Source organism: Psychrobacter sp. T6-4, assembly GCF_052258425.1.
Lineage (GTDB): Bacteria > Pseudomonadota > Gammaproteobacteria > Pseudomonadales > Moraxellaceae > Psychrobacter.
This window is the reverse complement of record NZ_JBQQEZ010000007.1, coordinates 113,460-157,514: the sequence shown is the minus strand read 5'-3', so window position 1 is coordinate 157,514 and position 44,055 is coordinate 113,460. Positions and strand designations below refer to the sequence as shown.

At 44.3% G+C, this 44,055-nt stretch carries 41 protein-coding genes (1 of these 41 cut by a window edge); 12 read left to right on the top strand and 29 right to left on the bottom strand.

Features of this window, described 5'->3' with window-relative positions; all coding sequences use genetic code 11:
- Positions 1 to 310 precede the first annotated feature (310 nt).
- On the bottom strand, positions 311 to 5,017 hold the full coding sequence (locus tag ACTXGE_RS06980) for an ESPR-type extended signal peptide-containing protein (RefSeq protein WP_443542524.1): 4,707 nt from the start codon (positions 5,015 to 5,017) through the stop codon (positions 311 to 313).
- Between the two features lie 391 nt (positions 5,018 to 5,408).
- On the opposite strand from ACTXGE_RS06980, the gene ACTXGE_RS06975 reads away from it, so the two are divergent.
- Positions 5,409 to 6,041 (top strand): response regulator transcription factor, encoded by a 633-nt coding sequence (locus ACTXGE_RS06975; protein WP_435950397.1) that lies wholly within the window; start codon positions 5,409 to 5,411, stop codon positions 6,039 to 6,041.
- Between the two features lie 452 nt (positions 6,042 to 6,493).
- On the top strand, positions 6,494 to 8,224 hold the full coding sequence (locus ACTXGE_RS06970) for an ATP-binding response regulator (RefSeq protein WP_443542526.1): 1,731 nt from the start codon (positions 6,494 to 6,496) through the stop codon (positions 8,222 to 8,224).
- A gap of 62 nt (positions 8,225 to 8,286) precedes the next feature.
- Here ACTXGE_RS06970 and pssA read toward each other — a convergent pair whose 3' ends face one another.
- Positions 8,287 to 9,195 carry a CDP-diacylglycerol--serine O-phosphatidyltransferase gene (pssA, locus tag ACTXGE_RS06965; RefSeq protein WP_443542528.1) on the bottom strand — a complete coding sequence of 303 codons (909 nt, stop codon included), beginning with the start codon at positions 9,193 to 9,195 and terminating at the stop codon, positions 8,287 to 8,289.
- 10 nt (positions 9,196 to 9,205) lie between these two features.
- Positions 9,206 to 10,090, bottom strand: coding sequence for a 23S rRNA (adenine(2030)-N(6))-methyltransferase RlmJ (locus tag ACTXGE_RS06960; RefSeq protein ID WP_435950394.1), 885 nt, complete (start codon positions 10,088 to 10,090; stop codon positions 9,206 to 9,208).
- A gap of 137 nt (positions 10,091 to 10,227) precedes the next feature.
- Here ACTXGE_RS06960 and ACTXGE_RS06955 point away from each other — a divergent pair, with 137 nt between their 5' ends.
- Entirely contained in the window at positions 10,228 to 10,956 is a 729-nt protein-coding gene (locus ACTXGE_RS06955) for a 2OG-Fe(II) oxygenase (protein ID WP_435950393.1), read from the top strand.
- A 55-nt stretch (positions 10,957 to 11,011) separates the two neighbouring features.
- Complete coding sequence (gene dapE / locus ACTXGE_RS06950; protein ID WP_435950392.1) at positions 11,012 to 12,220, top strand: succinyl-diaminopimelate desuccinylase; 1,209 nt, start codon at positions 11,012 to 11,014, stop codon at positions 12,218 to 12,220.
- A gap of 60 nt (positions 12,221 to 12,280) precedes the next feature.
- Here dapE and ACTXGE_RS06945 read toward each other — a convergent pair whose 3' ends face one another.
- From ACTXGE_RS06945 to ACTXGE_RS06915, 7 genes are all read right to left on the bottom strand, one after another.
- Positions 12,281 to 12,730 (bottom strand): GNAT family N-acetyltransferase, encoded by a 450-nt coding sequence (locus ACTXGE_RS06945; protein WP_435950391.1) that lies wholly within the window; start codon positions 12,728 to 12,730, stop codon positions 12,281 to 12,283.
- A 55-nt stretch (positions 12,731 to 12,785) separates the two neighbouring features.
- Positions 12,786 to 13,337: a GyrI-like domain-containing protein gene (locus ACTXGE_RS06940; protein ID WP_435950390.1), complete on the bottom strand. Its 552-nt coding sequence runs from the start codon at positions 13,335 to 13,337 to the stop codon at positions 12,786 to 12,788.
- A 71-nt stretch (positions 13,338 to 13,408) separates the two neighbouring features.
- Complete coding sequence (iscX, locus tag ACTXGE_RS06935) at positions 13,409 to 13,618, bottom strand: Fe-S cluster assembly protein IscX (RefSeq protein WP_021812734.1); 210 nt, start codon at positions 13,616 to 13,618, stop codon at positions 13,409 to 13,411.
- Between the two features lie 91 nt (positions 13,619 to 13,709).
- Positions 13,710 to 14,252, bottom strand: coding sequence for an acyl-CoA thioesterase (locus ACTXGE_RS06930; RefSeq protein WP_443542530.1), 543 nt, complete (start codon positions 14,250 to 14,252; stop codon positions 13,710 to 13,712).
- Positions 14,253 to 14,354: 102 nt separating this feature from the next.
- Positions 14,355 to 15,737 carry an NAD(P)(+) transhydrogenase (Re/Si-specific) subunit beta gene (locus ACTXGE_RS06925; RefSeq protein ID WP_435951015.1) on the bottom strand — a complete coding sequence of 461 codons (1,383 nt, stop codon included), beginning with the start codon at positions 15,735 to 15,737 and terminating at the stop codon, positions 14,355 to 14,357.
- A gap of 14 nt (positions 15,738 to 15,751) precedes the next feature.
- Complete coding sequence (locus ACTXGE_RS06920) at positions 15,752 to 16,093, bottom strand: proton-translocating transhydrogenase family protein (RefSeq protein ID WP_317200666.1); 342 nt, start codon at positions 16,091 to 16,093, stop codon at positions 15,752 to 15,754.
- A 93-nt stretch (positions 16,094 to 16,186) separates the two neighbouring features.
- Positions 16,187 to 17,344: a Re/Si-specific NAD(P)(+) transhydrogenase subunit alpha gene (locus ACTXGE_RS06915; RefSeq protein WP_443542531.1), complete on the bottom strand. Its 1,158-nt coding sequence runs from the start codon at positions 17,342 to 17,344 to the stop codon at positions 16,187 to 16,189.
- Positions 17,345 to 17,781: 437 nt separating this feature from the next.
- Here ACTXGE_RS06915 and yaaA point away from each other — a divergent pair, with 437 nt between their 5' ends.
- Positions 17,782 to 18,582, top strand: coding sequence for a peroxide stress protein YaaA (yaaA, locus tag ACTXGE_RS06910; RefSeq protein WP_443542533.1), 801 nt, complete (start codon positions 17,782 to 17,784; stop codon positions 18,580 to 18,582).
- A gap of 99 nt (positions 18,583 to 18,681) precedes the next feature.
- Here yaaA and ACTXGE_RS06905 read toward each other — a convergent pair whose 3' ends face one another.
- From ACTXGE_RS06905 to ACTXGE_RS06895, 3 genes are read right to left on the bottom strand one after another with little or no spacing between them, the layout of a single operon-like run.
- Entirely contained in the window at positions 18,682 to 19,350 is a 669-nt protein-coding gene (locus tag ACTXGE_RS06905) for a glutathione S-transferase family protein (RefSeq protein WP_443542535.1), read from the bottom strand.
- Positions 19,351 to 19,375: 25 nt separating this feature from the next.
- On the bottom strand, positions 19,376 to 20,554 hold the full coding sequence (locus ACTXGE_RS06900) for an amino acid aminotransferase (RefSeq protein WP_443542537.1): 1,179 nt from the start codon (positions 20,552 to 20,554) through the stop codon (positions 19,376 to 19,378).
- An 18-nt stretch (positions 20,555 to 20,572) separates the two neighbouring features.
- A complete protein-coding gene (locus ACTXGE_RS06895) occupies positions 20,573 to 21,490 on the bottom strand; it encodes a DMT family transporter (RefSeq protein WP_443542538.1) in 918 nt (305 codons plus the stop codon).
- Between the two features lie 147 nt (positions 21,491 to 21,637).
- Here ACTXGE_RS06895 and ACTXGE_RS06890 point away from each other — a divergent pair, with 147 nt between their 5' ends.
- Positions 21,638 to 22,093 (top strand): Lrp/AsnC family transcriptional regulator, encoded by a 456-nt coding sequence (locus ACTXGE_RS06890; RefSeq protein ID WP_057758867.1) that lies wholly within the window; start codon positions 21,638 to 21,640, stop codon positions 22,091 to 22,093.
- 283 nt (positions 22,094 to 22,376) lie between these two features.
- Here ACTXGE_RS06890 and ACTXGE_RS06885 read toward each other — a convergent pair whose 3' ends face one another.
- The 3 genes from ACTXGE_RS06885 to ACTXGE_RS06875 form a co-directional block, all read right to left on the bottom strand.
- Positions 22,377 to 22,748 (bottom strand): hypothetical protein, encoded by a 372-nt coding sequence (locus ACTXGE_RS06885; protein ID WP_165598235.1) that lies wholly within the window; start codon positions 22,746 to 22,748, stop codon positions 22,377 to 22,379.
- 403 nt (positions 22,749 to 23,151) lie between these two features.
- Positions 23,152 to 24,801: a chaperonin GroEL gene (gene groL / locus ACTXGE_RS06880; RefSeq protein WP_443542540.1), complete on the bottom strand. Its 1,650-nt coding sequence runs from the start codon at positions 24,799 to 24,801 to the stop codon at positions 23,152 to 23,154.
- 47 nt (positions 24,802 to 24,848) lie between these two features.
- Positions 24,849 to 25,142, bottom strand: a complete 294-nt coding sequence (locus ACTXGE_RS06875) for a co-chaperone GroES (protein ID WP_435950384.1) — start codon at positions 25,140 to 25,142, stop codon at positions 24,849 to 24,851.
- 424 nt (positions 25,143 to 25,566) lie between these two features.
- On the opposite strand from ACTXGE_RS06875, the gene ACTXGE_RS06870 reads away from it, so the two are divergent.
- Complete coding sequence (locus tag ACTXGE_RS06870) at positions 25,567 to 26,310, top strand: DUF3108 domain-containing protein (protein WP_443542542.1); 744 nt, start codon at positions 25,567 to 25,569, stop codon at positions 26,308 to 26,310.
- 110 nt (positions 26,311 to 26,420) lie between these two features.
- On the opposite strand, the gene ACTXGE_RS06865 is transcribed toward ACTXGE_RS06870, so the two are convergent.
- Together ACTXGE_RS06865 and wrbA are read right to left on the bottom strand one after the other, a co-directional pair.
- Positions 26,421 to 26,891, bottom strand: coding sequence for a hypothetical protein (locus tag ACTXGE_RS06865; RefSeq protein WP_443542543.1), 471 nt, complete (start codon positions 26,889 to 26,891; stop codon positions 26,421 to 26,423).
- A gap of 77 nt (positions 26,892 to 26,968) precedes the next feature.
- Complete coding sequence (gene wrbA / locus ACTXGE_RS06860) at positions 26,969 to 27,586, bottom strand: NAD(P)H:quinone oxidoreductase (RefSeq protein ID WP_317200644.1); 618 nt, start codon at positions 27,584 to 27,586, stop codon at positions 26,969 to 26,971.
- Positions 27,587 to 27,800: 214 nt separating this feature from the next.
- Between wrbA and ACTXGE_RS06855 the strand changes: the two genes are divergently transcribed.
- Genes ACTXGE_RS06855 through ACTXGE_RS06845 form a run of 3 tightly spaced genes read left to right on the top strand, consistent with a single transcriptional unit; the run spans position 27,801 to position 32,333 of the window.
- A complete protein-coding gene (locus tag ACTXGE_RS06855; RefSeq protein ID WP_443542545.1) occupies positions 27,801 to 29,345 on the top strand; it encodes a YihY family inner membrane protein in 1,545 nt (514 codons plus the stop codon).
- A 57-nt stretch (positions 29,346 to 29,402) separates the two neighbouring features.
- Positions 29,403 to 31,013, top strand: coding sequence for a DUF2254 domain-containing protein (locus ACTXGE_RS06850; RefSeq protein ID WP_443560294.1), 1,611 nt, complete (start codon positions 29,403 to 29,405; stop codon positions 31,011 to 31,013).
- Between the two features lie 54 nt (positions 31,014 to 31,067).
- Positions 31,068 to 32,333, top strand: a complete 1,266-nt coding sequence (locus ACTXGE_RS06845; protein ID WP_443542547.1) for a cation:proton antiporter — start codon at positions 31,068 to 31,070, stop codon at positions 32,331 to 32,333.
- Between the two features lie 128 nt (positions 32,334 to 32,461).
- Here ACTXGE_RS06845 and ACTXGE_RS06840 read toward each other — a convergent pair whose 3' ends face one another.
- The 3 genes from ACTXGE_RS06840 to ACTXGE_RS06830 form a co-directional block, all read right to left on the bottom strand.
- Positions 32,462 to 32,977 carry a DUF2127 domain-containing protein gene (locus tag ACTXGE_RS06840; protein WP_435950378.1) on the bottom strand — a complete coding sequence of 172 codons (516 nt, stop codon included), beginning with the start codon at positions 32,975 to 32,977 and terminating at the stop codon, positions 32,462 to 32,464.
- Complete coding sequence (locus tag ACTXGE_RS06835) at positions 32,970 to 34,175, bottom strand: dihydroorotase (protein ID WP_435950377.1); 1,206 nt, start codon at positions 34,173 to 34,175, stop codon at positions 32,970 to 32,972. Before ACTXGE_RS06835 ends, ACTXGE_RS06840 begins: the two co-directional genes overlap by 8 nt.
- A gap of 69 nt (positions 34,176 to 34,244) precedes the next feature.
- The gene (locus tag ACTXGE_RS06830) at positions 34,245 to 35,318 is read right to left on the bottom strand and encodes an aspartate carbamoyltransferase catalytic subunit (RefSeq protein ID WP_443542549.1); all 1,074 of its coding nucleotides are present in this window, start codon (positions 35,316 to 35,318) and stop codon (positions 34,245 to 34,247) included.
- A 339-nt stretch (positions 35,319 to 35,657) separates the two neighbouring features.
- On the opposite strand from ACTXGE_RS06830, the gene ACTXGE_RS06825 reads away from it, so the two are divergent.
- Together ACTXGE_RS06825 and ACTXGE_RS06820 are read left to right on the top strand one after the other, a co-directional pair.
- A complete protein-coding gene (locus ACTXGE_RS06825; RefSeq protein ID WP_443542551.1) occupies positions 35,658 to 36,641 on the top strand; it encodes a class 1 fructose-bisphosphatase in 984 nt (327 codons plus the stop codon).
- A gap of 53 nt (positions 36,642 to 36,694) precedes the next feature.
- Entirely contained in the window at positions 36,695 to 37,489 is a 795-nt protein-coding gene (locus ACTXGE_RS06820) for a TrmH family RNA methyltransferase (protein WP_435950375.1), read from the top strand.
- A 104-nt stretch (positions 37,490 to 37,593) separates the two neighbouring features.
- On the opposite strand, the gene ACTXGE_RS06815 is transcribed toward ACTXGE_RS06820, so the two are convergent.
- The 8 genes from ACTXGE_RS06815 to ACTXGE_RS06780 form a co-directional block, all read right to left on the bottom strand.
- Positions 37,594 to 38,526: an electron transfer flavoprotein subunit alpha/FixB family protein gene (locus ACTXGE_RS06815; RefSeq protein WP_435950374.1), complete on the bottom strand. Its 933-nt coding sequence runs from the start codon at positions 38,524 to 38,526 to the stop codon at positions 37,594 to 37,596.
- 128 nt (positions 38,527 to 38,654) lie between these two features.
- The gene (locus tag ACTXGE_RS06810; protein ID WP_317200635.1) at positions 38,655 to 39,404 is read right to left on the bottom strand and encodes an electron transfer flavoprotein subunit beta/FixA family protein; all 750 of its coding nucleotides are present in this window, start codon (positions 39,402 to 39,404) and stop codon (positions 38,655 to 38,657) included.
- A gap of 386 nt (positions 39,405 to 39,790) precedes the next feature.
- Positions 39,791 to 40,375, bottom strand: a complete 585-nt coding sequence (locus ACTXGE_RS06805) for a DUF421 domain-containing protein (protein ID WP_435950373.1) — start codon at positions 40,373 to 40,375, stop codon at positions 39,791 to 39,793.
- 164 nt (positions 40,376 to 40,539) lie between these two features.
- Positions 40,540 to 40,752: a cold-shock protein gene (locus tag ACTXGE_RS06800; protein WP_317200633.1), complete on the bottom strand. Its 213-nt coding sequence runs from the start codon at positions 40,750 to 40,752 to the stop codon at positions 40,540 to 40,542.
- Positions 40,753 to 41,029: 277 nt separating this feature from the next.
- Entirely contained in the window at positions 41,030 to 41,455 is a 426-nt protein-coding gene (locus tag ACTXGE_RS06795) for a hypothetical protein (protein ID WP_317200632.1), read from the bottom strand.
- Between the two features lie 342 nt (positions 41,456 to 41,797).
- Positions 41,798 to 42,814 carry a ketol-acid reductoisomerase gene (gene ilvC / locus ACTXGE_RS06790; RefSeq protein ID WP_317200631.1) on the bottom strand — a complete coding sequence of 339 codons (1,017 nt, stop codon included), beginning with the start codon at positions 42,812 to 42,814 and terminating at the stop codon, positions 41,798 to 41,800.
- 151 nt (positions 42,815 to 42,965) lie between these two features.
- Positions 42,966 to 43,463, bottom strand: a complete 498-nt coding sequence (gene ilvN, locus ACTXGE_RS06785) for an acetolactate synthase small subunit (protein WP_317200630.1) — start codon at positions 43,461 to 43,463, stop codon at positions 42,966 to 42,968.
- On the bottom strand, positions 43,463 to 44,055 hold the 3' portion of the coding sequence (locus tag ACTXGE_RS06780; protein ID WP_435951014.1) for an acetolactate synthase 3 large subunit. It continues 1,120 nt past the right edge of the window; only the last 593 of its 1,713 coding nucleotides appear in the window; the start codon falls outside the window, past its right edge; the stop codon is at positions 43,463 to 43,465. The genes ilvN and ACTXGE_RS06780 overlap by 1 nt, the downstream gene beginning before the upstream one ends.

The following is a 44,055-nucleotide window of genomic DNA, read 5'->3' as shown; positions in this document are numbered from 1 at the left end:
ATAGACGCTTATTATTTGGTGTCAAGGGTTTATTTTATTTAGTTTGAAATTTCATTTCTAATTACTAAAGTAGTTAGGTTGAAACTTCTCGCTATTGGCTGGTTGGTTAGAATGATAAGTCATTCTCAATCCGCCTTCCCTCTCGACTGGGTGGCATTATACGCATGTTTAAAGTTGGGTCAAGGGGTTTGTGAAAAGAATTTAATATTCATGTTTTACCTTATCACTTTTTACTCCATTAAAAGCTAATGCAAGCTTACTATCTTCTGATGGTAAGCTTGCTTATTCTGCTTATTAACTTAAAGGTTATTTAGTCAAAGGTATAACTGACGCCGACATTACCACCATTTTGACTGCCACTGCCTCCAAAGGCGCTGCTAATGGAGAACTGTCCATCTGATGTAGTATAGCCTATACCTACTGCGTAACCAGACTCTCCTTCCCATGTGCCGCCACCAAGACCAACACTTACTTTGCCTGGGACATTAGGATAGCGTAGAGCGCCAAAGGCGAGAGCACCAGCAACAGCTGAATGAGTTTCTCCTTCGAGATCATCTATTCTTCTATCTGTATAACCAAAGGCTTCAGCACGATTTTGATTGAGCTGAGAGACGTTAACTGCATCGTTCGGATTGATACCTGCTGCAACGTTGGTGATACGGCGCTGGTTATTTGCGTTACCTACTGAGACGGTATTATCCGCACTAGTCTGTGAGTTAGCACCAAGTGCTACCGAATTGCTATTAGTCACACTACTATTAGAGCCGATAGCCACTGCATTATTTGCCTGCACGTTGACCGACTCACCAATAGCAACAGAGTTTGAGGCGTCCGTTGTATCAGTAAAGGTTGGGGTGCCATTATTGTTAGCTGTTGCTCCTGTAGCACCGACGGTAGCGTTGCTACCTAAGACTACTGAGTTGCTCGTCGTATCGCCTATGACGTTGTCGTTACCCACCGCATAGTTGGCATTACCGCCAACGATGTTAGGATCACCAAACGCACCTGAGCGATCGCCTGAGACAATGTTGCCTTTGCCGACGCTAGTAGATTGATCGCCAGTGACTATGCTATCTGTTCCTACGGCGATACTGTTAGTACCTGCAGATTTGGTATTAACACCAATAGCAATCGCACCATCAGCTGTCGCACCATTACCATTAGAGTTGCCTTCGTTTTCGTCATCAGAGCTATTGATACTTACAAATTGAACTTTACTATCTTCGATTTGCTCCACTAGTTTAGCTCTAGCGTCTTCACTGATGCCTGATTCGCCTCTGTCACCCTTATCGCCCTTAACACCTTGGGCACCCATCGCACCGTCTTGACCATCAATGCCATCAGTCCCATCAGCACCGTCTTGACCTGCTACGCCTTGCAAACCTTGCTCGCCTTGAGCACCAGTTTCGCCTTGAATGCCTTGTTCACCCTGAATACCCTGAGCACCCATTGCGCCGTCTTGACCATCAACTCCATTTTGACCCGCTGGACCTCGTTCGCCTTGTGGACCTTGAGCACCGTCTTGACCATCAATGCCGTTAGTTCCGTCCTGACCGTTTAAACCATCAGTGCCCGCTATGCCTTGTTCACCTTGGATGCCCTGCAAACCTTGCTCGCCTTGAATACCTTGAGCACCAGTTTCGCCTTGAATGCCCTGCAAACCTTGCTCGCCTTGAATACCTTGAGCACCAGTTTCGCCTTGGATGCCCTGCAAACCTTGCTCGCCTTGAATACCTTGAGCACCAGTTTCGCCTTGAATGCCTTGCAAACCTTGCTCGCCCTGAATACCTTGAGCACCAGTTTCGCCTTGAATGCCTTGCTCACCCTGTGGACCTGGTGTGAGTTCAATAGTATTTATCTGACCTTGCAAATCGTTCAACCTGCCATCAACTGCCGTGAATGCTGAACCTACATTGTCGTAGTTGGTATTGTTAATACGATAGGTCGGTGCTTGGAAAGTACCGTTCATGTTGAATGCGGCATTACCACCAAGAGCAGAGGCTAGGTTCTGTGCTTGAGAGAAGCTGTTCGTCTCTACTCTTTGTAGCTGCGCCACATTGACCGCATCAGTATCAGTCGTACCTGCTGCTACACCTGTGATTTGACGGGTTTGCCAGTTAGCAGAATCAGCATCGCTAGTATCTCCGACACTGACTGCGGCGAGCGTTGATTGCCATACTGGCGTAGTTCTGGTGTCCGCACCAAACCCCTGTACGCCTGCGTCAACTGTGGTAACGCTTTGTGATCCTAGTGCAATACTATTACGAATGTTAGCCGTCGATCCTGTACCCATCGCAACGCTGTCACGAGCGCTTGCGACTGAGGTATTACCGATAGCGGTTGCGCGGATACCGCTCGCGGTGGCGCCTACACCGAGAGCTTCATAGTCTGCTGCTGCGAACTCAAATATCTGACCACCATTACCATCGTCTTTAAAGCGTCGACCATTAAAGTCTGTTTGTATAGGGGTTGTCGCAGCAGTAAACTCAGCTTGCACTACTGCATTTGCTATTGCAACTCGCGTATCTTCGCTACCACTACCAATAGCAGTAGCGCCTACCTCTGATGCTTCATTTAAATTACCTAACGCTGAACTGGAAGCTCCTGAAGATTCGTTGTCAAAACCCATTGCCGAGCTAAAATCCCCTAAGGCTTCATTGCGATCACCTACTGCTGAGCTGTAAAAACCTGAGGCTGTGTTACTAAGACCAACTGCTGAGCTGGCAATTCCCGAGGCCGTGTTAAAAGCACCTACTGCTGAGCCGGCAACTCCCGAGGCTTGACTACCTACTCCAATTGCTACTGCATCTAAACCTGTGGCTCCATCATTTTCGCGATTTGAGTTTGCGCCTGCCTCAGTTGAGTTAATACTGACATAACGAATCTTTTGGTCTTTTAGCTGCGCCACATTGACCGCGTCGGTATCTGTCGTCCCTGCGGCGACGCCTGTAATTTGACGAGTTTGCCAATTAGCGCTATCAGCATCAGAGGTATCTCCAACACTGACTGCCGCTAAAGTTGATTGCCATACTGGTGTGGTGCGAGTGTCTGCACCGAACCCCTGTACGCCTGCGTCAACTGTGATAACGCTTTGTGATCCTAGTGCAATACTGTTACGAATATCAGCCGTTGATCCTGTACCTATAGCTAGGCTGTCACGACCACTAGCAATTGATGAGTTACCAATCGCTGTTGCGCGGATACCACTTGCGGTTGCGCCTATGCCGAGAGCTTCATAGTCACTCATTGCAAACTCAAAAATTCGACCACCATTACCATCGTCTCTAAAACGGCGATTTTGATTGTCTGTTTGTATGGGCGTGGTCGCATCGGTAAACTCAGCTTGCACCACTGCACCTACTACTGCAACTCGCGTATCTTCGCCACCACTACCAATGGCAGTAGCGCCTGCCTCTGAGGATTTATTCAAACTACCTACTGCTGAGCTACTACTGGCTGAGGCTTTGTTGGAACGACCTACTGCTAAGCTAGAATCTCCTGAAGCTGTGTTATTACTACCTAGTGCCGAGCTACCATTACCTGAGGATTCATTCTTAAAACCCACTGCCGAGCTGAAATCTCCTAAGGCTTCGTTTGAACTACCTACTGCTGAGCTAGCAGTACCTGAGGCTACGTTTTCATAACCCATCGCTGCACTATCACTACCTAAGGCTCTATTATCGCGACCCATAGCTGAGCTGGAGCTACCTGAGGCTGTGTTACTACGACCCATCGCTGAGCTATCAGGACCTGAGGCTTCGTTGCTGCGACCCAGCGCTGAGCTATTGTTGCCTGAGGCTGTGTTTTCATAACCTACCGCTGAGCTGGCAACTCCCGAGGCTGTGTTATTACGACCCAACGCTGAGCTGTTGGTACCTGAGGCTTCATTGACATAACCCATCGCTGAGCTGAAACTTCCTGAGGCAGTATTACTACGACCCAACGCTGAGCTATTGTTGCCTGAGGCTCTATTACGATTCCCTAGCGCTGAGCTATCAGGACCTGAGGCTTGACTACCTACTCCAATTGCTACTGCATTCGCACCTGTCGCACCATCGTTGTCAGCATTCGAACTTAAGCCCGTCTCAGTTGAATTAATACTCACGTAACGCGTGGTATCACCGCTTGACTCTGCAACTTGCTTCAGCTGCGCTACATTGACCGCATCGGTATCGGTTGTCCCTGCGGCGACACCTGTAATCTGACGAGTCTGCCAATTGGCACTATCAGCATCGCTGGTATCACCCACACTGACTGCCGCTAAAGTTGATTGCCATGTGGCATCGGTTCTAGTGTCTGCACCGAACCCTGCTACACCTGCATCAACTGTGGTGACGCTGCGCTCTCCTAGAGCCACACTATTAGTAATATTAGCCGTCGCGTTTGAGCCAATGGCTAAGCTATTATCAGCTGAAGCGGTGTTACTAAAACCTATTGCTGAGCTACGCTCGCCTTGAGCATTGTTACTACTACCTATCGCTGAGCTATCAAGAGCTGAAGCGGTGTTGTTAAGACCTATCGCTAAGCTATTAACACCTGAAGAAGTACTCCTATTACCTACTGATGAGCTATTAACACCTGAAGAAGTATTCCTATTACCTACTGCTACAGAATTAATACTTGGAGAATTATTATCATTGCCTACTGCTACACCTTCAATACCTACAGAAGTGTTATTATTATTACCTACTACTACAGCACCAATACCTCTAGAAGTATTATTTAAGCCGCAAGCGACGTTCCTTATTCCACTAGCAGTACTACCTCCTCCATCACCATTTACGTCGACACACACAAATGCCTGAGCACTTATCGTTGTCAGACCTAGTGTCAGACCCAATGCACCGCTTATCGCCATCGCTATCGCACGGTGTCGTAGTGTTGCACCTGTCGTACTAGCTGGTACGGTACCCGTTGTAGATTTGCTAGATTTGCCACCCGATTTGGTGATTTCACTCACTGCCACATAGCAGCCTGTTGAACGATTGAAGATAACGCGGTAGACGTGGTTTAGCATAATTGAGTCCTGATATCCTTATTCGATTAAATAACTAATTTGCAAATATTTTTTTGATAATATTTACATATTTATTCACAACGCTACGAAAGCAAATAAGGCAGACATTGTTTATAGAAATCTTTTAGTTACATGAGATTACTTAAAGTAATAATTCGGTTATAGTATAGATAAATTATGTACCGTTTGTAATAGTATAAATGTACTAGTCAGACCAAAGAGTAGATAAATCAATACTGACAAAACAAATGCTTAGACAAATCACTATTATCTATTTGTTAGATTTCGATACTTTAATAGAGGCTATTGTCTGTAAAACGGTATCTCAATAGCCTAAAAAACAAATCAATTCTGAATATACCGGTATCTTGACTTTACAAAAGGGATCTTAATGCCAAAAGATAGTTTGGAAAAAAATATTCTATTGGTTGATGACCACGCTCTATTTCGCGCAGGTCTACGTCTAATACTTGCCAGTAAGATAAAAGCCGCTATACATGAGATTGAAAAGATTAGTGACGCTAAGACGCTTGAAATCGACATTGATGTCATATTGTTGGATGTTCATCTGCCAGGTCTAAACGGTATCGATGGAATGAGTGTATTGCAGCAGCAATGGTCAGATGCACGTATTATGCTACTGTCCGCTGCTAGCAATCATGAGAATATCAATCAAGCACTCGATCAAGGGGCGAGCTGCTTTTTGAATAAAAATACAGATCCCGCTCTTATATGCAAAACAGTTCAGTCTTTGCTTGATAATCGACCGATTACCAACGCTCAGTATGCTTTAAACACAAACTCTGAGATAGTGACCCAAGCCAAACCTATACTGAGCACTAGAATGCTAGAAGTCCTAGCACTTATGGCGGAAGGTCATAGCAATAAATATATTGCAGAAAAACTAGTACTAAGCGAGAACACCATTCGCAATCATGCTGCCGCATTGATGGAACATTTTGGCGTTAACAATCGCACCAAAATGATTCTTGCCGCTCAGCAAGCCGGGTATTTGAGTCAGTAGGATAGTATGAGCTGTTTTATTAGTCACCTTCACATTATATTTATAAAGTATGACAATAGACTATGTTTAAAGATGACATTCAGGCGTTACCTGGTATTATTCCTGATGGCTACGATTCTAAGCTGATACTTGCAGAGCAGATTAGACTGGTAATGAGACATTTACCATTAGCATTGTTAGGGACTGTTTTTACAGCGTTGTGCTTTTTTGCAACGATGTTTATTACATATGATCTTAATACCAATCAAAAAATATTAAATATAGTTTGGTTAATTTATCAGGTAATAATATTGGGTATGCTGTTGTTTACTATACAACTTATACTTAAAAAGACTGACAGTCTTAGTATCTTATTTTTGAAAAGAGTATTTAGGTCTTTTGCTATTTTGTTTTCGTTCGCTATGGCTTTTGGAGTTTTTGCTTTTGTAAGCATGCTTTATCGTGTGCCTTTAATGGAGCTAAATGCCGCCAAAGCAATGATCCTGATTTGGATCGTTTTTCATATTGTTATCATTAGTGTCTGCTGGCTGAACTGGCAAAAGGTAAAAATATTAGCCTATGATGCTCAAATCAGCTTAGATAAGCCATTGTCAGATAACCGCATTCAGCAGGTATCTTCGACCTCGTCCGTCCCTATCAGCCATATAAACCACTTGTCTCACTATGCTGCTTATAACGTGCTATTTATGTGTACACTTGCAGTTGCCTGTTTATGGGCACTGGCTATAGGCAAAGCATTTATGACTAATGTGCAAAATGCAACACAAGTTATTGTACTTCTGGGATTGCATTTTGGACTGCTCAGCGGTGGTATTTCAAGTTTAGCAATGTTCTGGCGGGTCTATATTGCATACGCTGTGCCTAGTGTTTTTATGTGGACATTTTTGCTATTTTATTTAGATGAAACAGGCTTTGCTATCTTAGCTATCGCTGTTATTGGTCTGCTCTTATTTAATATTTTCTTTGCCAAACATACCTCGCTCAATACCTTAAAAGCTATTTTAATCTACCTAGAAAACCAAAGCTTAGTCACTCAGCTTCAGACAAAAACTCAGCAATTAGAAAAAGCAAATCTAGCTAAAACACAGTTTTTGGCGGCGGCGAGTCACGATTTGCGTCAACCAGTACATGCCTTGAGCTTATTTATCGAGGCACTTGTTGATACCGATCTTGATAGTCATCAAGCGCAGATAGTGGATTATGCCAAATCTGCTAGTCAATCGAGTCGGGAGATGCTCAATACTATATTGGACTACGCGCATGTAGAATCAGGACAAATGAGCCCGCATTTTGTACCCACTGATATTGATAGTATCATTCGGCATCTGGTTGATGAGTTTGGCCTGCAAGCTAAAAGCAAAGGACTATCGCTACGATACAAGTCTACTGGTATTTGGGTAATGACAGATCCGACTATGATTGGACTTATCTTAAGAAACTTTATCAGTAATGCGATACGCTACACAGCTAAGGGCGGCGTAGTGATTGGCGTACGCAAAATGCCTATAGAGAATCAATCTATCTTGTTGGAATACTGCCGCATTAGCGTGTGGGATACAGGAAGCGGCATGACGATAGATGAAACCGAACAGATATTTGAATCGTTCTATCAAATCGAGCGCAATAAAACAACGGATCAAGGTTTGGGTCTGGGCTTGGCTATCGTCAAAGGAATGGCGCAGCTCTTGAAGGCTGATCTGAACGTTAAGTCAACCGTCAAAATAGGCTCGCAGTTTTCAGTAGTACTCCCGACTTGCTCACCAAATAATAGTGACGCTTTGAATTTTAGCAAAACGATAAACTATCTAAAGAACAAAGTTATCTTAGTCATTGATGATGATGATGCGGTACTAAAGTCAATGCAATTACTCCTCGGATCTTGGGGCTGTCAGCCTGTTGCCGTACAGACGCTTGAGGAGGCAGTAACTGCTTTTAATAAGTGTCATCCTGACATGGTCATCACCGATTTTCGCTTAGCTAATGGCATAACTGGTGAGGATATTATCTTTGCGATTAGACAAAGTAGTAACTCTGCTCATTTGACGCCGTTTGTCATTTTGACTGCCGATACGACGCCGCAGCTATTTACAGCTACTAAAGCGATAAACCCTTTAGTCCTACATAAACCAATAGATCCAAAGAATCTACGCCAGCAGCTCCAACAAGTACTCGCACTTATCTAAACCAAAAAAGCCGCCTACTATCGTTAAATAGTAAGCGGCTTTATTTTAATTGTCTCTAAGTTCTACATTTTTGCTTTTATCGTTGTCACAATACCTGACAAAGCATAGATGATACCGATAGCTAAGATACCCACAGGGATATCATATATAGCGATACTGAGTATCAAAACCCCAATAATAAGCACCACAAAGGGTACTTTCTTTTTATCAAATTCTTTAAAGCTGTAGTATTTAACGTTGCTGACCATTAAGAGACCACAGATGACAACCCAGGCTGCGAACAAGAACATGACGGCTGTATCGTACTGCCCGATCCACTCGTTATGATCAACGGCAACCATGACAGCAGAGGTAACCAATATCGCAGCGAGCGGACTGGCTAGTCCCACAAAATATTTTTTATCGACAGTGCCTACTTGCACGTTAAAGCGTGCGAGTCGAAATGCGCCGCAAGCGGTAAAGACAAAAGCGCAGCCCAAACCGATACGTCCTAGTGGCTCTAAGGCAAAACTATAAATTAAAATAGCTGGCGCGATGCCAAAGGCAAGCATATCCGCCAGTGAATCATACTGCTCACCAAACGGGCTTTGGGCGTTGAGCATACGTGCTACGCGCCCATCCGCGCCATCTAATATCGCTGACAAAAAAATCGCTAGTGACGCTTTGTAGAACTCGCCTTGCGTACTTGCCAAAATCGAATAAAACCCTGATAGCAGTGATAGCGTAGTAATTAGATTGGGCGCAAGATAGACACCGCGGCTAACGACAGGCTTACCCTCCGCCACCTCGGTTTCTATCACTTCAAAAGTGAGACCGTCGTAGTCGTCATTGTCCGCTAAGCGAATATTGAACTCATGCTCATCGGCATAGGGCGGCTGAGTCACTGCGCTATCACTGATGCTATCTAAGTGGGTGTTCAATGGTGTCTCAGTGCGCTTGGCATCTGTATTTATCTTGCTATCCATACTCATCAGTTTATCCTTATTCGCCAACCAGCCAGCGCACGTTGGTAGCGCTATCAGGCGTCATGTTAGGGGCATCAGCCACTTTGAGTGCCGGCTGCAAGAATCGCAATATCTCGCGCGCTTGGTTGTCAAACTGCCAAGGCGGATTGATAATAAGCATACCCGTACCGTTGAGACCAACCGCGACATCGTTAGGATAGATGTTGAGCTCACAGATCAGCTGACGTCTGATATCAGTGCGTTTTAGCTTTTTGTAAAATAGCTCAACCGCTTCGATGTTTTTGATCGGGAACCATAGCGCATAGGTACCTTGAGGCCATTTATTATAAGAGGCGACAAGCAAGTCAATCAGACGGGTAAAGTCCTTGTGCTCTTGCTCATAAGGAGGATCTAAGAATATTAGACCACGGCGCTCAGCAGGTGGAATGACCGCGCGGATACCTTCAAACGCATCACGGTGATGAATACCAATGGGCAACTTATGCAGTTGATAATTAAGCGCGTCATACTCGCTCGCTTTGGCTTCAAAGGCTTCGCCGCGTACGCCGCCGTCAGGGTTCTTTTCGACATGGTGCGCAATCCACCATGGTGAGCCGGGATAGACTTTGCTATCGTAGGTAAAGCGTGCTTGCTTGATACCTTCTATATAGTCTTTAATAGCGGCTGGGGCTTTTTCCATATCGATATCGGCATTTCTAAGCAGCGCTTGTATACCGCCTTTGGCCTCGCCTGTCTTGCGCGCCTCTTCGCTTGCGAGCGAATACAGTCCGCGCCCGCCATAAGCATCTAGCACATAAAACGGCTTGTTCTTTTGGCTGAGCTGATTGAGGAGTTGTACGAGCAATATGTGTTTGACCACATCAGCAAAGTTACCGGCGTGGTAGGCATGTTTATAGTTCATAGTCTCAAAAGTTTAAATAAGAAAAATTGCATCTATGGTAGCATAGACAGCATAAAAGATAACGAGGTTTCGGTAACTCGCCATTGAATAAGAAAGGTGAAAAAGTCGTTTGACTATGCTTATTATAAGGATAAAAGATGACAACGATTCATAGTAATACTGAGATGATGAATTCTGATTTGGATAAATTGACTGTTAATAAGCCAATAGAATCTGATAATACCTTGCTACTTGTCCAAGATATTGCCACTCTGCAAGCCGCTGACTTTGTTGTCAATTGGGAACAAAGGCTTACCGATATGCAGCTAAATAAGCTTAGTTTTGAAGGTTTTATCATTATCGATAATGTCTTTAGTGACAAAGCTCTACTCGCTTTGCAGGCAGAGAGCGGTTTCGTTGATTATCGAGAGGCTCATCTTACAGCTGGCGTGCGTTTAAGTCATATACGCGGGGATAAAATCCGCTGGATTAATAACCACTTTTTAGCAGGATCCTATTATTTACAAAGCATTGATAAGCTCGCTGATGTTTTAAACCGTGCGCTATTTACAGGGATTCGCCACAGCGAGGCGCATTATGCCTGCTACCCTGTTGGCTTTGGCTATCAGTGGCATAGCGACAATCCTGCGGGGCGTGATGAGCGGGTGCTATCAGCGGTGTTTTATCTTAATGACAATTGGGAGGCAGGTGACGGCGGCGCAGTAGAGCTCGTTGATAATCACGGTATCTCTCATACCATTATGCCCGTTGCCAATCGCTTGATTATCTTTGCTAGCGACTTACAACATCAAGTACAAATTGCACATCGTCAGCGCTATTCTATCGCCACTTGGATGCGCCGCGATAGTTTGGTACCTTTCGCTTAACTTATCGCTTAACTTAGAAGTTTTTACACTTACTTATTATCAAAAAGGCTCGTTCATGTCCAACAATAAAGATACTTTAGCGCAAACCCACCAACAAGCCACCTTAGATTTGAGCATTGAGATGCTTGAGCGTCCCTCTGTCACGCCAGATGATGACGGCTGCCAAGATATCCTAGAAGAGCGATTGGAACGGGCAGGTTTTGACTGTGAGTTTATGTATTATGGTGACAGAGATCAAACGGGCGAGCAGGCGCAAGTCAAAAACCTCTGGGCGCGGCGCGGCAGCACTGACCCTGTAATTTGCTTCGCCGGTCACACTGATGTCGTGCCCACTGGCGATGTCAATAATTGGACATACCCTCCTTTTTCTCCTACTATTGCTGATGGCTATCTGTGGGCCCGCGGTGCTGCGGACATGAAAACAGGCATTGCCGCTTTTACCGTAGCCGCTGAGCGTTTTTCGGCTAATCATCCTGAGCACAAAGGCTCTATTGCTTTTTTGATTACCTCAGATGAAGAAGGCCCGTCTATCAATGGTACGGTCAAAGTGATTGAGACCCTGGAAGCGCGGCAAGAAAAAATTACCTACTGCCTCGTTGGTGAGCCTTCAAGTACCGATACGTTAGGTGATATTATCAAAAACGGTCGCCGTGGCTCCTTAGGTGCCCAGCTAACGGTCACAGGCAAACAAGGTCACGTCGCCTACCCGCATTTGGCCAGTAATCCGATACATGCAGCAATGGCTGCTTTGGCGGAATTAACCGCGGCTGAGTGGGATAAGGGTAACGATTACTTCCCTGCGACTTCCTTGCAAATCTCCAATATTAACAGCGGTACAGGCGCAACCAACGTCATTCCTGAAACGCTTAATGCGGTCTTTAACTTTCGCTTTTCCACAGAGACTACGGAAGAAGAACTCAAAGAAAAAACTCACGCTATTTTTGATAAACACTTCAACAATAGTAAAGCCAATTATGATATTCATTGGAAATTATCGGGTCAGCCTTTTTTGACTCCAGAAGGCAAATTGGTATCCGCTTGCCAAAACGCGATCAAATCGGTAACAGGTACAGAGACGACATTATCTACTTCAGGCGGGACATCCGACGGACGCTTTATCGCGCCGACTGGTGCACAAGTGGTTGAGCTGGGGGTGCGCAACGCAACGATTCATCAAGTCGATGAAAAGGTTGAGGTTGATGATTTGGGACGACTGGCGCAGATATATGAGGGGATTTTGGAAAATTTATTATTGGATGAATAGCTTTATTCAATTGGTGGGTTACGCTTGAGCTAACCCACCCTACGCCACTAAAGCCTTTTACTACTCAACCACCTTAACCCAAGCACTCTCATGCCGAGTAAAGCCAATCTTTGGATAATATTCAGTCGCTTGCGGCGCAGATAATAAAATAACTTTGCAGCTTGGTGGTAATTGCTGCTCAATATGTTCAATCATTGTCTTGCCAATACCTAGATTTTGATAGGCTTCATCGACAGCGATATCTGATAAATAACAACAGTAGCTAAAATCGGTGACGCAGCGTGCTACACCTATAAGCTTTTTGCTGCTATTAGTATCATTCACACCTTCTTCGTGAACCTCATCAGTCCAAGCTGTCACTAACAGATTGGCATTATCCAGCATTCCTTTTATAACATAAGGATTATCTATAGGACGGCGCTCGCCTAGACTACAACGCTTTAATACCTCTATAAATTGAAAAGGCGTAATTGGCGTATTGATTTGATAACTTACCTGCGGCGTTGGCATAGATGTTCTCTCTACTTCTCGTTGCTCGTTTCTCGTTGATCGTTGTATTAATGGCTCACTCAATCCCAATATACAGATCCAACTGCCCATACTCTAGATTGCCACCGATATAATGCTCAAAATCGACATTGTAAGTACGAGTATGCTCGCAATCAGGATTATGAAAATACTCCCACGCCTTCTCCCAAGCGTTCATCACTGTATTCGGCATTCTCCCTTCTTCGGTGAATACTAGATACTTGCCTTCAGGGATAGTCACCGTAATGACATCGCTACCATGAGCGGCACTTAAAATATTCTCAGGGCTAAGAACGTTGCTGTCTTTACTATTATTTTCATTGCTATCCTCTCCCTCTACAGGCTCGCTCTCTACCTTCCAACTAGCGACCACATCGAACGCGCCAACTAAATCCTCGCTCTCATAATTGTGATAAACCCCGTAGATATCTTCGTTATCACTAAGGTGACTGACATGGTTTTGGTAAAACTTTTGCCATAATCGACCTAACTTTGCGCTGTCATGGCTAATCTCAGCGTTATTGGTAGTACGGACACTGATACCTTTACAAACTATCGCTGTTGATAGCTCTTTGACCTGTGATGTCATAATGTTGCCTTGGTTTTATACTTATAGCGTTATATTTATAGAGTAAAACTGAGAGAGTTAAAATAGAAAAATTAATCGGCTTCATCGATCCAATTCATCTGAATCGCTTCTAGGATGCCCTCGTTTGACTTTTGTGGATCATCATCAAAGCCCTCTAATTCTGTCACCCAGCGGTGCAAATCAGTAAAACGAATGTACTGCGGATCCGTCTCGGGGAACTTCTCGTATAGCTCTATGGCGATATCTAAGCTGTCTGTCCATTTTAATTTTTGCGGGGTCATGGTGATTCCTTTATTTACGATAAAAACGATAGACTCATCCTAACAAACTTCGGCAGATGATTATAGATGCATTTATTAGAGCATGATTGAATCATACACTTGGTACTTGCATGGATTTGACAGCGACTTGATGGCTATTCCAAGTCGTGATCACATCAGTCATCTGCTCGCCTGTCATATCCAATAGCCCTGGCGTCTGCTGACCTTGTTTATTTACAAATACGAATTTGGTCATCCCTACCGCCATTAACTGATCTTTTACAAAGAAGTGATGCTCAAAATAAACATACTTTTTATTCCAGCCTGCCACCGCGCTTCTTAGAGTCATTTTGTCCAAGAATTTGATTTGCTTGAGATAAATAATCTCCTGCATAGCGACAATCCACTCAGGAGTTTTGATGCCTTTTTGATGGCAGCAGCTCCTTAGCCACTTGGTAACATTAAGCTCAATAAACGATAAAAAGCGATAATTTGGCAGATGATCCCGAAACCCTAAATCGTGCGGTAATACTCGGTAGTGCCGTATAACTGGTGCTCTTAGCACCTCTTGACTGAGAGTCTCGCTAACCGATTGTTTTTTGAGTGCTTGTTTGAGCAGACTGGTCATAATAAAAAAACGGAGCAACATGTTCATAAATCATTCTCTTTTATATTAGGGCGTGTCTAAATGCCGCCTACTTTAACGCAAAAAAAGCCACCTGAGTGACTTTCTTTGATGTGTGCTATTTTTTATAAATTAATGACCGCCGCCATTGATACTACGCACCATCTCTTCAACCATTTTTTTGGCATCACCAAAGATCATCATGGTTTTGTCCATATAGAAGAGACTGTTATCAAGGCCTGCATAACCAGTACTCATAGAGCGCTTAATGACCATAACCGTCTGTGCTTTGGTCACTTCCAAGATCGGCATACCAAAGATAGGTGACGTGGGATCGTCTTTTGCAGACGGGTTCACGACATCGTTGGCCCCGATAACGAGCACCACATCAGTACTGGCAAAGTCTGAGTTGATCTCATCCATCTCCATAATGTCGTCATAAGGCACGTCAGCTTCTGCCAAAAGGACATTCATGTGACCAGGCATACGACCTGCGACCGGATGAATGGCAAAGCGTACATTGACGCCTTCTTCTTTTAGTAACTCATAGAGCTCTTTGACTGCGTTTTGTGCACGGCCCTGTGCCATACCATAACCTGGTACGATAATCACGTCGCTAGCATTAGACATAAGGAAACCTGCGTCCTCAGCTGAGCCTGACTTATAGTTCTTAGGTGCGCCGTCGTCATCGCCACTAGCAACCGCTGTCGTACCCATACCACCAAACAAGACGTTGAGTAGTGAGCGGTTCATAGCCTTACACATGATGTAAGACAAAATGGCACCAGATGAGCCGACGAGCGAGCCTGCGATAATCAACATAGAGTTGCCAAGGGTAAAACCAATACCTGCTGCCGCCCAACCTGAGAATGAGTTAAGTAGTGAAACCACCACTGGCATATCACCGCCGCCAATAGGTGCAATCCACATCCAACCAAAGACAATAGCAAGTACCGTCATCGCATAAAAAGCAGGTAGTGAATCGGTCATGAAGTAGACCGCGCCAAACCCTATCATAGCGAGAAACAAGAGCGCTTGAACGGGTTTTACCCAGCCGCCTGTAACCGTCTTCGCCCAGCTCTTAGCTGCCAGTTTACCAAAGGCAAAGAACGACGCTGAAAAGGTAATCGCCCCGATAAAGCAGCCGATAAACAGCTCCAAGCGAGTAATCGTACTGTAGGCTTCTTCGGTATGCAGTACCGTCGCTAGTGCAATAGCAACTGCGGCAAGACCTACGAACGAGTGCATTAACGCAACCGTCTCTGGCATTTGCGTCATAGCAACGGTTCTAGCTTTCCATAGACCGACTACTGCGCCTAATACCATAGCGCCAACGATCATCCAAAGGATTGGACCTTCGGCTAAAAAGAAAGTGGTAACCACAGCAATTGCCATCGCCGCCATACCCATACGATTACCACGAATCGCCGTCTTTGGGCTAGATAGGCCGCGCAAGGTTAAAACAAATAAGATAGCACCGATAAGATAAAACCAATCCGCATTAGCCGCGATCATAGCTGAGATATTATTCATACGTTGTCTCCGCTCTCAGTAGTATCTGTTACGACCACTTTTTTAGGTTTGGGTTTAAACATGGCAAGCATACGCTCAGTCACGGCAAAACCACCAAAGATATTGACGCTGGCTAAAAATACCGCAAAAGCGCCTAATATACTGGTCGCGGTAAATACCGAACCGTCAATGACTACAGTCTGTAGCATGGCACCGACGATAACGATACTCGATAGCGCATTGGTCACTGCCATAAGCGGCGTATGTAGCGCAGGGGTGACGCCCCAAACCACGTAGTAGCCGACGAAAATAGCGAGTACAAATACGGTAAAAATCGCTACAAATGGGGTGCTAGCCATTGCCGCACCTGCTGGCGCTGCGGCTAAAATAGTGGCAATCATCTTATCCTCCTAAAATTTATTCGTAACTGACAACATTAAAATACATGAGTTTTAGCGACGAGCGAGACGAACTTGGCCGTCGTGAGTAACGGCTAAAGCGCCCTGAATCTCATCTTCCATATCTAAATGTAGTGTCAGTGCTTGAGATGAGGCATCATCTGTAGCTGGTTCTTGAATTAACGTGGTTATAAAGTTGACTAAGTTATTGGCGTATAAGTCTGATGACTGGGCTGCTAGCTGTGATGGAATATTAGCCGCTCCCACGATACGTACACCATTATCAGTAGTAATGGTTTGGTCAGGAACGCTGCCCTCAACATTACCACCTGTACCCGCTGCCATATCAATAAGCACTGAGCCTGCTTTCATTTTGTCAAGCGTAGCCTTATGCACTAAACGCGGTGCATTACGGCCAGGAATTTGCGCAGTAGTAATGACGATATCAGCGCCGCTTAGCGCTTTGTCAACGACTGCTGCTTGGTCGGTCATGTATTGCTCTGATGGCGTCCACGCATAACCACCTGTTGACTTGGCTTTTTGCGCTTCTTCATCGCTCATCGGTACATCCAGCCACTTACCGCCTAATGACTCAACTTGCTCGCGAGCACTTGGACGCAAGTCGCTGGCTTCGACGACCGCGCCTAAACGCTTGGCCGTAGCAATCGCTTGCAAACCTGCCACGCCAACGCCCAAGATAACGACTTTGGCAGGCTTGACCGTGCCTGCTGATGTCATAAACATCGGGAATGGACGCGAGTATTCGTTCGCTGCCATCAACACCGCCTTGTAGCCCGCTAAGTTAGCTTGCGAGGACAACACATCCATATTCTGCGCGCGCGATAACGTTCGCGGCAACAGCTCCATGGCATAAACCGTTGCGCCTTTTGCCGCATAAGTGTCGAGCTGAGTATTGCGATAAGGGTCGAGCATACCGACGACGATTTGACCAGTCGTAAGGCTGTCCACCATCTGAGCTGGCAAGTCATTAACTGTGGTAATAATACGCGCATCACTAATGACGTCGCTACCACTTGCTGCGATTGTGGCACCAGCGGTTTGGTAGCTCTCGTCAGAATAATAAGACGCGATACCAGCACCGGACTGAATAATCACCTCAAACCCAAGCTTACGCAGTTTTTTGACTGCATCTGGGGTTATTGCTACGCGGCTCTCATGCGAGGCATCTGCACTAATCACACCGATTTTCATACCGTCTCCTTACATCCCAATACATAACCAACCTATGCGCTTTGACTTAATTAACCAAACGCATGGTGCAAAAAATCTTTGATCAACACTCATAAAAAAATTAAGCGCTCATCAAAGACTATCATTCTGACAACTATCAATTAAATAAATGATAATGTGGCTGTCATCAGCTCGCTTTATTATAAAGACATCATTGTCTACTTATCATTGTTTAATGATGACTCATAAGTAAATAAAAAGTTAGCTAAAAGACCCTCTATTATAACTTTTATTATTGCGTCACTCTCAAAGCCAATACACACGGCTTTTGACGACAATATATAACAGTTTTGAACATGAACAAAGCACTCATGCTAAAATGTGCTATAGCATATCTAAGACTTATCTGAGTTCTCACAACCTTGCTTTTTAATAATTATTACTTAAAGGGAATCACTATGTATTTTGTTCTCTCTCCTGCCAAATCTTTAAATGAGACTGATGCCGTTCTTGTGAACATTGGCAACTACTACAGCCAGCCTGAGCTCATTGCGCACTCGCAGACCTTAATGAAATCGCTTAAGACCAAGGAGCCAATGGACTTGCAGGAGCTTATGAGCATCTCTGATGATTTAGCGCAGCTAAATGCTAAGCGCAATCAAGAGTGGCAATGGGATACGGACAAACCCTTCAATGATGACAATGCCAAACCCGCCGGCTACCTATTCGACGGTGACGTCTATACCGGACTTGATATGTATCATATGGACAAAGATACGGCTATCTATGTTAATAAGCATTTAGGGATTTTGTCAGGATTATATGGCATTATCAAACCCTTAGACTTGATCCAACCGTACAGACTTGAGATGGGCACTAAGCTCAACAATGAGCGCGGTGACAATCTTTATGAGTTTTGGGGTGAGGAAGTCACTAACGTTATCAATGCGCGTATGGCTGACAGCGATGACAAGGTATTGGTTAATCTGGCTTCCAATGAATACTTTAAGGCGGTAAAGAAAAAAGCACTAAAGGCAGATATCATCACGCCACGATTTGAAGACGAGAAAAATGGTCAATATAAAGTAATTAGCTTTTATGCCAAAAAAGCCCGTGGACTAATGGTCAAATATGCAGCAGATAATAAGCTGACCAATGCTGAGCAGCTAAAGCAGTTTGATTTGGCAGGGTATTACTACTGTGAAGACGCGTCTGATGATAAGACGTGGACGTTTAGACGAGATGAATCAAGCCAGTAGCTTGATATAAAAAATACATTTACTACAGTTACTAGGAGCATTGCATTCAGTGCTTCTAGCCCAGTCATCAGATATCCTTTAGTTGAACATATGAACAGATTACAACAATCCTTCTTGTGCCATCATTTCCTGTACCGAGGCGCGGTTTAGCATGGCTTGATAGTGTGCATTTATGTGTATCCAGTCTTGAGCTCGACTCGCATATTGCTGACTCCAATGAGCAATCATAAATAAATGAAAATCAGCACCACTTAATTTATCGCCTAACAACCATGGACCATTATTTACTAATCCTTTTTCAACAATATCCCAGCAGTGGGTTAGTACATCATTCGCTTTATCTTTCACTTGCTGCAAATTGTGCTCGCCGTTGATGTACTGCTCGGGATGTGCCCAGCGATTAGCAGCTTCTTGTAGGGTAGAAGACATCCAAAACAAATATTGGTAATAAACACCGCGCCTAGGGCATCCTATGTCAGGTGCTAGCCCAGACTCTGAGTGCTGATCTAACACGTACATTAAAATTGCCGCAGACTCATAAATGACCTGCCCCTGATGCACCAACGTAGGTACTTTGCCATTTGGATTAATGGCTAGATACTCAGCTGATTTTTGCATGTTCTTAGACAGGTCTATTTCTATCATTTCATAAGACGCGCCTAACTCCTCAAAGACAGCATGGGTAGCCATATTAGCGCCACCCTTATCCCAATATAAAGTATAAATAGTCGTGTCCTTCTTGCTGTGGCGATTGATGGATAAAACCATTGTACTGAGCGATAAAAATTAACCTCTAACGTGAAATAATCGACATGATAGCGTCAGCCAGTTGAGGGATTTCCGTCATTTTCAAACCTGCAATATTGATTCTACCATTTGGCATACCGTAGATAGCGAACTCATCTTGCAATACTAACATTTGATTTTTGGTTAGCGGTAATAGAGAAAACATACCTTTTTGGTGCAAAATGTCCAAAAACTCTGCAGGTGCACCCCTATCTTTTAATGCTGCGCCTAATGCTTGGCGAATAGTATCTACCCTACTACGGTAGCCTGCTAGCTCTATTAGCCAATCGTCTGGTTTGTCTAGTAAATAAGAAGCCACTGCGGCGCCGTGATTGGGCGGCATGGAGTAATTGGCGCGTGTAATAGTTTCTAAGAGTGTCTGTATATCTGCGTGACGCTCATGGTTCGTCGTCATCACCGTAGCAATACCCGTCCGCTCATTGTATAGACCCATATTTTTTGAACAGCTGGCGGCGATAAATGCAAAGTCAGAGTCTTCAATCATTAAACAAAGCCCTGCAGCATCAGTATCAGGATCATCTCCAAAACCTTGATACGCTATATCAATAAACGGCACAATATTTTTCTGTTTACACACATCAGAAAACAGTTGCCACTGCTCTAAAGAAGGGTCTATACCGGTAGGGTTGTGACAGCACGCATGTAATAACAGCACGTCCCCTTCTTTTGCTTTCTCTAGCGCGGCAAAACACGCATCAATGTCTAACTGGCCATTTTTATTTTGCCACGGATACGTATCCACTGTTAACCCAGCACCTTCCATCAGCGGACGATGATTGATATAACCAGGGTCGCTGATCCAGACGGTTGAATCTGGAGAGAGCGTGGCGATCAAATCCGCAATGAGTCGTAATGCACCTGATGCCCCAACCGTCTGAATCGTGCACTGGTCTTTTAGACTTGGACTGTCACCCAGTACAAATCTTGCCATTTGCTGGTTAAAATTAGCGTTACCCGATAGCATGCCATAAGCTTTTGAATGAGCTTCATGAGCAAGATGCATTTCTGCGTCTTGCACGGTTTTCATCACAGGCGTATTGCCATACTCATCCCGATAGACACCAACCAATAGATCTATTTTATGTTTGCGCTGGTCAGTACGAAACCTACCTAACAATGCCCACAATGGATCACCGTTGATAACAGGCATATTATCTAACATCATGATATTTCCTTAATTAATTTATTGCGCTCGATTGGACAAGATGACGCCAATGGTACTGAGTACGATGCCGCATATCATAATGACTGATAGAGACTCATTAAGTATCAGCGTAGCCAGTATAGCGGTTAATCCTGGGGACAAAGAGCCAAGTAATAAGGTACGAATGGAGCCCAGCTTTTTGACTGCATAAGAAAACGCAATGGTTGATACCACCCCTACACCAAGTCCTTGTACTAAGATAAACGGAAGCGCTTCATCAAAAGACACAGAACCTATATTCGTTTCCACAATGCCAGACAGAACCATCATCAATGTCAGAAAAAACGAGGTATAAGAGAGCACGATAGCGATAGCTATTGGACTTAACTTGGTGCTTTTTAACCCCAAGGTATAACCCGCCCAAATCAGGCTTGCCATCAACAATAACCCCACACCGTACAGAAGACTATTAGGCACTGACTGTGCACGCCCGCCAATCATAGTCGCGATACCAAAGAGAATAAGGATTAATGCGGCAAATTTCCTCAATGATATTCGTTGACGATAAAAAATAAAAGACAATATTGCGGCAAAGAAGACTGGCGTACCTGTCAAAATAGTACCAACGTAAGCTGCTGGTACCGTACTTGCACCAAAAGCGGCTAATAAAAGAAAAGGCACGCCACCAAGTAAAACAAACATGATATCTGGCAGTCTTATGTTTTTTACTTCATGCCAACTAGAGAGTACCCAAGGAGTCAATAATACCAGCGGTACACTGAAGCGAATGAGCATGACATCCGCAATAGTTAGCGACGAGGCACTAACCGCTCGCACAGTCAAAGCAAATCCTGACCAAATCAACAATACGACGCTCATCGCCACATAGCCTTTGGTTAGTGGCGACATTACAAACAAAGGATTTTTGCGCGATGAGGGGTGGAATATCGTATTCATAGTCGTGTCTTATGCTGCTATACAAAGACCAATTATCGATTAAAATACGCGCTTTTATCTTTATTTATTCATTGCAATTTTGCAAATATTTGGTGGATAATGCTAACTAAATCAAAATTATTGGCTTAAAAAGCCAAAAGGTAAATTATGGATAAAATCGATCGCCATATTTTGGAAGTGCTCCAAAAAGAAGCGCGCTTATCTACGGCGGAACTGTCCGAACGTATAGGGCTGTCGCCGTCTCCTTGCGCGCGACGCCTAAAGCGTTTGGAAGACGAAGGCTATATAGAGAACTATCAAGCGAACGTAAATAAAGCCAAAGCGGGTATTGCGATGAGTTTCTTTGTGGAAGTCAGTCTCAACAGCCACCAAGAAGAATCTATCGCAGCCTTCGAACGCGCTCTGTCCAATATGGACGAGGTGATTAATGGACATGTGGTATCGGGTTCTTACGATTATTTACTAGAGGTAGTGAGCCCCAATCTCGATGGTTATGAGCGGTTCACCCGTAAGCTACACAAGCTTGCTAGCGTAAAAGATATACACACTCATCTATCGGTGAGAAAGGTAATCAATAAGACAACTTTACCTATTTTTGTGTGAGATTTTTTTATACCGACTAGCAGTACAATGTCTCGCTCGATCATTCGTGAGTAGCAAGACACATAATAAGTTTATTTGGATTTGACAGAATATTGCTATGATCAAGAAGTACTTGATGATAAGGCTTGGGTTCTTAGAAGGAATGCAGCGGATCAATAGAAGATTTGATGAGCTTTAACTATAAAGCCCTAATATAGGAAATATTACTAAGGCTTTATTTTGGAGGAATAAGTAAGTCATTCATAGTAAGTAGCTTATTAACAATAGATTTGTATTCACCGTATTACAAGGAAATCTCAACTTCTATTTTGATTGGTCGTTTTAAATGGATAGTGACTTTTATATTAATAGAAGCCGCTTCTGGTGGCTCATTGTCTAAAGCGCCGTCAACGATGTGAGCGATTTTCATTGCTTCTACTTCTTTAAGCTCAAAGCCGTTTGCTTTGGCACCTCTCATCACTTTTTCATAAATTTCTTTTTCGCTTGTGTAGCGCTCTTTATTGTTAAATGATAACTGCATAACTTTAGAATGAGCAACGCTAGACATCTCCATCGGCTTTTGCATTTTAAACCTATCTAAACTAGGATCAGCTGAACTACTAGCAGAAGCTAGCACTAGGGCTGATGCTACCATTGCAATCGATAAAATCTTCATTTTGAATTCCTTTTGAATTAATTCATTCCTTCTAAGTTAAAACACTATTAGCGAATATATTCGCTATATCAACTATATCCTAATAAATTATTAATTGAAAATTTAAATTAATATTAGTAATACTAATATTATTAAGTAATGGGTAATTTTGGTCAGTTATTCTTATTTCGGTTTTTCTACACAATACCAATTATTACCTTAAATCAAACACAAAAAAGCCCTGCTATCTTTCGATAACAGAGCTTTTAATAGTTCAAACGTTTTCACAAAAATACTTACAACTCTAGTGAAAAACGCTTTATGAGTTGACTAAAGCCGTACGACTAGGCAACCGAGTGAAGATTATACTGATAGTACATCGAGCGAGGTTAACAACGTCGTACAAATTTAGTCGAGGCATAAATTACATCATGCCGCCCATTCCACCCATACCGCCCATTCCAGCACCGCCGCCCATAGCAGCCATGCCGTCATCACCTTGTGGTAAGTCAGTAATCATGACTTCGGTCGTGAGCATGAGACCAGCAACCGATGCTGCATTCTCTAGTGCTGAGCGCGCAACTTTTGCAGGATCAAGGATACCCATCTCTAGCATATCGCCGTACTCGCCAGACGCCGCATTATAACCGTAGTTACCGCTGCCTTGCTTGACCGCATTAACAACAACTGAGGCTTCTTCACCTGAGTTAGTAACGATTTGACGTAGCGGTGCTTCCATCGCACGGCGCAAAATGTTGATGCCCGCATTCTGATCGGCGTTATCGCCTTTGAGCTCAGATAGTGCGTTCAAAGCGCGAACGAGTGCTACGCCGCCGCCTGGGACAACGCCTTCTTCGACCGCAGCACGAGTAGCATGCAAGGCATCATCAACGCGATCTTTTTTCTCTTTCATTTCAGTTTCAGTCGCCGCGCCAACTTTGATAACGGCAACGCCGCCAGCAAGTTTTGCCATACGCTCTTGTAGCTTTTCTTTATCGTAGTCAGAGGTAGATTCTTCAACTTGACGTTTGATAGACTCGACGCGATTTTCGATGTCAGCTTTTTGACCCGCACCATCAACGATAACGGTGTTTTCTTTACCGACAGTGACTTTCTTAGCGGTACCGAGCTGCTCAAGGGTCGCCGTCTCTAAGCTTAGACCAATCTCTTCAGAGATCACTGTAGCGCCAGTCAAGGTTGCGATATCTTCTAGCATAGCTTTACGACGATCACCAAAACCTGGTGCTTTTACGGCACACGTTTTTAGGCCACCACGCATGTTATTGACAACCAAGGTTGCCAAAGCTTCGTTTTCAACGTCTTCTGCGATGATAAGTAGTGGCTTGCTTTGCTGCATCACTTGCTCTAGTAGTGGCACGATCTCACGGATGTTGCCGATTTTTTTGTCAACGAGCAAGATATATGGGTTTTCAAACTCAGCTGTTAAGCTATCTTGCTTATTAGCAAAGTACGGGCTGATATAACCGCGATCAAACTGCATACCTTCGACGACTTCTAGCGTATCTTCAAAGCTTGAGCCTTCCTCAACAGTGATGACGCCTTGCTTGCCGACTTTTTCCATCGCTTGAGCGATAAGCTCACCGATTTTGGTGTCTGAGTTGGCTGAGATTGAACCGACTTGCGCGATAGCTTTTGAATCGTCAGCTGGGGTAGATAGCTCATGGATTTGCTCAACGGCGGCGCGTACGGCTTTATCGATGCCACGTTTGAGATCCATAGGGTTCATGCCAGCGGCCACTGATTTCATGCCTTCTTGCAAGATAGACTGAGCCAATACTGTGGCAGTGGTTGTACCGTCACCTGCGACATCATTAGTGCGGCTAGCGACTTCACGAACCAGTTGCGCGCCCATGTTTTCAAACTTATTCTCAAGCTCGATCTCTTTAGCCACTGAAACACCATCTTTGGTGATAGTCGGTGCGCCAAAAGATTTGTCGATGACCACATTACGGCCTTTAGGGCCTAGCGTGACTCGTACTGCATTTGCAAGGACGTTTACGCCATCCATCATTTGCGTGCGAGCATCTATACCAAACTTTACGTCTTTTGCCATGTTCATTTACTCCAATAATTAATAATTTTTTATGTGAATATTAAAGATTAAGCTTCAATGATGCCTAATACATCAGACTCTTTCATGATCAGTAGCTCTTCACCGTCAACTTTAACCGTTTGACCAGCGTACTGACCGAACAAGACTTTGTCGCCTGTTTTGACGTCTAGCGCGCGGGTGTCACCATTGTCACGGATCTGACCATTGCCTGTTGCGAGCACTTCACCTTGTGACGGCTTTTCTTGTGCTGAGCCGGGCAGTAAGATACCACCAGCCGTTTTTGTTTCTTCTTCTATACGGCGGACAACGATACGGTCATGTAAAGGGCGAATATTCATCACTATGTCTCCAAATTCTGATTGCGTTAAATGGGTTTGATTCAAGGGTCTCAGCAGCCTTATCGGTCAAACACATACCCTTACATATATAAAAGCAGTGTTATAAAAGATAAGTTGTGAGCTTGATTCAAAAAATGGGGGCATGACAAGGTGGGTTCAAGTGTAAACTCAAAAATATTTACAAGGCGTTTGTTGCTGCAAATGATCCTTAAATATAAGCGTGCAAGCTTACTCACATGACGTTACTGAGCACTGATGACAAGCGTTTTGCGGTAACATCGACTACACCTGCTCAACCTATTACTCAGCAGCCACCCTTGAAAATGTAACAAGATATGACCATTATAAGAGTTGTGATTAACACTAGTATGAAAACAATAGCTATAAAATAATCAAAATATCTGACAAACTTATAAAGGATATATCCATGACTTCATTACTAACGACTAATAACAATCGCAGCAAAAACAAGTTGGCAACCCTGTTTACAACAGGTGTCAGTATCGCTGCTATCGGAGCTATCAGTATGACCGCCCCTACCCTTGCTAATGCAAAAAGCATACAGCCCTCAAGTGCGAAATACAGCTTTACCGTAGAAGATAAATATAAAGGAGTAGCTACTCGTACTTTGAGCAAATCAGGCAATGCATGGAACTACAATGTCAAAGCTCGAGTCGCAGGTGTGGCGAGCGCCGCACAAAGCAGCACCTTTGTAATCAATGGCAACAATGTCAGCCCAAGCAAAGCCAGCACCACGTACAAATTGCTCGGCATTGGGCGTACGCATAATCTCAGCTTTGATTCAGCGGGCAAAAAGGTGACAAGCAGCTATAGAGGCAAGACCACAACGTCTAATATGGCCCAGCAAGCTTTTGATGACTTGAGCTTAGAGGTACAAATTCGTCAAGACTTATTGAACGGCAAATTCTCTGGTAATTATTACATGGCCAAAAAAGACAAGGTCGAGAAAACACCTTTTAAAAAGTCAGGTAACACTAAAATTACTGTGCCAGCAGGTACTTTTGATACCGTACGTGTTGACCGTGTCCATGACGACAATGACCGCTCAACCAGCTTTTGGTTGGCACCAAGTTTAGACTACTTACCAGTGAAAGTAAGTCAAATCAACGATGGCAAAAAGATGGATCTGGAATTAACCAAAGTAAACTAACCCCCTTCGCCTCTGGTCTTCGTAATAGTTAGTAATAAACAGTCCAGACAAAAGCGGCGCTCTATAATTAGAGCGCCGCTTTTTTGTGTTGATACTTTAATAGCTAACAACTAACGCGCGCGGGGCTGTTTGACGACATTGTTCATAGAGGGCAGACGCTTTAATAATAAAAATAACCAAGCATTAATCAAAAACAATAACACAAAATCGATCAAGTAAACCACGATTTCAGCCCAACTGCTTCCGTAGATACGTGTAAATAATACGACGCCACTTGCCCCCAAATACACCAAGGTGAGCATACTACCAATCAATAGCATATAGGGCGAGCGTCCTTTTAGTATAAAGGGCGTGATGATAAATGCAGGAATCAGCCAAAGCCCATACCAAGCGATACCGCCAATAATATCAGGACTGGATGGATTAAAAACACTAATTAGAACCGGCAAGACCAGCAGACGATAAGCAAGCCAAAGCAGCCAAGTCACAAGCAGACGCTGACGCATAGGCGCGATAGGCTTGCCCGTCGCTGCAGGCGCGGGTGCTGATGTTACGCTTGATGAGTCAGGAGAGTTTGACATAGGGCTTTTGGCTTTCCTATTGGGTCACATAAAGGAGGATCATACAAAATGAGCGACATAACACTATAAGCGCATATTTAGCGACCAAAGTCAGCTTGCGCAAGCGCTTTGGCACTTATCGCAAGCCTGCGACCCAAAGCCACTGCCAATTCGCGCTCATCATCAGAGACAGGCTGATCATGCGCGCTGCCGCTAACATGACTGGCACCATAAGGCGTGCCGCCGCGACTAGTGCGCCCAAGCGCAGGCTCAGCATAAGGCAGACCGACTATCATCATACCATGGTGCATAAGCGGCAACATCATCGTAAGCAGTGTCGTCTCTTGTCCGCCATGCATCGAGCCTGTAGCAGTGAATACGGAGGCGGGCTTGTTCTGTAGATTGCCTGCCAGCCAAAGCGTCACAGTACTGTCCCAAAAGTATTTCATGGGCGCGGCCATGTTGCCAAAGTGAGTAGGACTACCCAGTGCCAGACCGGTGCAGCCCTTTAAGTCGTCCATCGTGCAATATAGATCGCCCTCATCTGGAATCGCAGGTTTGCTCACTGTTGTCTCAGCAGCTACTGTTGGGACTGTACGGATACGCGCTGTCATACCCGCGTCTTCGATGCCCTGAGCAATCGAGTAAGCCAGCGTTTTGGTTGTGCCGTGGGTAGAATAATACAGCACCAAAACATAGGGGGCAGTTTGACTCATGAGCTAAATGTCCTATAAAAATCATACCAATAATGGTTGTTTACATTATGCCCGACTCTTGAGCGCACATGCAAACAAACTACTTTTATAAAGCAAAGCTTGTCTGTTGTCCCTTAAACGCTACCGCTCAGCATTTTGACACAAATTAGGGGCACATATGGTAAGCGTATTTTTGTTACACTTATCTATCTTTATTGTTTGCTGATGGGTCTCTATGGAAAATTTGGTAAAAAAACTGCCCTTTTTACAGCAGCGCTGGTTTCAGTTTTTGAAGTTTTTGACGCGGCACTTTTTTGAAGATGACTGTCAGCAAAAAGCAGCCTCTTTAACCTATACCACAATGCTATCTATTGTGCCGATACTGACTGTACTCTTGATGATCTTATCCTCAGTGCCGGCACTTGCTTCTGTCCGCGCGCAGATATATGAGGTGATCTATAGTAACCTTTTGCCGCAATCAAGCTTGCAGGTGAGTGAATATATCAATGACTTCGCTGAAAAATCGACCAATTTGACTGCTATTGGTATCGTCATCTTATTTTTGACGACTATCATGACTCTAACCACTATCGAGCGCGCTTTTAATCAGATATGGCGCGTGACTGATCGCGCAGGCGGCATCAAAAGTATGCTGCGCTACTGGACAATCGTAACCATGGGCCCTATCGTATTGGGCACCGCTTTTATTGCTTCGAGCACCGTACAGAGCCTGAGCTTTTTGAATCGTCAAATTGCAGGTTACGGTATCGATTGGTCATTTTGGGTACAGATGGTATCGATTGGTATCACTGTCGCAGGCTTTGTGGGTATGTACTGGTTTATTCCAAAGGCACGCGTCCCGTTCAAAAACGCTGCTATTGCTGGTATTATCGTGGCTATCGTTTTCGAGCTCCTCAAGCACATCTTTGGTACGGTGATGACCAACTTTACCAGTTATGAGGCCATTTATGGCGCTTTTGCTGCCCTGCCGATATTTTTGTTATGGATTTATCTGTCTTGGAACCTAATTTTGTTAGGAGTTGAGATTAGCTATACCTTAACGATTTTTGAGACCAAAGAGGTCTATCCTCGCCATCCACTGCTGAGTCTATTGGACATGCTCAATGTGGTATATAGCCATTATCTAAAAGGCGAGGCGGTCAGTGAGCAGGAGCTGCGCGATGTCCTAGGCCGCAAAGAGCTGCCTAAATGGTATACCTATATTAACTATCTTAAAGACAGCAATCTGATTACTACAACTGAGCACGATGAATACGTCCTCAAAAGGGATTTGAGCAAAATGAGCCTCTGGGACTTTTATCGTACCCTACCTTACCCGCTGCCGATCAAAGATGAGTTAGATGAGATGAATCCTAACGATCAGCAGCCTTGGTTGAGCTTGCTTATCAACCGCTTTGAGACGACAGAACGCTGCGCCAAAGAGGAGCTGGATTTACCTTTAAATGCTATATTTGCCCATAGCGAACCGCGCCGCAAATCAATGACTCCTCCAAGTATGCCTAGCGAAAATCGTCGCCACTCAAAAAGTGAGCATGCAGGTTTTGAACCCGCCGCTTTTGACAAAGACAGTAGCGTAGTTTTGGACAACGAGCACAATGAAGTTGTGATTCCAAAAGATAGTGCTATAGACCAAAACTCAGCAAAAAAGAGTAGGATAAGCAATACTGCCAGCTTTATCAAAAGCAGTCGCACAAGAGGCGATAAAATAAGAGTAGAGGATAAAAGTATTATCACTGAAGCGGACAATCCGCAGCGCTAAATAAGTTAAGTTTATTACTAACACAAAGCTATTTTATATATTTTGGAGCCTACGCTAGTGCGCGACGAGAAAAAAACGTTACTTGAAACAACCAAAGAATCCAGTATTGATGGCTTTCATAAATTTGCTCAGTTGTGGTCGCTACAAACGCTTGCTGATTTGCCCGATCGCATCAGAAACTTATGGCAGCAGTTAATTGGCTCATACTGGTTTATTCCAACGACTTGTGTACTAGCTGGCATACTATTAGCGCCCTTGTTTCTTACTATTGATGAGTATTTTGATCGTGAGGCAGTCAAAGAGATAGCCTTTGCTTTTACTGGTGATGCGGATGCCGCGCGTTCTATCATGACCGCTATCGCAGGCGCCGTGTTAGGCGTCGCTGGTACCACGTTCTCGATTACTATTGCTGTATTATCGATGGCGTCGTCGCAATTTGGGCCGCGACTTTTGCGTAATTTTTTGACAGATACGCCCAATCAGTTTGTACTTGGTGCCTTTATCGGCACTTTTAGTTACAGCCTATTAGTGCTCAAATCTATTCATAAATTTGATGTCGGTCTTGGTGTGCCGCAATTGTCAGTCACCTTTGCTATCGTCATGGCTATCATTTGTGCGCTGCTATTAGTATATTTTGTACAACATATGGTGCATGCCATTCAAGCCTCTCACGTCATTCAAGATGCTAGCAGTGATGCGCTCGAAAACATCAATTACTGGTATAGCGATCATTGTGATATACAGCATCATCAAGATATCTTACAAGAAGATATAAAGCGGTTTCATACTTGGCCTGCCACCCCTATTTACGCGCCCGTTTCAGGATATTTGCAGCAAATTTACTTTGACTCTTTGATTACCTTGACTCAAGATTACGGCGGCGTTGTACAACTGCATGCCAATCTTGGCGACTTTGTCACTGACAAAAACGTCATCGGCTACTTTTATCAGTGTCCACCAGGGCACCCTAGTGATCAGCAAAAGACTAAAACCTCTAATTTAGCGATTTTGCCGCGCCATCCTGATGGGATGTTTTGGCAACGCTTCGCCGCTTGTGTTCGCATTGAGCCGCGCGCGGTACATTCAAACGATATTGCTTATAGTTTGGGACAAGTGACTGAGATTGCTGTGCGTGCCCTCTCGCCTGGTATCAATGATCCCAAGACGGCAGTGAACTGTGTTCAGTCGTTGACAATATGTTTGAGCGTGATGATGCGTCGCCAGCCGCCAAGCCCGTATCATTTTTATGTGCCGCCTCACGACAACGATGAGTCAAAAATTACGGTTAATGAGCCGCGGGTAGCTACGCTGGCTGTCATCACCCAAACCCCTAGAATCGCTGACTTTATCGATACCTCTTTGGGTGAGATACGCCGTTATGCGGTCGCTGACTTAATGGTATTAAAAGCTTTGTGTCAGGCGATGACGGATCTTAACTATGCTCGGGTCAATAGTGCCCAGCAGCAGACGCTCTTGCATGAGATTACCTTGATTGAGCGCGCAGGTATTGAGAACTTGAGCTATAGCGAGCTGGTAGACGATTTAGCCGCTATGTGCCAGCAGGCCAAGCAATTCGTCCATAATGAGGACGCACAGCATCAGCACTTTAGATACCTTAGCAAATTTGCAACGCATATCAATAAAGCTTTAGAGGTTCAATCTAGCTAAGCTGCTAACATTTTGGTTTGCAGTTATTATTTTTTATTACTTTGAGATTTTTTTATGGCATCCACATCTACTCTGACCCTTCTAGAAGTCAGCGCCATTTTTTTGTCGATTACCGCTGTACTCTCTTATATCAATCATAAATTTATCGGTCTGCCGACAACCATTGGCGTTATGGTCATCTCAATTTTGCTCTCTATGATAGCGATATTTTTGGGATTTTTAGGTTTTGATCAGCTTATTGATTATGAAGTAAGTTTACTTGAGCAGCTTGATTTTACCGAAGTTCTGCTTGATGGCATGCTGTCTATGTTGCTGTTTGCAGCAGCGTTGCATGTCAATATTGGCGACTTAAAACGTTATAAGCTACCTATTGGCATTTTGGCAGGCGCAGGTACAGTGATATCTGCGGTACTGATCGCCATCGCCCTATATTACATGCTGCCCCTGTTCGGCTTTGGCTTACCACTTATTTGGTGCCTGTTATTTGGCGCGCTGATATCGCCTACTGATCCTATTGCGGTAATGGGCATCTTGTCCTCAGCTGGCGCGCCAAAGAGCCTAGAGACCGTTATCGCTGGCGAGTCGTTGTTTAACGACGGCTTAGGCGTGGTTATCTTTGTCCTGCTTCTAGGTATTTTAACGAGCGGTGATATTCCTACTGCTAACTATGTCGCCCATACCTTAGCCATTGAGGCAGGCGGCGGTATCGTCTTTGGATTGGTGCTTGGTGCTATTTTGTACTATATGATAAAGAGCATCGATAGCTATCAAGATGAGGTGTTACTAACTTTGGCAGGCGTGATCGGCGGGTATGCGCTCGCCAGTCATTGGCATCTGTCAGGACCGTTAGCTATGGTGATGATGGGTCTGATGGTCGGTAATCGTGGTCGCGCCTTAGCTATGAGTGACAAGACTCGCCATTATGTTGATCTATTTTGGGAGCTTATTGATGAGATTTTGAACGCGATTTTGTTTGTCTTAATCGGTTTAGAAGTGGTTATGATCGCTTACTCAGGTAATTTATTTATCGCTGCTATCTTAACTATCATCATTGCCCTGCTTGCTCGGTTCATCGTTGTCGGTATGACTACCAAAACCTTTAACCGTCAGCTTGATTTGCCCTCAGGCGCTTGGAAGGTACTGACATGGGGCGGGCTGCGCGGCGGTATTTCAGTCGCTTTAGTACTGCAACTGCCAACAGGGCCTGAGCGTGATATTTTGCTGGCGCTAACTTACGCGGTAGTGATATTTTCCATTTTGGTACAAGGTTTGAGCGTTGGTCGAGTCGCCAGATCGATAAGTCCAAAGCAACCGAGTTAAAGTACATGGCTGCTGACTAATGGCTTGCTATTAAGACTTTAAAATTAAAAAAGCAGGATAACGCTATCGCTTTAAAGATAGTCTTATCCTGCTTTTTAAGCAAAACCTTTATGGTGTTAAAACTATTCTTATAACAGACCTTTTTGTCTCATGCTGCGATAGACCACGATGACGATAATGACATTAAGTATTAAAATACTTAGCTTAAACCAATCAAAGGGGCTGATAACTAAGTAATAAATCTCGACAGGAATAAATATTCCGTAGCCAATGACACTAAACCAGTAGGCCCACGTTTTGTCTTGCCACAAGCCATAAGCTTCAATAAACCGTAGACTGACATAAAAAACGATAAACAGTAAAAAAAGCGTCCAGTTTTGACTCGCTTGCTGAGCAATTTGTATAGTGCTTTCAACTTGCGGCGCTAATAATGTACCAAAATAACGCCGCCATGAGTCATTAGCGCTTGCAAGCCAATGCTCAAGATCGTTATGCCATAACACTAGTGCTGCTGCGCCTAATAGCGCGCCTACGCCTTTGACAATCTCATAGATAGCGACAGCTTTAATCGATTCACTAGAATGATGGCTGTCCTCTGATATAACTGTATGATCCGCTTGGGGTGAATCTGGCGTATTAGCCAAAGAAAGTCTCCACAACGCGCCCTTGCAACTGCTGATTAAAAAACGGTGTATTTTTGCCATTAGAATACATAGTCTGCGCGGTGACTTGCCACTCAAGGTCAGGATCGACGAGTACAGCCCCGCCTATGCTCTCGTATTGGGCTTCGATACCTGCAATCTTGGCAGGATTAAGACATATCTTGTCTACCAGCTGCGCCAAACTGAGCACCTCATCGCGTACCAACTGACAGGCTAGAGCCATAAAGGTATCAAAATTTGAGATACCAGGCGTGCTCTCAGCGAATGGCGCTTTTTTGGCGGTAGCATTGAGCGGTTCGTGATGACTACAGATAGCGTCGATAGTGCCGTCTTTGAGTCCACGCAGTAATGCTTGTTGATCGGTATTACTGCGTAGCGGTGGTAATACATAGGCCTGCGCATTAAATCCTTCTAAATTATCATCGGTCAGGTACAACTGATGCATCGCCACATCACAGGTGACTGGCAGGCCTTTATCCTTTGCCCAGCGCATGAGCTCAACTGATGATTTACATGATAGCTGACTAAAATGCGCGGCAATACCCGTCTCCTCTACCATCAGCAGCTGCGTTGATAATGCTACGGTTTCTGCAATCCATGGAATACCTTGCAAACCATGATAAGAAGCAATATAGCCTTCATGCGCCACGCCTTCACCTGACAGACTAGGTTCATCAGGATAAAAGAATACTTTCATACCAAAGGTCGCCGCATACTCAAGTGTGCGCAGTAACACTAAATCATTCTTAAAAGGCCTGCGCGCGTTGGAGACTGCGATACAATTGCCCTTTTTTAGGCCAGCGATGTTAGAGGGATGTGTGCCCTCAAGCCCTGCGGTCAAAGCACCCAAGATATGTAAATAAATACCGCCGTCATCAAGCGCGCGCTCACGTAAGCCCTTGAGCAGCGAGCCGTTTTCTAAAATAGGATGGGTATCAGGAGGGGTGACCACATGCAAAAATCCATTGGCGCGCGCGGCCTGCCCTTCAGATATTAGCGTACCATGCTGCTGCTGACCTGGCTCTCGCAGGCGCGCACATAGATCAACGAGCGGCGGTAGCAGCCACATCTCATTGTCTATATTTTTATCGCTTAGATGATCATTTACAGTGCTTGGCAGCGTAGACGATAATGACTGCGGTAGCAGATTACGTATTAAGTTATTGGTGTTTGTGGACATGAGCATAAATACCGTATTAATAAAAGTTGAAAAGTGAGGCGACAACGCTAAATGGCATTACATAATAGGTTATGCCCCAGACGCTTGATGAGCGCGCTGCCCCTCCATCGCCATTGCTAAAACAGCCATACGAATCGCTACGCCGTTACTCACCTGCTCTAGGATTACTGATTGCGGGCCATCTGCCACGCTTGAGGCGATCTCAACGCCGCGGTTCATCGGTCCTGGATGCATAATTAGGGCATCTGGTTTTGCTCGTGCGACGCGTGCAGGTGTTATTCCATAGTGTTTGTAATACTCGTTCGATGACGATAATAGCGGCGAGTCGATACGCTCGTTTTGGATACGCAGGCCCATGATGACATCGCAGTCACTCACGCACTGATTGATATCTTCATAGACTTTGACGCCAAAGCGCTCAATACCCTTGGGTAAAAGCGTACGCGGCGCGATAACGCGGATATCTTTGACCCCTAACGTCTGTAGAGCGCTGATGTCTGAGCGCGCCACTCGCGAGTGCTTTATATCACCGATGATAGCGACAGATAACTCCTCAAATGGTCGCGGAGCATTGCGATGAATGGTCAGCATGTCGAGCATTCCTTGAGTGGGGTGCGCATGCCAGCCATCACCGCCATTGATGATGGCAATGTTAGGCGTAACCTCTGTGGCCATAAAGTGCGCAGCGCCCGATGCTGAATGACGCACAACAAAGATATCAGCAGTCATTGCCTGCAAGTTCCACAAAGTGTCACGTAAGCTCTCACCTTTTTTGGTACTAGAGCGCGCAATATCGATGTTAAGAACGTTGGCACCTAGGCGCTTTTCAGCGACCTCAAAAGTGGTACGCGTACGGGTCGATGGCTCAAAGAACAAGTTCATCACGGTACAGCCTTCAAGCTCAGGTCTATTAATTAATAAGCCCTTATCATCAAAAAAGGTTTCCGCTTTGGCTATAATGGCCTGCAGCTGCGCCTTATTTAATCCTTCTACACCCAAAAAGTGACGGATACTGCCATCAGCATTAAGCTGCGGTCGACTGAGCGACGTGTTTAGCCTTTGATGAATGGTACTTGGATCAAACTTGACATAGTCAGAGGGTGAGATTTTATTGGTAGCATGGCTATCGGTAGCATTTGGCATAATGACGAGTCTTTGTGGTTGTTTTAATAAGTATGGCTAGATGGAACATATTGAGCATTATTTCAATCAATGACGAACCTTTATTCGTAGGCAAAGCGGTAGATACAGCGACATTTTAGCGCTTATTTGCTACACTTTGTCTCAAACTTATCTATAAAAATAGACACTTTACATTTAATAAATCTAGTGTAGCTGATTTTATAGCCAGTACAAAGGGACATGACCCGCTTATTATTATTTTTTGAATCAGTTCAAACGCTGTACAACGAGCTATTTGTATTGACTATCTATTAAATGAAAACCTATGTTATCGCTTTTTTTATTCTATTAGGACATCCTATGACCACCCTAGCCCAATATTTAGACAAGCACTCAAACCAAACTGCGATAAACGACGTGATTACCACGCTAGCGGACGTTGGCATCACCATATCAGAGTTACTTAGAAAAGGTGCGCTTGCTGATATTATGGGCGAAGCTGGCAATCAAAACGTGCAAGGCGAAGAACAAAAAAAGCTCGATGTCTTGGCCAATGATTTACTCTTAGATGCGCTTAGTCAAAACCCTCACTGCGCAGGTGTTGCCTCAGAGGAATTGGATGATGCAACACCTGCTAACGTTGATGGCAGCTTGCTGGTGTTATTTGATCCGTTAGATGGCTCCTCAAACATCGATATCAATATGGCAGTTGGTACGATATTTTCTATTCTCCCTTACTTACGCCCAGGTCATCTCAGTGAAAACAGCGACTTTTTGCAGCCAGGTCATCAGCAGCTAGCAGCAGGTTATCTGCTATATGGTACCTCAACGGTCATGGCTTTGACCATCGACGATAAAGTGGTCATGTTCAGCCTAGATCCAGATACCAACGATTATGTCTTAATAGAAGACAATGTCCAGATTGATGCAGATACCAGTGAGTATGCTATCAACGGCTCAAACTACCGTTATTGGCAAACGCCTATGCAGCAGTACATTGACGAGCTTATCGCAGGCAAAACTGGGGTGCGAGGACGCGATTTTAATACGCGCTGGGTGGCAGCTATGGTCGGTGATGTGCACCGCATCTTGTGCCGCGGCGGCCTATTTACTTATCCTCTTGATACCAAAGACGCCAAAAAAGCGGGCAAACTACGCTTAATGTACGAAGCCAACCCTATGAGCTTACTGATTGAGCGCGCAGGCGGCGCGGCGACTGATGCTACGACTAGAATACTGGACATCGAGCCTAATGATATTCATCAACGTGTGCCTGTAGTATTAGGTAGTAAAAATGAAGTGGACTATGTTAAGACTCTTCATTTGCAACATAGTCAGTCTTAGATAAATGACGCAAAACCTTAACGCTACTTTTTTCTAATTCTGAGCCGTTTACTATGAGCGCAAATCCTACTGAGCTAATTACCTCTGATAAGAACCAAACGGTAAAACTGATCAAAGCACTACTTACGCAAGCTCGCCGGCGCAAAAAAATAGGCCAAACGGTACTTGAAGGCGCGCATTTGATTGATGCAGCCCTGCGTAGTGACTACCCTGTACTACAGATACTATTATCTGAGTCAGCACACACGCATAGTGAAGTGCGGCAGCTGCTTGCGCGGCTGCCCAGTTATGTTGGCATCTCAACGCTGCCAGATACGCTGTATCGCAGCATAAGCAGTTTAGGTACTGGTATTGATATCATGGCTATAATTGCTATACCTAAGCATAATTTGCCTGTCATTAACGATGATTGCTTGATTTTAAACGACGTACAAGATAGTGGCAACGTCGGTACGTTACTACGCACGGCAGCAGCTGTTGGTATCACAAAGGTGCTCTGTACTGAGGGCAGCGCGCAAGTGTGGTCGCCCAAGACTTTGCGTGCAGGAATGGGCGCGCAGTTCGCTTTAACAGTATATGAAGGGCTAGCGGTCACAGATGTTTTGCAGCAAGTCAAAGTACCCCTACTAGCGACCAGCTCGCATACGGATACTTTGATTTATCAGCATGATTTAAGCGCGCCTATAGCTTGGGTTATGGGACACGAAGGTCAAGGCGTCTGCGATGAGCTCATGCAATGCGCCACCCCTATTGCCTTGCCGCAGCCTAACGGGCAGGAGAGTCTCAATGTCGCTATTGCAGGCGCGCTATGTCTGTACGAGACCCTGCGCCAACGTCAATATAGCTGATATAAAATAATAGCAATGCAGCTATAAAACTTAGCCTCAAAACGCAAAAATCCCGCTATATATAGCGGGATTTTTATTTATCTAAATACAATACCTAATAAACCTTAGATTTTACTGGTTAGCTCAGGTAAAGCGTCAAATAAATCGGCTTCTAAGAAATAGTCAGCAACGCTAGCGATTGGCGACTCAGGATCGTTATTGATAGCTACGATAACTTTAGAGTCTTTCATACCCGCTAAATGCTGAATGGCACCAGAGATACCAGCAGCGATGTATAATTGCGGAGCAACGATTTTACCTGTTTGACCGACCTGCATATCGTTAGAGACGTAACCGGCATCAACCGCAGCGCGCGAGGCACCGATAGCAGCGCCTAGTTTATCAGCTAAAGGTTCGATATATTTAGTGAAGTTCTCGCCATTAGCTAGAGCACGACCACCAGATACGACGATACCCGCTGAAGCCAATTCAGGACGATCAGACTTTGCAACTTCTTCACTCACAAAGCTTGATTTGCCTGCATCTTGAACGTTGTCAATAGTTTCAACAGTCGCTGAACCGCCTTCGGTAGCGACAGGATCAAATGAGGTTGGACGTATGGTCACAATCACTTTGTCTTCTGAGGTTTTGACTGTTGCCGTTGCGTTACCTGCGTAAATAGGACGCTCAAAAGTTTGCGCGTCGATAACAGCAGATATCTCCGATAGCATGCTAACGTCAAGCAAAGCGGCTACGCGAGGCATAAAGTTCTTACCTGTAGTCGTTGCAGGAGCGACGATATGGCTGTAGTCACCTGCAATATCAGCAACTAGCAGGGCAATATTAGCCGCTAATTGATACTCATAAGCGCCGTTGTCTGCTAGCAATACTTTGCTTACGCCTTCAGCCTTTGCAGCTTCGTCTGCAGCGCCCTGCGCGCCAGAACCTGCTACCAACACATGAACCTCATCGCCCATTAATTTAGCAGCAGCAATAGTGTTGAAAGTTGCCTTTTTTAGACTGGCATTGTCATGTTCTGCATATACTAAAATAGCCATTGTCTTTATCCTTTATTAATTCTTGTCGTCTATACTATGATCAGGTCTTGCTTTGCTTGTTACTTATGTCATCAAACATAGGTGTAGGTAAGCATAGCTACAAGCCCTACAAAATCTGCGCTGATGACTTAGATAACTTTAGCTTCGTTTTTAAGCTTATCGACCAATTCGTCCACTGATTTAACAGTGATACCTGCTTTACGAGCGGCAGGCGGTACGACCTTTGTGATTTGCTGCTTGGAGGCCATATCAACACCAAAATCTGCTGGCGTCTTCTCATCAAGTGGCTTTTTCTTTGCTTTCATGATGTTTGGCAATTTAGCATAGCGTGGCTCGTTTAGACGCAAATCAGCTGTAATAACCGCAGGTAGCGTTAGCGCAACAGTCTGCAAACCGCCATCAACTTCACGAGTGACGTTTACTTTATCGCCTTCAACGTTAACTTCTGATGCAAAAGTACCCTGACCAATACCCATCAATGCCGCTAGCATTTGACCCGTTTGGTTATTGTCATCATCAATGGCTTGCTTACCTAATAAGATGATGTCTGTTGACTCAGACTCAGCAATACTTTTTAGGATTTTGGCGACTTGCAAAGGATATGGCTTGTCGTCTGTTTGTACCAGTACGCCACGATCAGCACCTAGTGCCAAGGCTGCACGAATCTGCTCTTGCGACTCTTTTGGGCCGATAGAGGCGACGATGATCTCATCGATCACGCCCGCTTCTTTTAGACGTACCGCTTCTTCTACTGCAATCTCATCAAATGGGTTAATAGACATTTTGGTGTTCGATAAATCAACGCCAGAGTTGTCAGCTTTTACACGAACCTTTACGTTATAATCAATGACACGCTTGACCGCTACTAATGCTTTCATACGTTCCTCGTTTATTAATGTTATGAATAAAATATTTTGGTTAAAAAAACCAAGAGTTAGTGTTTACCTAAGCGTTATTATAAAGCTTTCACGCGCAATATCAAAAACGATGAGTCACAATAAATATCAAACTTATCGCTCATGCCTATTGATTTTAAGTATATGGATTAATCCACTAATTACTTGTCAATCCTGTACCTAAACACACGTATTTAAGAACAGTCCGTATCTTGCGTGAGCACAGGCGCAAAATCAAGATAGCGCTGTGAATAAAGCGTCATAAATTTTTGAGAAGCTCAAAACGCAAAGCCTAAAACTGAGTAAACAATACCGCCAGCTCACTACCCTTTATAGCACTTTGGGTCGTGCATTTTCTTAACATTTTGTTATCGATTAGTCATATCTTTATGACTAGTAGTGTTGTTTATACTATTCATCAATATCTCTTTGTCGCGGACATCATCAAAAAGCGACCAATCCGGCTTAGCGTCATTGTTTTTGATAACGCTCATATCAGCAGTGGTTTCCATGATGACTGCAAACACCTCAGAAGGCGATTTAACACCGTTTTGACGCAGTACCTGCTTAACATCATTAGTGCTTAGTTTTGCTTCTTTTAAGTTGTCCCAAAGATACTCACCGTTTGCCATCAAAATTATGGGCTGATTATCGAGCAGATCTTTGACAGGTTTAATTTTGCGGCGCACGATAGAGACAATGGACTGCAAGAGAAACAACATACCAACGGCAAATATGCCTTGCATCAGTGAAGTCGATTTGGATACCACTGTGGATGCTAATATACTACCAATACCTATGGTCATCGCCAGATCATAGCTTGAGAGCTTAGAGAAACTACGTAGCCCTGCGATGCGAGTAAATAATATTAGGCAAAAGTAAAACACCACAACCGATATTGTAATACCGATGACTTGTTGCTCGTTAATCATTATCCAAGACTGCCATTCCATAACTGACTCCTAACTCTACTATTTTAATGGTACGTCAATAAATTAAATCTAGAACTGATAAATTTTAGTCATAAAAAAAGCAACCTATCTAAGTATAGGTTGCTTTTTTATACAGTCTAAACAATATTTTTATTGTTATAAAACAATATAATCTAGGTTTAAGATTATAGGGCTTCGATTTGCTCAGCTTGTGGACCTTTTTGGCCTTGACCTAGAACGAAAGAAACTTTTTGGCCTTCGGCTAGTGTTTTAAAGCCACCACCTTGAATAGCGCTGTAATGAGCGAATACATCTTGACCGCCATTGTCTTGAGCGATAAAACCAAAACCTTTAGCTTCATTAAACCACTTTACGGTGCCTTCAACTTTTTCTGACATAATTTTTCCTAACTCTTTAACGGTTGGTGAGACTAATGCCTTCACCGATTAATTGAAAAATACTTATAGCTTCTAAGCTCATCATCGAAATGAATCCACTTACCTATTAAAATACAACACAAATGTGTTTAAAGTCTTATAAGTATGATTTAAGTATAGCAGCTTTTATAAGCCTAGGTAAGTTTAATACAGTAATTTTGTAAATGGCATTTTTGACGCTATATCATTGAATAGTTTGATATTTTTAATTGATAATTGATTTTGACTTATCATTTTACTAATTAGCAATAGGTAACCAAGGCGCTGCCAATACTAAAAGACATAAGGAGAAAAATATCAAAGCAAACGACTGACTGTAAGCAATGTACTTAACTGGTATCACTAACTCCTTTGCAGAATCAGGAATGCCTTTACGTCTGAGCAGGCGGGTGCCATACACCCAGCCAAATACGGTATATATGCCATAAGCAGCTGGTACGGTTACTGCAAGCGGTGTCAACTCGATAACGTAGAGCATCATGACTGAGATAAAAAACCAAGCCGTATCTAGTAATGAGCTAAATTTAAACAATGGCGATTGGGGTAGCTTGCCGTCGGTGGTCTTGAGCATCTCCCCTTCTATCCAGATCAAAACAGCTACTACCGCGCTTAGGGCGACGTATATAAATTGCGGCGTTAGCCAGTCAGGGTTGGGTATTAGCACAGCTACCGCCTATGATTAATAATGTTTATAATAAAAGTTAAATTGCTTGCACCGTTATACTTAACTTGCACCGTTGTACTTAAAGTGTTGCACTCGTAAACTGTGAGCAAGTCTTATAATGTTTGTCTATATAGGGCGGCTAGTCGTCATTTTCAACCGATGGTAAGTCAATTTCTATTCGCCGCTGTTTTTTAGACTTTACAAATACGCGTTAGCGACAAAATTGTTAAGATAATAAAGCTATTAAAGTGACCAATTGATTAAAACGGTTAAGGTGCTAAACAAAAAAAACCCACGTTATCTGTTGATAACATGGGTCTTAAAAACTTAGATCAGTAACGCTTAGTTTTTGTCTTTATCGATGATTTTATTACCACCGATCCAAGGCATCATGCCGCGAAGTTTTGCGCCAGTGACTTCGATCTGATGCTCAGCGTTGTTACGGCGACGCGCCGTCATAGAAGGATAGTTCGTTGCGCCCTCTGAGATGAACATCTTGGCGTACTCGCCTGATTGAATGCGTTTAAGCGCATTACGCATCGCTTCTCGTGATTGCTCGTTGATGACCTCTGTACCCGTAACGTATTCGCCGTATTCAGCGTTGTTACTGATTGAGTAGTTCATATCAGCGATACCGCCTTCATACATCAAGTCAACGATAAGCTTAAGCTCGTGCAAACACTCAAAGTAAGCCATTTCTGGTGCGTAGCCTGCTTCTGTCAAAGTCTCAAAACCCATTTTGACCAGCTCTACTGCGCCGCCGCAAAGGACTGCTTGCTCACCGAATAAATCAGTTTCAGTCTCATCTTTAAACGTCGTCTCGATGATACCTGAGCGTCCACCGCCAACGCCTGCTGCATAAGAGAGCGCTAATTGCTTGGCATCGCCTGAGGCGTCTTGATAGATTGCGATAAGATCTGGGATACCGCCGCCTTTGACGAACTCGTTACGTACCGTATGGCCTGGTGCTTTTGGCGCTACCATGATGACGTTTAGATCGCTACGCGGTACCACTTGGTTGTAATGAATCGCAAAACCATGAGCAAAAGCCAACGTCGAACCCTCTTTGATGTTTGGCTCAATCTCATTGTTGTATAGCTCTTTTTGGAACTCATCTGGCGTCAGGATCATCACGACGTCAGCGGCTTTTACGGCGTCTGCCACATCAGCGACTTTTAGACCCGCGTTTTCTGCTTTTTTACGAGAGCCCGAATCAGCGCGCAGGCCGACAGTGACATCTACGCCAGAGTCTTGTAAGTTTAAAGCATGGGCATGACCTTGTGAGCCATAACCGATGATGGCGACTTTTTTGCCTTGAATAATCGATAGATCGCAATCTTTATCGTAAAAAACGTTCATAAATAGAGTCCTTTTCCTCAAGCATGGCGTGCCATGGATAATAAAGGCTTATAGTAAAGCTACTTAGTAAGACAGATTACTATAAGCGTGATGTTAGTTTTAAATTAGTACAATGACAGACTAGTATTAAACGCTTAGCGACAGACTAGTATTAAACGCTTAGCGTTTTTTCGCCGCGAGCAATACCGATAACGCCCGAGCGTACCACTTCTAGCACGCGTTCACGTCCAATAGTATCGATAAAACCGTCAAGTTTGGCCGTATCACCTACGATTTGAATCGTGTACAGGTTAGCGTTCACATCGACGATCTGAGCGCGGAATATATCAGCGCTACGTTTGATCTCTTCGCGAACATTGCCCGTCGCACGTACCTTTATCAGCATAAGCTCACGCTCAACGTGAACGGTATCTGATAGATTAAGCACTTTAACCACTTCGATCAATTTATGCAATTGTTTGGTGATTTGCTCAACTCGCTCAGGAGAGGTAATGGTCGTTAGCGTCAAACGCGAGATGCTGGGGTCGTCAGTTGGGGCAACGTTTAGGGTTTCGATATTGTAGCCGCGCTGGGAGAACAAGCCGACCAAGCGCGACAACGAACCCGCTTCGTTTTCCATTAATACCGAAATCAGATGTGGTTGTTGCATTAAGTACGCTCCCCTTTTGTTAGCCACATATCACGCATAGTCTGTCCTGCAATTTGCATCGGATACACATGCTCATTACGATCGACATAGACATCGATAAATACCAGTCTATCTTTCATTGCCATCGCTTCTTCTATTTGCGCCTCCATCGTTTCAGGATCAGTGATCTTGATGCCGACGTGACCATAGCTCTCAGCAAGCTTGACAAAATCTGGTAGCGAGTCCATATAAGACTGGGCATGGCGACCTTCATAAAGCATATCTTGCCACTGCTTCACCATACCTAACTGCGCATTATTAATGTTCAAGATTTTGACAGGCAGATTATACTGTAAGCAAGTTGATAGCTCCTGAATATTCATCTGAATAGAGCCCTCGCCTGTGATACAGACGACGTCACGATCAGGATTAGCAAGCTTGGCCGCCATTGCATATGGCAAGCCCACACCCATAGTACCGAGGCCACCAGAGTTCAACCACTGACCTGGCTCAAGATACGTATAATAAAGCGCGGCAAACATCTGATGCTGACCGACATCACTTGTAATGATAGCGTTACTGTTAGTCACTTTATCTAGTGCTTGTACAACGC

Bases quoted from the DNA above. Each gene is read 5' to 3' on its own strand.
- ACTXGE_RS06915 (WP_443542531.1), bottom strand. From the start codon at position 17,344: ATGAAAATCGGTGTGATTAGTGCAGATGCCTCGCATGAGAGCCGCGTA.
- ACTXGE_RS06815 (WP_435950374.1), bottom strand. From the start codon at position 38,526: ATGGCTATTTTAGTATATGCAGAACATGACAATGCCAGTCTAAAAAAG.
- ilvN (WP_317200630.1), bottom strand. From the start codon at position 43,463: ATGCAACAACCACATCTGATTTCGGTATTAATGGAAAACGAAGCGGGT.
- groL (WP_443542540.1), bottom strand. From the start codon at position 24,801: ATGGCAAAAGACGTAAAGTTTGGTATAGATGCTCGCACGCAAATGATG.
- ACTXGE_RS06830 (WP_443542549.1), bottom strand. From the start codon at position 35,318: ATGCCAAATGCTACCGATAGCCATGCTACCAATAAAATCTCACCCTCT.
- wrbA (WP_317200644.1), bottom strand. From the start codon at position 27,586: ATGAGTCAAACTGCCCCCTATGTTTTGGTGCTGTATTATTCTACCCAC.
- ACTXGE_RS06810 (WP_317200635.1), bottom strand. From the start codon at position 39,404: ATGAAAGCATTAGTAGCGGTCAAGCGTGTCATTGATTATAACGTAAAG.
- ACTXGE_RS06955 (WP_435950393.1), top strand. From the start codon at position 10,228: ATGACAACGATTCATAGTAATACTGAGATGATGAATTCTGATTTGGAT.
- ACTXGE_RS06940 (WP_435950390.1), bottom strand. From the start codon at position 13,337: ATGACATCACAGGTCAAAGAGCTATCAACAGCGATAGTTTGTAAAGGT.
- pssA (WP_443542528.1), bottom strand. From the start codon at position 9,195: ATGAGTATGGATAGCAAGATAAATACAGATGCCAAGCGCACTGAGACA.
- dapE (WP_435950392.1), top strand. From the start codon at position 11,012: ATGTCCAACAATAAAGATACTTTAGCGCAAACCCACCAACAAGCCACC.
- ACTXGE_RS06835 (WP_435950377.1), bottom strand. From the start codon at position 34,175: ATGTCCACAAACACCAATAACTTAATACGTAATCTGCTACCGCAGTCA.
- ACTXGE_RS06925 (WP_435951015.1), bottom strand. From the start codon at position 15,737: ATGATCGCGGCTAATGCGGATTGGTTTTATCTTATCGGTGCTATCTTA.
- iscX (WP_021812734.1), bottom strand. From the start codon at position 13,618: ATGACCCCGCAAAAATTAAAATGGACAGACAGCTTAGATATCGCCATA.
- ACTXGE_RS06890 (WP_057758867.1), top strand. From the start codon at position 21,638: ATGGATAAAATCGATCGCCATATTTTGGAAGTGCTCCAAAAAGAAGCG.
- ACTXGE_RS06885 (WP_165598235.1), bottom strand. From the start codon at position 22,748: ATGAAGATTTTATCGATTGCAATGGTAGCATCAGCCCTAGTGCTAGCT.
- ilvC (WP_317200631.1), bottom strand. From the start codon at position 42,814: ATGAACGTTTTTTACGATAAAGATTGCGATCTATCGATTATTCAAGGC.
- yaaA (WP_443542533.1), top strand. From the start codon at position 17,782: ATGTATTTTGTTCTCTCTCCTGCCAAATCTTTAAATGAGACTGATGCC.
- ACTXGE_RS06865 (WP_443542543.1), bottom strand. From the start codon at position 26,891: ATGTCAAACTCTCCTGACTCATCAAGCGTAACATCAGCACCCGCGCCT.
- ACTXGE_RS06970 (WP_443542526.1), top strand. From the start codon at position 6,494: ATGGAGCTAAATGCCGCCAAAGCAATGATCCTGATTTGGATCGTTTTT.
- ACTXGE_RS06820 (WP_435950375.1), top strand. From the start codon at position 36,695: ATGAGCGCAAATCCTACTGAGCTAATTACCTCTGATAAGAACCAAACG.
- ACTXGE_RS06805 (WP_435950373.1), bottom strand. From the start codon at position 40,375: ATGGAATGGCAGTCTTGGATAATGATTAACGAGCAACAAGTCATCGGT.
- ACTXGE_RS06980 (WP_443542524.1), bottom strand. From the start codon at position 5,017: ATGCTAAACCACGTCTACCGCGTTATCTTCAATCGTTCAACAGGCTGC.
- ACTXGE_RS06975 (WP_435950397.1), top strand. From the start codon at position 5,409: ATGCCAAAAGATAGTTTGGAAAAAAATATTCTATTGGTTGATGACCAC.
- ACTXGE_RS06845 (WP_443542547.1), top strand. From the start codon at position 31,068: ATGGCATCCACATCTACTCTGACCCTTCTAGAAGTCAGCGCCATTTTT.
- ACTXGE_RS06800 (WP_317200633.1), bottom strand. From the start codon at position 40,752: ATGTCAGAAAAAGTTGAAGGCACCGTAAAGTGGTTTAATGAAGCTAAA.
- ACTXGE_RS06825 (WP_443542551.1), top strand. From the start codon at position 35,658: ATGACCACCCTAGCCCAATATTTAGACAAGCACTCAAACCAAACTGCG.
- ACTXGE_RS06870 (WP_443542542.1), top strand. From the start codon at position 25,567: ATGACTTCATTACTAACGACTAATAACAATCGCAGCAAAAACAAGTTG.
- ACTXGE_RS06930 (WP_443542530.1), bottom strand. From the start codon at position 14,252: ATGAACATGTTGCTCCGTTTTTTTATTATGACCAGTCTGCTCAAACAA.
- ACTXGE_RS06945 (WP_435950391.1), bottom strand. From the start codon at position 12,730: ATGCCAACGCCGCAGGTAAGTTATCAAATCAATACGCCAATTACGCCT.
- ACTXGE_RS06920 (WP_317200666.1), bottom strand. From the start codon at position 16,093: ATGGCTAGCACCCCATTTGTAGCGATTTTTACCGTATTTGTACTCGCT.
- ACTXGE_RS06960 (WP_435950394.1), bottom strand. From the start codon at position 10,090: ATGAACTATAAACATGCCTACCACGCCGGTAACTTTGCTGATGTGGTC.
- ACTXGE_RS06855 (WP_443542545.1), top strand. From the start codon at position 27,801: ATGGAAAATTTGGTAAAAAAACTGCCCTTTTTACAGCAGCGCTGGTTT.
- ACTXGE_RS06895 (WP_443542538.1), bottom strand. From the start codon at position 21,490: ATGAATACGATATTCCACCCCTCATCGCGCAAAAATCCTTTGTTTGTA.
- ACTXGE_RS06900 (WP_443542537.1), bottom strand. From the start codon at position 20,554: ATGATGTTAGATAATATGCCTGTTATCAACGGTGATCCATTGTGGGCA.
- ACTXGE_RS06905 (WP_443542535.1), bottom strand. From the start codon at position 19,350: ATGGTTTTATCCATCAATCGCCACAGCAAGAAGGACACGACTATTTAT.